At 39.9% G+C, this 57,671-nt stretch carries 42 protein-coding genes (1 of these 42 cut by a window edge); 31 read left to right on the plus strand and 11 right to left on the minus strand.

What is annotated here, in order from left to right; translation table 11 throughout:
* Nucleotides 1–633: the 3' portion of a glutaminase family protein gene (locus HWV58_RS05250; RefSeq protein WP_175633071.1), read on the plus strand. Its footprint begins 1,842 nt before the window's first position; the window shows 633 of its 2,475 coding nt (coding positions 1,843–2,475); its start codon lies off the left edge, out of view; the stop codon is at nt 631–633.
* A 174-nt stretch (nt 634–807) separates the two neighbouring features.
* Here HWV58_RS05250 and dinB read toward each other — a convergent pair whose 3' ends face one another.
* On the minus strand, nt 808–1,908 hold the full coding sequence (dinB, locus tag HWV58_RS05255) for a DNA polymerase IV (RefSeq protein ID WP_175633072.1): 1,101 nt from the start codon (nt 1,906–1,908) through the stop codon (nt 808–810).
* Nucleotides 1,909–2,052: 144 nt separating this feature from the next.
* Between dinB and HWV58_RS05260 the strand changes: the two genes are divergently transcribed.
* On the plus strand, nt 2,053–2,409 hold the full coding sequence (locus HWV58_RS05260) for a DUF6717 family protein (protein ID WP_175633073.1): 357 nt from the start codon (nt 2,053–2,055) through the stop codon (nt 2,407–2,409).
* Nucleotides 2,410–2,420: 11 nt separating this feature from the next.
* On the opposite strand, the gene HWV58_RS05265 is transcribed toward HWV58_RS05260, so the two are convergent.
* On the minus strand, nt 2,421–2,780 hold the full coding sequence (locus tag HWV58_RS05265; protein WP_175633074.1) for a response regulator: 360 nt from the start codon (nt 2,778–2,780) through the stop codon (nt 2,421–2,423).
* 330 nt (nt 2,781–3,110) lie between these two features.
* Here HWV58_RS05265 and HWV58_RS05270 point away from each other — a divergent pair, with 330 nt between their 5' ends.
* From HWV58_RS05270 to HWV58_RS05365, 20 genes are all read left to right on the plus strand, one after another.
* Nucleotides 3,111–4,124 (plus strand): LacI family DNA-binding transcriptional regulator, encoded by a 1,014-nt coding sequence (locus HWV58_RS05270; RefSeq protein WP_175633075.1) that lies wholly within the window; start codon nt 3,111–3,113, stop codon nt 4,122–4,124.
* Nucleotides 4,125–4,557: 433 nt separating this feature from the next.
* Nucleotides 4,558–7,533: a SusC/RagA family TonB-linked outer membrane protein gene (locus tag HWV58_RS05275; protein ID WP_175633076.1), complete on the plus strand. Its 2,976-nt coding sequence runs from the start codon at nt 4,558–4,560 to the stop codon at nt 7,531–7,533.
* 13 nt (nt 7,534–7,546) lie between these two features.
* Nucleotides 7,547–9,136 (plus strand): RagB/SusD family nutrient uptake outer membrane protein, encoded by a 1,590-nt coding sequence (locus HWV58_RS05280; RefSeq protein ID WP_235972654.1) that lies wholly within the window; start codon nt 7,547–7,549, stop codon nt 9,134–9,136.
* Between the two features lie 19 nt (nt 9,137–9,155).
* Nucleotides 9,156–10,160, plus strand: a complete 1,005-nt coding sequence (locus HWV58_RS05285) for a SusE domain-containing protein (RefSeq protein ID WP_175633078.1) — start codon at nt 9,156–9,158, stop codon at nt 10,158–10,160.
* Between the two features lie 73 nt (nt 10,161–10,233).
* Complete coding sequence (locus HWV58_RS05290; protein ID WP_217706952.1) at nt 10,234–12,174, plus strand: glycoside hydrolase family 13 protein; 1,941 nt, start codon at nt 10,234–10,236, stop codon at nt 12,172–12,174.
* 95 nt (nt 12,175–12,269) lie between these two features.
* The gene (gene pgmB / locus HWV58_RS05295; protein WP_175633079.1) at nt 12,270–12,968 is read left to right on the plus strand and encodes a beta-phosphoglucomutase; all 699 of its coding nucleotides are present in this window, start codon (nt 12,270–12,272) and stop codon (nt 12,966–12,968) included.
* 126 nt (nt 12,969–13,094) lie between these two features.
* Nucleotides 13,095–15,413 carry a glycoside hydrolase family 65 protein gene (locus HWV58_RS05300; protein WP_175633080.1) on the plus strand — a complete coding sequence of 773 codons (2,319 nt, stop codon included), beginning with the start codon at nt 13,095–13,097 and terminating at the stop codon, nt 15,411–15,413.
* Entirely contained in the window at nt 15,410–17,278 is a 1,869-nt protein-coding gene (locus HWV58_RS05305; RefSeq protein WP_235972655.1) for an alpha-amylase family protein, read from the plus strand. Before HWV58_RS05300 ends, HWV58_RS05305 begins: the two co-directional genes overlap by 4 nt.
* Before the next feature lie 71 nt (nt 17,279–17,349).
* Nucleotides 17,350–18,723, plus strand: coding sequence for an MFS transporter (locus HWV58_RS05310; protein WP_175633081.1), 1,374 nt, complete (start codon nt 17,350–17,352; stop codon nt 18,721–18,723).
* Between the two features lie 127 nt (nt 18,724–18,850).
* Nucleotides 18,851–20,731 (plus strand): alpha-amylase family glycosyl hydrolase, encoded by a 1,881-nt coding sequence (locus HWV58_RS05315; RefSeq protein WP_175633082.1) that lies wholly within the window; start codon nt 18,851–18,853, stop codon nt 20,729–20,731.
* A gap of 133 nt (nt 20,732–20,864) precedes the next feature.
* On the plus strand, nt 20,865–21,419 hold the full coding sequence (locus HWV58_RS05320) for an RNA polymerase sigma factor (protein ID WP_175633083.1): 555 nt from the start codon (nt 20,865–20,867) through the stop codon (nt 21,417–21,419).
* 217 nt (nt 21,420–21,636) lie between these two features.
* Nucleotides 21,637–22,701, plus strand: a complete 1,065-nt coding sequence (locus tag HWV58_RS05325) for a FecR family protein (RefSeq protein WP_175633084.1) — start codon at nt 21,637–21,639, stop codon at nt 22,699–22,701.
* A gap of 188 nt (nt 22,702–22,889) precedes the next feature.
* Complete coding sequence (locus HWV58_RS05330) at nt 22,890–26,165, plus strand: SusC/RagA family TonB-linked outer membrane protein (RefSeq protein WP_235972656.1); 3,276 nt, start codon at nt 22,890–22,892, stop codon at nt 26,163–26,165.
* Nucleotides 26,166–26,184: 19 nt separating this feature from the next.
* On the plus strand, nt 26,185–27,765 hold the full coding sequence (locus HWV58_RS05335) for a SusD/RagB family nutrient-binding outer membrane lipoprotein (protein ID WP_175633086.1): 1,581 nt from the start codon (nt 26,185–26,187) through the stop codon (nt 27,763–27,765).
* Nucleotides 27,766–28,150: 385 nt separating this feature from the next.
* Nucleotides 28,151–31,321, plus strand: coding sequence for a SusC/RagA family TonB-linked outer membrane protein (locus tag HWV58_RS05340; RefSeq protein WP_175633087.1), 3,171 nt, complete (start codon nt 28,151–28,153; stop codon nt 31,319–31,321).
* A 19-nt stretch (nt 31,322–31,340) separates the two neighbouring features.
* Nucleotides 31,341–32,795, plus strand: coding sequence for a RagB/SusD family nutrient uptake outer membrane protein (locus HWV58_RS05345; RefSeq protein ID WP_175633088.1), 1,455 nt, complete (start codon nt 31,341–31,343; stop codon nt 32,793–32,795).
* Between the two features lie 20 nt (nt 32,796–32,815).
* The gene (locus tag HWV58_RS05350; RefSeq protein WP_175633089.1) at nt 32,816–33,511 is read left to right on the plus strand and encodes a fasciclin domain-containing protein; all 696 of its coding nucleotides are present in this window, start codon (nt 32,816–32,818) and stop codon (nt 33,509–33,511) included.
* Between the two features lie 26 nt (nt 33,512–33,537).
* Nucleotides 33,538–34,521: a DUF5007 domain-containing protein gene (locus HWV58_RS05355; protein WP_175633090.1), complete on the plus strand. Its 984-nt coding sequence runs from the start codon at nt 33,538–33,540 to the stop codon at nt 34,519–34,521.
* A 131-nt stretch (nt 34,522–34,652) separates the two neighbouring features.
* Nucleotides 34,653–36,212 carry a S10 family peptidase gene (locus tag HWV58_RS05360; RefSeq protein WP_175633091.1) on the plus strand — a complete coding sequence of 520 codons (1,560 nt, stop codon included), beginning with the start codon at nt 34,653–34,655 and terminating at the stop codon, nt 36,210–36,212.
* 575 nt (nt 36,213–36,787) lie between these two features.
* Nucleotides 36,788–37,750 (plus strand): acetyl-CoA carboxylase carboxyltransferase subunit alpha, encoded by a 963-nt coding sequence (locus HWV58_RS05365; protein WP_175633092.1) that lies wholly within the window; start codon nt 36,788–36,790, stop codon nt 37,748–37,750.
* 172 nt (nt 37,751–37,922) lie between these two features.
* Here the strand turns inward: HWV58_RS05365 and HWV58_RS05370 are convergent, their stop codons facing one another.
* Both HWV58_RS05370 and HWV58_RS05375 read right to left on the minus strand, forming a co-directional pair.
* On the minus strand, nt 37,923–40,961 hold the full coding sequence (locus HWV58_RS05370) for a DUF2723 domain-containing protein (RefSeq protein WP_175633093.1): 3,039 nt from the start codon (nt 40,959–40,961) through the stop codon (nt 37,923–37,925).
* 217 nt (nt 40,962–41,178) lie between these two features.
* On the minus strand, nt 41,179–44,205 hold the full coding sequence (locus HWV58_RS05375) for a glycosyltransferase family 117 protein (protein WP_175633094.1): 3,027 nt from the start codon (nt 44,203–44,205) through the stop codon (nt 41,179–41,181).
* A gap of 369 nt (nt 44,206–44,574) precedes the next feature.
* Between HWV58_RS05375 and HWV58_RS05380 the strand changes: the two genes are divergently transcribed.
* From HWV58_RS05380 to pth, 3 genes are all read left to right on the plus strand, one after another.
* Nucleotides 44,575–45,516, plus strand: coding sequence for a ribose-phosphate pyrophosphokinase (locus tag HWV58_RS05380; protein ID WP_039479579.1), 942 nt, complete (start codon nt 44,575–44,577; stop codon nt 45,514–45,516).
* A 151-nt stretch (nt 45,517–45,667) separates the two neighbouring features.
* Nucleotides 45,668–46,252, plus strand: a complete 585-nt coding sequence (locus HWV58_RS05385; protein ID WP_124561535.1) for a 50S ribosomal protein L25/general stress protein Ctc — start codon at nt 45,668–45,670, stop codon at nt 46,250–46,252.
* Nucleotides 46,253–46,528: 276 nt separating this feature from the next.
* On the plus strand, nt 46,529–47,089 hold the full coding sequence (pth, locus tag HWV58_RS05390; RefSeq protein ID WP_175633095.1) for an aminoacyl-tRNA hydrolase: 561 nt from the start codon (nt 46,529–46,531) through the stop codon (nt 47,087–47,089).
* 510 nt (nt 47,090–47,599) lie between these two features.
* Here pth and HWV58_RS05395 read toward each other — a convergent pair.
* On the minus strand, nt 47,600–48,265 hold the full coding sequence (locus HWV58_RS05395; RefSeq protein WP_175633096.1) for a tetratricopeptide repeat protein: 666 nt from the start codon (nt 48,263–48,265) through the stop codon (nt 47,600–47,602).
* A gap of 122 nt (nt 48,266–48,387) precedes the next feature.
* Nucleotides 48,388–48,780 carry a hypothetical protein gene (locus HWV58_RS05400; RefSeq protein WP_175633097.1) on the minus strand — a complete coding sequence of 131 codons (393 nt, stop codon included), beginning with the start codon at nt 48,778–48,780 and terminating at the stop codon, nt 48,388–48,390.
* A 122-nt stretch (nt 48,781–48,902) separates the two neighbouring features.
* On the opposite strand from HWV58_RS05400, the gene recF reads away from it, so the two are divergent.
* Entirely contained in the window at nt 48,903–50,006 is a 1,104-nt protein-coding gene (recF, locus tag HWV58_RS05405; protein WP_175633098.1) for a DNA replication/repair protein RecF, read from the plus strand.
* Nucleotides 49,999–50,289: a DUF721 domain-containing protein gene (locus tag HWV58_RS05410; protein ID WP_124561540.1), complete on the plus strand. Its 291-nt coding sequence runs from the start codon at nt 49,999–50,001 to the stop codon at nt 50,287–50,289. The genes recF and HWV58_RS05410 overlap by 8 nt, the downstream gene beginning before the upstream one ends.
* An 84-nt stretch (nt 50,290–50,373) precedes the next feature.
* Here HWV58_RS05410 and HWV58_RS05415 read toward each other — a convergent pair whose 3' ends face one another.
* The 3 genes from HWV58_RS05415 to HWV58_RS05425 all read right to left on the minus strand — a co-directional run bounded on the left by HWV58_RS05415 (nt 50,374) and on the right by HWV58_RS05425 (nt 52,175).
* Nucleotides 50,374–50,550, minus strand: coding sequence for a hypothetical protein (locus tag HWV58_RS05415; protein WP_175633099.1), 177 nt, complete (start codon nt 50,548–50,550; stop codon nt 50,374–50,376).
* Between the two features lie 225 nt (nt 50,551–50,775).
* Entirely contained in the window at nt 50,776–51,543 is a 768-nt protein-coding gene (locus HWV58_RS05420; protein ID WP_175633100.1) for an FKBP-type peptidyl-prolyl cis-trans isomerase, read from the minus strand.
* A gap of 212 nt (nt 51,544–51,755) precedes the next feature.
* Nucleotides 51,756–52,175 (minus strand): nucleoside-diphosphate kinase, encoded by a 420-nt coding sequence (locus HWV58_RS05425; RefSeq protein WP_039479466.1) that lies wholly within the window; start codon nt 52,173–52,175, stop codon nt 51,756–51,758.
* 119 nt (nt 52,176–52,294) lie between these two features.
* On the opposite strand from HWV58_RS05425, the gene HWV58_RS05430 reads away from it, so the two are divergent.
* The 4 genes from HWV58_RS05430 (at nt 52,295) to HWV58_RS05445 (ending at nt 56,623) form a co-directional block, all read left to right on the plus strand.
* Nucleotides 52,295–53,305 (plus strand): DHH family phosphoesterase, encoded by a 1,011-nt coding sequence (locus tag HWV58_RS05430; RefSeq protein WP_175633101.1) that lies wholly within the window; start codon nt 52,295–52,297, stop codon nt 53,303–53,305.
* Nucleotides 53,306–53,353: 48 nt separating this feature from the next.
* A complete protein-coding gene (locus HWV58_RS05435) occupies nt 53,354–54,352 on the plus strand; it encodes an FKBP-type peptidyl-prolyl cis-trans isomerase (protein WP_175633102.1) in 999 nt (332 codons plus the stop codon).
* A 153-nt stretch (nt 54,353–54,505) separates the two neighbouring features.
* Nucleotides 54,506–55,474, plus strand: coding sequence for an FKBP-type peptidyl-prolyl cis-trans isomerase (locus HWV58_RS05440; RefSeq protein WP_175633103.1), 969 nt, complete (start codon nt 54,506–54,508; stop codon nt 55,472–55,474).
* A 513-nt stretch (nt 55,475–55,987) separates the two neighbouring features.
* Complete coding sequence (locus HWV58_RS05445; RefSeq protein ID WP_175633104.1) at nt 55,988–56,623, plus strand: response regulator transcription factor; 636 nt, start codon at nt 55,988–55,990, stop codon at nt 56,621–56,623.
* A gap of 43 nt (nt 56,624–56,666) precedes the next feature.
* Here HWV58_RS05445 and HWV58_RS05450 read toward each other — a convergent pair whose 3' ends face one another.
* Entirely contained in the window at nt 56,667–57,089 is a 423-nt protein-coding gene (locus HWV58_RS05450; RefSeq protein WP_175633105.1) for an SH3 domain-containing protein, read from the minus strand.
* A gap of 8 nt (nt 57,090–57,097) precedes the next feature.
* Entirely contained in the window at nt 57,098–57,562 is a 465-nt protein-coding gene (locus HWV58_RS05455) for a BON domain-containing protein (protein WP_175633106.1), read from the minus strand.
* Between the last annotated feature and the right edge of the window lie 109 nt (nt 57,563–57,671).

Here is a 57,671-nt window from a genome sequence, read left to right on the forward strand (position 1 = left end):
ACCTGGGTTGATTATTTAACCAAAGAAGGTTTAGATCCAAAAACACAATTGTGTACCGATGATTTTGCCGGTCACCTGGCGCGTAACGCCAACTTATCGGTAAAAGCTATTGTGGGTATTGCCTGTTATGCGCAAATGGCACAAACTTTAGGTTATACAGACGTTGCTAAAAAATACCGCGATATTGCCGAAAGCATGGTACCAAAATGGATGGAAATGGCCGATGCAGGAGATCATTACGCTTTAACCTTCGATAATAAAAACACCTGGAGCCAGAAATACAACCTGGTATGGGATAAGGTTTTAGATTTAAATCTCTTCCCGCAGAAAATTTATGATACTGAAACCAAATATTACTTAACCAAACAAAACAGGTACGGTATTCCATTGGATAGCAGAAAAGCTTACACCAAAAACGACTGGATTTTATGGACAGCTACGTTTGCCCCAACAAGAGCAGAGTTTGAAGCTTTGGTACATCCGGTTTATAAACATGCTATAGAAACAGAATCGAGAGTACCATTAAACGATTTCTATGATTCAAACACAGGTATCCGCGATAATTTTAAAGCACGTAGTGTAATCGGTGGTTTTTACATGAAAATGTTTGCCGATAAACTAAAAGCCAAATAAGATTTAATTTATTACCCTTTAAATTAACAATCGAAGGTCTTGCATTAGTGCAGGACCTTTTTTATTTAGTTTTCAGCTTGCGCTCATTTTAGCTTCGCGACTCTGTCGCGCTTAGATTAAACGATAAAACTAAATGCGCTTACATGCCTTATATGGTAAAACCACAGCGGCAAACTAAAATTCAAACTCCAGCTGATTGCTTTCTGGTTTTTCAACGGGGCCGTCTTCATAAAAGCGCGACAAAGTAATACCGAGCAGCCTCACTTTCGATGCACCCAAGTCAGCTTCTTCAAGAAGCTTAACCGCTTCCTTATACATTATCTCTGCCTGGTAAATAGGTGTAGAAAACGACCTGCTCCGCGTTATGAGTTTAAAATCGGCAAATTTTATTTTTAAAGTAACTGTTTTACCACTCAACTGATATTTTTCCAGACGTTTGCTAACGGTTTCACTAATCTGTTTCAATAAATCATGCATTACCGCATCATCATTGGTATCTTCCGAAAGCGTATCTTCAGCACCGACTGATTTTGTTTCGCGGTGAGCTTGTACCGGTCGCTCGTCTATTCCGCGAACTATTTTGTAATAAAACCTACCCGATTTACCGAACTGTGCAACCAGCTGCGATTCGGTTAATTGCTTTAAATCCGCCCCCGTATTTAGCTGCATGGCCTTCATTTTGCCTGCAGTTACTTTACCCACACCAAAGAACTTTTCAACTGGGAGCTTTTCCATAAAAGCTTTAATCTTCGATGGGCCAATAAACGTTAAACCATCTGGTTTATTCATGTCAGAAGCTACTTTAGCTACAAATTTATTAACAGATACCCCGGCTGAAGCGGTTAAATTCAATTCATTTTTAATGGCATCCTTAATCGACTGCGCAATATCAATTGCAGATCCAATGCCCAGTTTGTCTTCGGTCACATCCAGATAGGCTTCATCAAGAGATAAAGGCTCAATGAGATCGGTGTAACGGCTAAATATTTCCCTGATGGCTTGCGAAACAGCCGAATAGGCATCGAAACGAGGATATACAAAAATAGCTGTAGGACATAACTGGTAAGCTTTACTGCACGACATGGCCGAACGGATTCCAAATTGACGGGCTTCGTAACTTGCGGTAGCCACCACACCCCGACTATCGGGTTTGCCTCCAACCACAATGGGTTTGCCCCGGTATTCGGGAAAATCACGCTGTTCTACCGATGCGTAAAAAGCATCCATATCAATGTGGATTATTTTCCTTAAAACCGTATTGCTTTCTTCCGACATGAATGCTAAAAATAATCCACAGTAAACCCTAATGTGAGTTGCAGATTAAAAACAACTATAACTAGGGTAGCGGGGATTAATGTTTGCCTAAATTTCGCTATTTTTTTTAGCATTATAGGATTAGATTTTTTTTCTTTACAAAATATGGAAAGATCGATCCGCTTTTATAAGAATGCAAAACACGAATGGTATGCCGATATTCCCGAATGGGCTGGAGCACTGGGCGACCTGCAAATGGTTGAGGGAGCTGATGATTTGTTAAACTGGATTGCTGCTTCAGCAGCCGAATGTAAATTGCTGATGGCAGATCAGCATTTTGAGCAGGCCGAAATTTTAGAGCTCGTTTACGTTCGTGACGAAAACCTGGGTGGTGGTGGCGATTATATACTGGAAACCTTTAAAGGCGAAGTTAAAAACCACAGGCTTTGGCTTTGCCATGTAACCGAATTTGTATTTAAGCAGTTGCCAGAGCGCATTTATTTTAAAGCGTTAGATCAATAATGGAAAGACGCTTAGTTTAAAAGATGATCTACCTTATTGAGCAACGAATCCATTTCGAAAGGTTTTTCCATAAAATCGTTGGCACCGGCATCCATAGCCGACTGTCTGATATCCCTGCTGGCCGAAATCATCAGAATTGGAATTCCGCTGTATTGCGGGTCGTTTTTTAATTGCTTGCAGATATCCCTTCCGTCGTAACCGCTCATCCAGATATCAAGCATAATTAAATCTGGCTTATTTTTTACCGCATCAATTACCGCCCCGCCGTCATAAGTATAATCAACATCATAGCCCATCACTTCCAAAATCATCGTCACAGCGTCAACAATGCCTTCGTCATCGTCTGCAATGAGTATTTTCTTATTTCCCATTTTGTAGTTTTATTTCCATTCAGTTCTCTTTACACTTTGTAAAAGCAAACATGATCATTAACCTTTAACTATTAATACATTAAATATGCTTTTTGTTTTAAAAAAGTAAATATTTATTTGTTAGTTCAGGACTTTAAAAATGATATAATTTATTGGGAAATCCATAAAAAATCATTCTAATTTAACACAGTTTTCATTTGCTAACTCAGGTGTTCTTAAATTTTTTTAGCCTCACTAAACAGATAATTTGCAGTGCTTATAAATTATTTAGGATTTTAATGCTTTATATTTACAGCATTAATTCAGGTTAATTGAATTTAATGGCCAAAAATGGATAGTATTAATATTAAGAAGTTAGCGAAGGCTTTAAATTTATCAACGTCAACAATTTCGCGCGCTTTCAGGGATAATAGCGACATTAACGTGGCTACCAAAGAGCGCATACTAGCCAAAGCAAAAGAATTAAACTATCAGCCTAACCACTACGCCAGTAACCTGCGCGAGCAAAAAAGTAAAACCATTGCGGTTATAGTACCCGAACTGGCCAACAATTATTTCTCGCAGGCCATACATGGTATAGAACGGGTAGCACGCGAAAACGGTTACCATATCCTCATTTATGTAACTGATGATGATTACAAAAAGGAGGTTACTTTTATCCGTCACCTGCACAATGGCAGGGCCGATGGTATTATCATGTCTGTATCAGGCGAGGCCAACGATCACAATTACCTGAATAAATTTGGGACAAAAAGGCTGCCTCTGATATTTTTCGACAGGATTTACGAAGATATTGACACCCCGCGTGTAATTACCAACGATTACGACAGCAGTTTTCTGGCTACCGAACACCTGATAGAACAAGGCTGTAAACGTATTGCCTATCTGGTGGTAAATAAAAGTTTATCTATCGGTAAAACCCGTATGCAGGGCTATATCGATGCACTCGCCAAACACCAGGTTCCTTTTGATGAACATCTGATTGTAGATTGCAGCAATAGTTACGAAGAAAACAGCATCATTATTAAAGAAGCATTAACCGGATTAAAACCCGATGGTGTTTTTACTTCGGTAGAACGTTTGGCATTTGCCACTTACTATGCCTGCTACGATTTAAAGATCAATATCCCGACTGATTTAAAGGTGATCAGTTTCTCCAGTTTGGAGATTGCCCCCTTACTCAATCCATCGCTCACCACCATTACCCAGCCGGCTACCGAAATAGGGGAAGAAGCTGCGCGGTTACTCTTCTCAATCCTGGATAGCAATGCCAATAAAAACACTCCAAATGAGGTGGTTTTAACCTCTAAAATCATCAAGAGAAATTCGACTTCAGCAGTCTAAAAAACGGTCCGAAAATCTCCTCTTTTTTTAACTCAAAAAATTCAAAAAAAATCGACACTTAGTGTAAAATACGCAGAATTCTGACCCGTTTTCGGGAACGTTCCCGAAAATTGACTTCAAAATGATCCTGATTTTTCGGGAACGTTCCCGAAAAATTGGTTAAAAATAGCTTAGTGTAAAAAATACACTGTAATTTAAAATTTAACATTTGTAAAATATTGATAATTAGATGTTTAAATGATTAACAATTATTTAACGTTGAATTTAGTTATGTCTAAAAATGAATTTTTCAGCTTAAAACTTTCGGCTAAAAAATGGCTCTAAATATATTTTTTAAATAAATTTTGAAATGTCATTATGTGCTGTAAATTAGGCCTATGTGTAAATCACTATAATATTTAACCAAATTTTTATACTTAAACGAGCTTCAAATATGAGAGTATTTTACCTGTTAAAACAGGGGCTTTTGGTGCTGTTAGTTTTTTCAGCATTAATGGTAAAAGCACAAACCGGATCGGTATCTGGTAAAGTGCTTGATGAAACCGGCTTGCCATTACCTGGTGCTTCCGTAATTGTTAAAGGAACAACCAGAAGTACATCAACTGATGCGAATGGCGTTTTTAAACTGGCAGGATTATCAAACGGTTCTATAACTGTATCTGCAAGTTTTATCGGTTATCAAACCCTCGACAAAACAGTTAGCGTTTCGGCAAATGCTACTGTTAATTTCCAATTGGTGCCCGATGCACAAAAACTCAACGAAGTTGTGGTAATTGGTTACGGTACTGCCGAAAAGAAAAACCTAACCGGATCTATCACTACGGTTAATGCCAAGGATTTTCAAAAAGGTACCATTACAACACCCGAGCAGCTTATCCAGGGTAAGGTAGCAGGGGTTAACATCGTTTCCAACAGCGGTCAGCCAGGTGTGGGAAGTACCATTCGTATCCGCGGTGGTGCATCGCTTAATGCCAGCAACGATCCTTTGGTGGTGATAGACGGGGTGCCTTTCAGCGGAAACTCAATTGGGAATGCGCCGAGTCCGCTATCATTGGTAAACCCGAATGATATTGAAACCTTTACCGTTTTAAAAGATGCAAATGCAACAGCCATTTATGGTTCGAGGGCATCGAACGGGGTAATTTTAATTACCACCAAAAAAGGTGCTTCAGGTGCTCCGGTAATTAATTTCAGTACCAATAACTCTATTGCAACTGTTGCTAAAAAGGTAGATATTTTATCTTCTGAGCAAATCCGCAGTTTTGTAAATGCCAATCCAAATGCTTCATATGATGATGGTAAGAAATTTACTGCCTTACTTGGTGGTGCTAACACCGATTGGCAGGACGAAATCTATCAGAATGCTTTCTCAACCGATAACAGCTTAAGTATTGCCGGTTCGTTTAAAGGCGTGCCTTACCGTGTTTCTGCAGGTTATTTAGATCAGCAGGGACTTTTACTTACCGATCATTTTTCGCGTGGTACTGGGGCTATCAGCATTTCTCCTAAATTATTCCAGGATCACCTTAAAATTGATTTGAACCTGAAAGGAGCATTAACCGATTCGCATTTCGCTAATGCAGGTGCAGTAGGTTCGGCCATTCAGTTCGATCCAACCCAATCGGTAACTGCCAATAACAATTTTGGTAATTATTTCGAATGGTTAAGAAGTGATGGTTCAGTAAACCCGAATGCACCACGTAATCCGGTAGCGCTGATCAGGCTTAACGATAACAATGGTAAAGCTGAAAGAAGTTTTGGAAATGCGCGTTTCGATTACTCTTTCCACTTTTTACCAGAATTGCACGCCAATTTAAATTTAGGTTACGATGTTTCTAAAGGTCATGGCGCTGTGCATGTTCCCATTTTTGCAGCACAAAGTGTAGCTACACAAGGTTCTTATACCCACTCTTTAAATACCGAAACCAATAAGCTTTCTGAGTTTTACTTAAACTATGCACACACCGCGGCAAGTATAAAAAGCCGTTTCGATGTAACAGCAGGTTACGGTTATTACGATAACTCTAAAACAGGTTACAATTTTACCTCATACAAAGGAACAGGTGAAGTGCAGGTAGTTCCGGTTTTCCCTTTCTCTACCGATCGCGATAAATTGCTTTCATACTACGGAAGGTTCATTTATACTTTGGCCGACAAATACATTTTATCAGGAACTTTAAGAGCCGATGCTTCTTCTAAATTCTCTGAGAAAAACCGTTGGGGTTATTTCCCTTCAGCTGCCTTTACCTGGAGAATTTCCAACGAAAACTTCTTAAAAAACAGCGAATCGGTTTCTGATCTGAAATTACGTTTAAGTTATGGTGAAACCGGTAATAAAGATGGTATCGGTTATTACGATTACCTGTCTAAATATTATGCCAACAGCAACACTGGCCAATACCAGATTGGTAATACTTTCTACAATTATTACACACCTGCTGCCTACGATCCTGATTTGAAATGGGAAACCACAACCACTTACAATGCAGGTTTAGATTATGGTTTTATGAAAGGCCGTTTATACGGAAGTATTGATGTGTACTACAAAAAAACTTCCGATTTGTTAAGCAAAATCAACATTCCGGTGGGTACCAACTTCAACAACGAACTAACCACCAACGTGGGTAATATGGATGTAAGAGGTGCTGAAGCGAGTTTAAATTTTGCTGCCATTAAAACTGAAAACACCAGCTGGGATTTAGGCGTAAATGTTGCCTACAACAAAAGAAAGGTAACCAACCTAACACTTAATCCCGATCCGGCTTCGAAAGTGGGTGCGGGTGATATTACCGGTGGTACTGGTGTAACGCTAAAATACAATGCGGTTAACCAGATTCCGGGATCATTTTATGTGTACAAACAGGTTTATAATGCCGATGGCAAACCATTGGAAGGTGTATATGAAGATTTGAACAAAGATGGCGTAATCAATACGAGCGATCAGTATTTCTATAAATCACCCGATCCGAGCATTACCCTTGGCTTCAATACTTCTTTTTCTTACAAAAAATGGAGCTTCACCACTTCACTTAGGGCCAATTTCGGCAACTATGTGTACGATAACGTGTCTTCAAACTTTGGTATCAGATCAAATATCTTAAGTCCGTCGGGGGTAATCAACAATGCGTCAACCGATTTCTTGTCTACCAATTTCCAGAACAACCAGTTCCTGAGCGATTATTATGTTAAAAACGCTTCGTTCCTGAAAATGGATAATGCAGGTATTTCATACAATGCCGGAAAATTATCTAAAAACGGAACCGCTTCGTTAAGGATTTCGGCAAACTGCCAGAACGTTTTCACGGTAACAAACTACAATGGAATTGATCCTGAGCTAAGCAGCGGTATCGATTACAACCTGTATCCACGTCCGCGTACATATACCTTAGGTTTTAATGTTGGTTTTTAAAAAAGAGATAGAGATGAAAAATTCATTTAAAACGATATTGGCATCAGGTATTTTATTGTTGTCATTAAATTCATGCAAAAAAGGAGACCTGAACGTTTTGCCTACCAACGATGTTACTTCGGCAACCGTTTACGCTACTCCGGCAGGTTATAAACAAGGTTTGGTTAAACTGTATGCTACTTATGCATTAACCAGTTCTACCGGATCGGATAATAGTGATATTGGTGGATTAAACTCTGGTTTCGCAGACTTTTTACGCCTATTCTGGACTTCACAGGAGCTGGTTACCGATGAGGCCATTTGTGCATGGGGAGATACCGGTATTCCTGAACTGGATTATGGCACACCAAGTGTAGATAACCAGTTTTTAAGAGGTTTGTATTCGAGAAGTATTTTACAGATTACCGTTTGTAACGAATTCCTTCGCGAAAGCACGCCAGAAAAACTGGCCTCGCGTAACATTACAGGTGCCGATGCGACTGCTATTGCAAAATACCGTGCTGAAGCCCGTTTTTTACGTGCTTACCAATACTGGGTATTGTTAGATGCTTTTGGTAACCCACCTTTCGTTACCGAAAACGATGAGATTGGTAAAGTGGCTCCAAAACAAATTCAGAGAGCTGCGTTGTTTGCATATGTTGAATCAGAACTTAAAGCAATTGAAGGCGATTTAGCTGATCCCCGCACCAACGAATATGGTCGTGCAGATAAAGGTGCCGACTGGGCTTTACTGGCCAGGTTATACCTGAATGCACAGGTTTATACTGGTACTGCTAAATATACTGAGGCCATTACTTACTCTGGTAAAGTAATTGCAGCTAACTACAGCTTAAAAGCCAATTATATGGATCTTTTCAAAGCTGATAACAATATCAACAATACCGAAAACATCCTAACTATAAATTATGATGGCGTAAACGGTACCAACTATGGCGGTACAACTTTCATCATCAACGCTGGTATTAATGCTGATATGGGTACTGCATCTTACGGTGTGCCAAATGGTGGTTGGGGAGGTAACAGAACCCGCCAAAACCTGCCTGCATTATTTCCTGATGCAAATGGCAATGCCGATAAACGTGGTACTTTCTTTGGTGCCAAAAGTGCAGTGGATGAAATTGGTGTGTTTACCGATGGATTGCGCGTAACCAAGTTTAAAAATGTAACCTCAACCGGCACTACTCCGGCATCGTTAAACGGAACTTTCAGCTCGCTTGATTTTGCTTTGTTCCGTTTAGCCGAGCAATATTTAATTTATGGCGAAGCCGTAGCCCGTGGTGGTTCTGGCGGTACAGTTGGTCAGGCATTAACTTATGTAAATGCACTACGCCAGCGTGCTTATGGTAACGCAAGTGGTAATGTTACCACTGCAGCTTTAACGGTTGATTTTTACCTGGATGAGCGTGGTCGCGAGTTGTATTGGGAAGGTCACCGCCGTACAGATTTGGTACGTTACGGAAAATTTACCGGTTCTACTTACTTATGGCCATTTAAAGGTGGTGTTAAAGCCGGAACATCCATTCCAGCTCACCGCAACATTTACCCAATTCCGGCAGCAGATTTAATTGCCAACCCGAATCTGGTTCAAAACACAGGTTATTAATCTTAATATTTAATAAGATATGAAATCAATATTTTTCAAAACCTTAGCCTTTTGCTTCATCGCCTTATCGCTTTGGTCGTGCAAAAAAGACGAAACCCAAACGGTTTCAGTGGTTGGAACGGCAGGAACGCTAACTGCATCAACTACTACATTGAATTTAGTACAAGCCAACGGGGCACAGGCAGCGTTAACACTAAGCTATCCTTTGGCTACATCAACAGGTTATGTGGTACCTGTAAACACCACCTTGCAGTTTGCTTTAAAGGGTACCAACTTTGCTACCCCAAAAGAGATTGTAGTTACCACTAAAAGCTATGCACCTACAGTAACCGAAATCAATAACATGATTTTAGCTCTAGGTGGAAAAATTGGCGTAGCTGCCCAGGTTGAAGTACGTTTAAAATCGGGCGCAGCTGCAAACGATTTAACCTATTCGAATATCATTACTTTAAGCGCTACACCATATTTGGCATCGGCCTGGATTTATGTTCCTGGTAACTATCAGGGCTGGAACCCAGCAACTGCCGATAGTTTGGTTTCGCTAACCAGCAATGGAATATATGTAGGTATCATCAAGTTTGATGGTGGTAATTTTAAAATTACTCCTGAAAAGAAATGGGATGTAGCTTATGGCGATGCAGGTAGCGGAGCAATTAGCACTTCAGGCGGAGATATTGCTTCAGGTGTTGCCGGCTTAAAACAAGTAACGGTAAACATGACAGCCAAAACCATTAAAATAGAAGATGCTAAAGTTTGGGCAGTTATTGGCGATGCAACTCCAGGCAAATGGGATACCGATACCGACATGAAATTTATCAATGATGGTAAAGGAACCTGGAAAGTAACCACAAATCTTACTGTTGGTTCAATTAAATTCAGACAAGATCATAAATGGGATGTTAACCTTGGTGGCAGTGGAGGCAATTTAACTGCTGGTGGTGCTGATATCGCAGTAGCTACTGCTGGTAATTATACCATTACGCTGGATGTTGCAGGGAATAAATACACCCTCGTTAAAAATTAATCATTAACTAAAATCGCCCTGTGAGGATCGTTTTGGTCTTTGCAGGGTTTTTAAACCTTTTCAAAGTTTAAGCATGATCAGATTTCTTACCTCAGCTATTTTTCCTTCCGTTCTTCCGTTAAAAAATAATGCTCAAACTAAAATCCATCTCCATGCAAATGGTGTGCGATTAACAAAAATATTCCTTACCCTGCTTATGCTGTTGGGCAGTGCAAACCTGTTTGCCCAAAAATTAGAACGTATCGAACCTATGTTCTGGTTTACCGGTATGCAAAACCCGAAATTGCAATTACTGGTACACGGCGATCAGATTGCCAATGCAACCGTAACCTTAAATTACCCTGGCGTTAAACTGGTAAAAGTTAATAAGGTCGAAAACCCAAATTACCTTTTCCTCGATTTAAGCCTTTCATCAACCGTAAAATCGGGAACGTTTCCAATTAACTTTCTGGTAAACGGCAAAAAAATATTCAGTTACAGCTACGAATTAAAAAACCGCGATAAAAGCGCTGGCCGGATTCAGGGCGTAACGCAAAAAGATTTCATTTACCTGTTAATGCCCGATCGGTTTGCCAATGGCGATAAAACCAACGATGTGGTTAACGGTTTAAACGAAACAGCCTTAAACCGCGACAGTATGTACTACCGTCATGGAGGCGATTTACAAGGGGTAATGAATCACCTCGATTACCTCAACGATTTAGGCGTAACCACCGTTTGGATGACTCCAGAGGTAGAAAATGATATGGCACAAGCCTCTTATCATGGTTATGCCGTAACCGATCACTATAAAATCGACCCTCGCTATGGTACTAATGCGCTCTACAAACAATATGTAGAATTGGCCCATACCAAAGGGATGAAAGTGATTAAAGATATTGTGCACAACCACATTGGCACCCAGCACTGGTTTTATAAAGATTTACCGATGAAAAGCTGGTTAAACCAATGGCCGAAATATACGCAAACCAGTTACCGCGATCAAACCGTAATGGATACGCACGCCGCTACAGCCGACCGTAAACAAATGTTGAATGGCTGGTTTGTACCATCAATGCCCGATTTAAACGAGCAGAACCCTTATGTACAGAACTACCTGACTCAAAATCACATTTGGTGGATCGAATATGCCGGAATCGACGGATTGCGTTTAGATACTTATCCCTATAACGATCCCGCTTATATGGCCGATTGGGCAGTTAAAATTAAAGCTGAATTCCCCAGATTGTCAATTTTTGGCGAAACCTTTGTAAACGGAGTGGCCAATCAGGCCTTTTTCACCCAGGGCAATACGGTAAACCGGGGTTTCGATACCCATTTACCCGGTATTACCGATATGGCGGTTAAAGATGCCATTTACGAAGCTTTAAATGGTAAAAATGGCTGGACAGATGGCATAAACCGTTTATACGATGTAGTTGCACACGATTTTTTATATCAGGACCCAACCCGGAACTGCATTGCACTCGATAACCACGACATGAGCCGTTTTTACTCGGTAGTAAACGAAGATTTCGATAAGTATAAAATGGGAATGGCCATATTATTAACCATGCGAGGCATTCCGCAAATGTATTATGGTACCGAAATTCTGATGAAAAACTTCTCTAATCCTGATGGTTTGGTACGTGCCGATTTTCCGGGAGGATGGGAAGGCGACAAGAAAGACAAATTTGTGGCCGATGGTCGCACAACGAAAGAGAACGAAGCTTTAAATTTTGTTAAAACCCTGGCCAATTTTCGTAAAAACAGTGCAGCCCTGCAAAGTGGAAAGCTGATGCAGTTTGTACCACAGGATGATGTTTATGTTTATTTCCGGTACACCACCAATGTAAAAGGTACGGTAATGGTAATCGTAAACAATACTGAAAAAGAGAAAAACTTAAACACAGAAAGGTTTGTTGAACGCACAGCCGGAATTACAGTAGCCAGAAATGTGCTTACCAACGAAACTGTAGCTTTTAAAGAAATTAAAGTGCCTGCCAAAACAACTTTGGTACTGGAGCTGAAGTAAGGTGAAGGGCAGAAAGTTGTAAGGCGGAAGGTAGTTACAATATGCCCAAAAAATACCTTCACATGTAATACCATATACCAAAAAAACATAACGAAATGCAAGATAATACTCATACTCAACCTTCTACCTTCCACCTTTCGCCCTCAGCCTCAATTAAGGCCTGTCTTTTCGATTTAGATGGTGTACTGGTTGATACCGCTGTTTACCATTATAAAGCCTGGAAACGTTTGGCCAATACCATGGGTTTCGACTTTACCGAAGAGCAGAATGAGCAATTGAAAGGCGTAAGCCGGGTAGAAAGTTTAAACAAAATTTTGGCCTGGGGAGGTGTAGATAAAACCGATACCGAAAAAGAAGAACTGGCTACCTTAAAAAATAGCTGGTATGTAGATATGATCACGAAAATGACCCCTGCAGAGGTTTTGCCGGGCACTGTCGATTTTCTTATAGCGATACATCAGGCGGGTTATAAACTGGCACTGGGTTCGGCAAGTAAAAACTCGGCAACCATTTTAGAACGCACACAACTGGCGCATTTCTTCGATGAAATTGTAGATGGCAATAGGGTTACCAAATCAAAACCCGATCCCGAAGTTTTTTTAAAAGGAGCAGAACTCTTAGGCTTCAAGCCGGAAGAATGTGTGGTTTTTGAAGATGCCGTTGCAGGTGTAGAAGCAGCCAAAAGAGGTGGGATGAAAGCCATTGGAATTGGTGAAAAAAGCGTGCTTACCGAAGCCGACAAGGTAGTAAGCGGATTAGATAAATTAACAGTTAAAGATTTAGAAAGTTTATAGTTGCTAATCGGGCCATCATTGCGAGGCACGAAGCAATCTTAATGCGATAGAGTTTATAGAAGTTGAGCCGAGGGGGCAAATCTAAAAAGATTGCTTCGTTCCTCGCAATGACGAAAGCGAAAGAAAATGAAAAATTACATTAAAGCAGATGAGTGGAACATTATCGAAGAAGGCTTTGATCCACATTTAAATAAAATTTCGGAAAGTATTTTCAGTTTGGGTAACGGCCGCATGGGGCAACGTGCCAATTTTGAAGAAACTTACACCGGCGAAACCCTGCTGGGAAATTACGTGGCAGGTGTTTATTATCCCGATAAAACCCGTGTAGGCTGGTGGAAAAACGGCTACCCTGAATATTTTGCTAAAGTTTTAAATGCGGCAAACTGGGTGGGTGTCGAAGTTAAAATAGACAATGAAATCCTCGATCTGGCCACTGCAGAAGTAACCGATTTTAAACGCGTGCTGAACATGCATGAGGGTTATCTGGAGCGTACTTTCACTGCAAAATTAAAAAGTGGTAAAACAGTTAAAGTTAAATCTACCCGCTTTTGCAGCATTGCCGATGATGAGGTCGGTGCAATCCGGTATAGCATTACACCTTTAAATTTTGATGGAACCTTAACGTTAACACCATTTATTGATGGCGATGTTAAAAACCAGGATAGCAATTACGACGAAAAATTCTGGGATCAGGTAACCGACGAAATTTCGGGTGCTGAAGCTTACATCCAGTTAAGGACTAAGAAAACTGAATTTGAAGTTTGTACCGGAAACCACATTCAGGTTTATCAAAACGGCCAGCAATTAAATATTGATACCACAGATGTACGTAAAGAAAAATTTGTAGGTCAAACATTTTCTGTTGCTGTAAAAGCAAATGAAGATGTAACACTGATTAAAATTGCAGCTAATTTATCTTCAGAAAGATATCCCAAAGAAACACTTTTAAGCGAAACCAAATCGGTTATTGCTAAAGCCACCGCTAAAGGCTTCGATACCTTGTTGCAAGAGCAGGCCGCCGCCTGGGCAAGCAAATGGGAAGAAAGCGATATCGTTATTGAGGGCGATGTTTCTGCACAACAAGCCATCCGTTTTAATATTTTTCAGCTTTTTCAAACCTATACCGGAAAGGACGATCGCCTGAATATTGGCCCGAAAGGATTTACCGGCGAGAAATACGGAGGTTCTACCTACTGGGATACTGAAGCTTATTGTGTGCCTTTTTACCTGGCCACTGCTCCGCAGGAAGTAAGCAAAAACCTGCTGATTTACCGCCACAAACAATTGGGTAAAGCGATTGAAAATGCCGCTAAGCTAGGTTTTAAAGATGGAGCAGCGCTGTATCCGATGGTAACCATGAACGGCGAAGAATGCCATAACGAATGGGAAATTACCTTCGAAGAAATTCACCGCAACGGAGCCATTGCCTTTGCCATTTACAATTATATCCGTTACACCGGCGATGAAAGTTACCTGTCTGATTACGGTTTGGAAGTACTCATCGGCATTGCCCGTTTCTGGAAGCAGCGTGTTAACTGGAGTAACGAAAAACAGCAATATGTAATGCTGGGCGTAACCGGACCTAACGAATACGAAAACAACGTAAACAACAATTGGTACACCAATTTGCTGGCTACCTGGTGCATGAAATATGCAACCGAAGCTGCTGAAACCGTACAAAAACAACAACCAGAAAAATACAACAGCCTGATTAAAAGCTTAAGCTTTGATGAGCAAGAATTTGCAGATTGGGCCGATATCATCGAAAAGATGTATTATCCTGAAGATAAGGAACAGGGCATTTTCTTACAGCAGGATGGTTACCTGGATAAAGAACAGATCCTGGTTAAAGATTTGCCAGCAAGTGAAAGGCCGATTAATCAGAAATGGAGCTGGGACCGCATATTACGTTCATGCTTTATTAAACAAGCAGATGTTTTGCAAGGTTTATATTTCTTTGAAGAAGACTACGATCTGGATACCTTGAAACGCAATTTCGATTTTTACGAACCGCGTACCGTTCACGAGAGTTCTTTATCGCCTTGTGTGCACAGTATTTTGGCCGCCAAATTGAATGATGAAGCGCGTGCTTACGAATTTTACCTGCGTACTGCACGTTTAGATCTCGACGATTATAACAACGATACCGAAGATGGTTTGCACATTACCTCGATGGCAGGAACCTGGATGAGTGTTGTTGAAGGCTTTGCAGGTATGCGTGTGCGCAACGGCAAGTTGCAGTTTAACCCTTTCTTACCGGGCAAATGGAAATCATTTTCGTTTACCATTGGTTTCAGGGGCGCTACCTTAAAAATCAACATCACCGAAAACGGTATCAGCATTAAAAACAATACCGCTGTAGGTTTAGAAATCGGAATCAGAAACCAGGTTTATAAATTGGATGGAAATGCCGAAATTGAAGTAAATAACGCCGAGTTGGTATGATAAAGGTAGAGGGTTTAAAGGTTGAAGGTAGGAGGGCAGCCCCGCAATCTTCAATTAACAAGGAAAATTTTAAAATATCACTCTTGTCCCCCTTTGGAGGGGGCAGGGGGAGGATGTTAACCCTTTTCTCTATCTTTATAATACTCGTTACCCAATCCTTTGCACAAAAACAGCCCGCAAAAATGAACGATAAACAAATCGTTATCTATCAGTTACTGCCCCGTTTATTCGGGAATAAAAATACAGCCAATATTCCCTACGGTACCATCCAGCAAAATGGTTCGGGTAAGTTTAACGATATAACCGATAAAGCTTTAGAAGGGATTAAAGAACTTCATGTAAATTATGTTTGGTACACCGGGGCCATTGCCCACGCCAGTTTAACCGATTATTCGGCTTATGGAATTAAGGTAGATGATGCCGATGTGGTGAAAGGAAGGGCGGGTTCGCCGTATGCTATCCGCGATTATTACGATGTAGACCCTGATTTAGCTGTTGATGTTAAAAACAGGATGCAGGAATTTGAAGCCCTGGTAAAAAGAACACATGCTAAAAACCTGAAAGTAATTATTGATTTCGTACCCAATCATGTGGCAAGGAGCTATCATTCGTATGCCAAACCTAAAAATGTGGCCGATTTTGGTGCACAGGATGATGTAACGAAGGGTTTTAGTCCTAAAAATGATTTTTATTATATCCCAGGTCAAAAATTTCTGGTGCCCCAACACGAGCCTAAGCAAACACTTGTTAGGGTTTTACAAGATGGAAAGTTTGATGAAAACCCGGCAAAGGCAACCGGAAATAATGTTTTTGCAGCACAACCCAAATACGATGATTGGTTCGAAACCATTAAATTAAATTATGGCGTAGATTACCAGAATGGCGATAAAACTTATTTTGATCCTATTCCACCAGTTTGGCTAAAAATGCGCGATATTTTAACCTATTGGGCCAATAAAGGAGTTGATGGTTTTCGTTGCGATATGGCCGAAATGGTACCGATTGCCTTTTGGAACTGGGTAATTCCGCAGGTTAAAAAAACTAATCCAGGTTTAATTTTCCTGGGTGAAGCCTATAACCCGCAGGTTTATAAGCAATATTTAGATGAAGGTAAATTTGATTACCTGTATGATAAAGTTGGTTTGTACGATGGTTTAAAAAGGTTGATCAGGAACGAATCGAGTGCTGATGTGAAAGCGATTAGTACGGTTTGGCAGAAAGAAAGTGCCGGTTTTGGCAATCGCATGTTACGTTTTCTGGAAAACCATGATGAAGAGCGCATTGCTTCTGCAGGTTTTGCAGGCAAGGCCGAACTGGCGCTACCAGCTATGGTTGTTTCGGCAACTTTGGGCGCGGGTCCGGTAATGCTTTACTTCGGTCAGGAAGTTGGCGAGCCCGGAAAAGGCGAGGAGGGTTTTGGTGGCAACGATAACCGCACTACAATTTTTGATTATTGGGGCATTCCAAATCACCAGCAATGGATGAACGGAGGTTTATTTGATGGAGGCAAATTATCCGCCGATCAAAAACAGCTAAGGGCCTATTATCAAAAACTTTTAAAGGTAACTACAAGCAGCGATGCTGTTTTACATGGTGATATTTACGAGGTTCCGGTTAGTGGCAACATGAACAACCGCATGTATGCTTTTATCCGTTACTCGGGCAAGCAGCGCCTGTTAGTGGTAGCCAATTTTGATCGAAGCCAAACTTTAATGGCTGGTATCGAAATACCCGATCACATTTTAAAAGTAAAAGCTTCATCTCCGGTTACGGATTTGTTGAGCAATAAAAAATTAAATATTCCGGCAGGAACGGCTATACCCGTAAAGGTTGGACCGATTTCGGCACAGGTGATAGAGTTTTAACAATAATGATGCATTAACCGCTAGAACGTGAAGCGGCATGCGCCATGCGCTTAGCGCTTAGACTAAAGAAAATGAGTTTAAAAACAGTATTCGAGAACCCGAAATTAACACTGGTTCAGATTATCAACATGAGCGTTGGATTTTTCGGTATCCAATTTGGTTGGGATTTGCAACGGGCCAATATGGGGCGTATTTACGAAAACCTTGGTGCCAATCCCGATCAGGTTCCCTTATTGTTTTTAGCTGCTCCTTTAACCGGACTTCTGGTACAACCGGTAATTGGCTACCTGAGCGATCGTACCTGGCACCCTAAGTGGGGTAGAAGAAGACCATATTTTTTAATAGGGGCCATTGTTAGCAGTATAGCTTTAATTTTTATGCCGCACAGCAGTGTGTTATGGATGGCTGCAGGTTTATTGTGGATTTTAGATGTTTTTGGCAATATCGCCATGGAACCTTTCCGTGCTTTCGTAACCGATAAACTGCCCGATAGTCAGGTAAACAGAGGCTTTATTATGCAAAGTATGATGATTGGTTTAGGAGGAAGTGTTGCCTCGGCCTTGCCCTGGATTATGAACAATATTTTCCATTTAACAAATACCGCGGAGCAGGGCAACATTCCCGAAAATGTTAAGTTCTCTTTTTATATCGGTGCATTTTTCTTTTTTGCCGCTGTAATGTGGACGGTACTTACCACCAAAGAATATCCGCCACAGGATGTTAATTTCAAAGAAAAAGTAAAAGCAAGTAACAGTGGCTTTGGTGGCGGGATCAGAGAGATTTTTCATGCCCTGCGCAATATGCCTAAAAGAATGCAGGTGGTATCGCTGGTACAGTTTTTTACCTGGCCGGGTTTGTTTTTAATGTGGTTTTATTACACTACAGCAGTTGCCGTTAATGTTTTTGGAGGTAAAGATGCTGCCGATCCGGTTTATGCACATGGGGCCGATTTTGGGAGTTTAACATTGGCTTATTACAGCGTGGTTACCTTTCTTTTTGCCTTAGTACTTCCTAAAATTGCCGATGCTTTGGGGCGAAAAACCACGCATGCCCTTTGTTTGATTTGCGGTGCTATTGGTTTAATTAGTGTGGCCTGGGTGCATGATAAAAATATGTTGTATTTATGTATGACAGGGGTAGGCATTGCCTGGGCAAGTATTCTATCTATGCCCTATGCCATGCTAAGCGGTTCTTTACCGAAAGATAAAATCGGTATTTATATGGGCATTTTCAATTTCTTTATTGTACTGCCCGAAATTATTGCCTCGCTGGGTTTTGGCTGGTTAATGCGCAATGTGCTAAATAACGATAGGCTGCTGGCCGTTCAGCTCGGTGGCGGTTTAATGATTCTGGCTGCTGTAATTTGCTATTTATTTATCCGCGAAAAGAAAACCGATGAGGTGCTGGCTTCTAAACTGGAAGTAGAAGAAAATAGAAGTGTTTAACCTTTTTACTTATAAGTTATACGTCATTGCGAGGAGGAACGACGAAGCAATCTTAATGCGGTCGTAGTAAGATTGCTTCGTTCCTCGCAATGACGAGTGTCTATAAAAAAAAATAATTTCTAACCAAATGAAAAAAGTATTTTGTTTCTTGCTGTTAATAGCAGCAACGCATACCGCCTGCAAAAAAGCGGCTAACGATACCCCTGAACCTACACCGGTAAACCAAACATCCGATTTACCCGCCGGGGCAAAGGATGGCGTTGTTTTTATCAATAATGGAACATCGGCCATTGTAACGCTTTACGCGCCAGGTAAAAAAACTGTGGCGGTAACAGGCGAGTTTAACAATTGGTCTACCACCGCATCAGCAATGAAAAATACTCCCGATGGAAATTACTGGTGGATTCAGTTAGATAACCTGAACCCTAACACAGAATATGCCTATCAGTTTTATGTTGATGGAAACCTTAAAGTGGCCGATCCCTATTGCGAAAAGATTTTAGACCCCGATAACGACAGTTACATTTCGGCGGCTACCTATCCGAATCTTAAAGCCTATCCAACCGGAAAAACAAACGGAATTGTGAGTGTCATGCAAGCCAATCAGCCGGTTTACAGCTGGAAAAACACCAGTTTTAGCCGTCCTGATAAAAGCAACCTGGTTATTTATGAGTTATTGGTGCGCGATTTTACTGCCGACCATAACTATGCTTCGACGCTTGCCAAATTAGATTACCTGATCGGCTTAGGTATAAATGCGATAGAACTGATGCCGGTTAATGAGTTTGAGGGGAATTTGAGCTGGGGGTATAATCCATCATTTTATTTTGCACCCGATAAATATTATGGCACCAAAACAGCTCTGCAAAATTTTATCGATGAGTGCCACGGAAAAGGTATTGCGGTAATTATGGATATGGTATTGAACCACTCCTTTGGTCAGTCGCCGATGGTGCAGCTGTATTTTGACGGTTCAAAGCCAACTGGTTCGAGTCCATGGTTTAATGTTGATGCCAAACATCCTTTCAACGTAGGTTACGATTTTAATCACGAAAGTGCTGCAACGAAAAAATTCTCGAAAGATGTCATCAAATTTTGGATGCAGCAGTACAAAATTGATGGTTTCCGTTTCGATCTTTCCAAAGGCTTTACCCAGAAATCATCGACCGATGATGCACAGTTTAGACTTTATGATGCCAGCCGTATTGCGATCTGGAAAGATTATAACAGTTATATCAAAAATATCGACCCTAATTTTTATGTAATACTCGAACATTTTGCAGAAGAAACGGAAGAAAAAGTTTTGGCCGATAATGGTATGATGCTTTGGAATAACCTGAATCACGATATGAATGAAGCCACAATGGGCTGGCTGGGTGGTTCGAATTTTCAATGGGGCTTTTATACCAACCATGGTTTTGCTAAATCAGAGAATCTGATAAGTTATGGCGAAAGTCATGATGAAGAACGTTTAAACTTCAAAAACATCAGTTACGGCAACGGTTCTGGCAGCTATATGATTAAAGGAAATCTCGCTACTTCTTTGAAAAGAGAAGAATTAATTGCGGCATTTTTATTCAGTATACCGGGGCCTAAAATGATCTGGCAGTTTGGTGAGCTGGGCTACGATGTAAGCATCGATTTTAACGGACGCACCGGCGATAAACCCATCAGGTGGGAATATTTCAGCGATCCTAACCGCAAAGCGCTATACGATGCTTATGCGAAATTTATCAGGCTAAAAAAGAACAATAGCATTTTTAATACTACCAGTTTTACTTACAACCTTGCCGGAGGCGTTAAGTACATTAAATTAACCGAAGGCAGCAATACTGTTATTGTGGTAGGTAATTTTGATGTGGTAACCCAGGCCGCTAATATCGATTTTGGAGGCACAGGTACATGGCTCGATGCTACTGGCACCAGTATAAATTTATCTTCTGGTACTTACACCGGAAATCTGGCTCCAGGCGAGTACCATATTTTCAGTAAAACTGCTTTAAAGTAATGTTAACCCTGCAGGTTTTTTAAACCTGTGGGGTTTGGTTGAAAACTTTAAAAAAACCACGAGGTTTATTAAGTCAGCTGGTAATAATCTTGTTGTTTTTAGTTAATATTGCTTTAACAACAAAGCATCCTAAATGAAAGATAAACTAACGCATCACTTGCTCTGGGAACGGCTACGCGCCGGCGATAAGGATGCGTTTTTTGATCTCTATGCCGAACTTTATTACCCGCTGGTCAATTTTGGGATTAGGGTATGTGCCGATGCCGATACTTCAAGCGAAGCTACCGATCAGGTTTTTACTACCATTTGGGAAAAGCACGAAACCCTCACCAGGGTCGAAAATGTGGAAGCCTATCTCCGTACTTTTTTAAAGCGTAAACTGCTGCGGATCCTCGAAAGAAAGCGCAAAATTAACGACGCCCTTTTTAATGCAGGTGCCGATGGCGATTGGATGGAAATGAGTTACGAAGAATTTATTGTCAAAGTACAAAGCGATGAACTGGTGAAACATCAGCTCAAAAGTGCATTGGAAAAACTAACCTTCCGCCAAAAACAGCTTATCCATTTAAAATTTTTTGATGGTTTTAGTTACGAGCAGATAGCCGAACAAACCAATCAAACCATTAAAACAGCCTACAATACCATTTACGATGCACTCAAAATATTGAGGAAAGAGTTTAAGGGCTAGTTCATTCGATCATTTGTTTACTGGTAATTCATTACGGTTTTGCACCGCGCTATTTCACTTGCCATTGATTAGCGAATAAATAGACCTTTTTGTTGAAATTAAATTTCCTTCTCTCAGGCTCTTCAAGGCATATATTTCGTTGTGTTAAAAAAAAGTTAAAATTTCCTTAGGAAAAAGTAAAGCTTTTAGGCACTGATATATAAAAGGCAAAAATAAAATGGTTGATAGAAGTAAATTCAATGCAGAAGACTTCCTTGTCGATAGTACTTTTCAGCAGTATTGTGCTGGAACGGATGCGCTATGCATTGGATATTGGGAGAAATACATCAATGCCCATCCCGAGCAGGCATTGGTGATAGCAGAGGCAAAAAAATTATATGTGATACTGAGCGGAAATAAACGCCCCTTAAATAAACAGCGCGAAAATTTAGCAGAAACGATGTTTCCGGTAGTTGAAACCGTAAAGCTTAAAAGTTATGGCTGGTTAAAAATTGCAGCCGCCATTGTTTTGGTGCTGAGCTCAGTGCTTTTATATCGCTTATATTTTAATAAAGGGAACCAACGCACCGTACAGCAGGTTTATAGTTTTACTACCAAAAGTGGCGAACGTAAAAAAATTATTTTAGAGGATGGCACTTCGGTATTGCTCAATGCAAAAAGTAATTTAACCATTACCAAAGGCTTTAACGATAAGTATCGCGAAGTAACCTTAACCGGTGAGGCCTTTTTTGATGTGGCGCACGATAAAAGCAGGCCTTTTAAAGTACATACCAGCGATTTTAACATCAATGTGTTGGGTACTGCGTTTAACGTTAAAGCTTACCCTGATGAAATTACCTCAGAAGCAACGCTTATTCGCGGTTTAATTACAATGGAGGCCGTAAACGGAAACGGAGGTACCATAACACTAAAGCCAAGTCAGAAGGTTACCTTCTATAAAACGCAGGTGCCAAAGCAGTCAACTAAACTGGTTAACCCTACAACGCCAAAACCAGAAATTACCATTAACCACTATACCAAAATTAAAGATAGTACGATTGTAGAAACCGCCTGGACCCAGAATCGCATAGAGATTTATGACCAGGATTTCGACGAAATTAAAAATATACTGGAAAAATGGTATAACGTGGAAATCAGGTTCACAGATCCGGAAATTGAAAAATACCGTTTCACGGCAACCATTACCAACGAGACAATAGAAGATGTTTTAAAGGCATTAAAAGAAACCGAAAACAATTTTAAATATGAGATAAAAGGAAAACAAATCACCATCTCAAAATAGAGACAAAAAAAGGACGGTGTTGGAGCACCGCCCTTATAGGTTTCTTTTTTGATTAATTAACTGGCAGTTTATGCGCAAACAGATTGCTGCCAATAACTTATGCAACCAAAAAAAACAAAAATATGATTTATTATTACTTACTGCAAGGGCATCCGAGATACAGGAGGCTTTTAAAATTCATTATGCTAATGAAACTAGCCTGTATTATGGTTTTCATTACCTGCCTTAATGTTTCAGCATCTGTTTTTTCCCAGGAAAAAATCTCATTAGATGTTAAGAAAACAAAGCTGGCAAAGGTTTTACAGATTATTGAGCAGCAAAGCAGTTACCATTTTGTTTACAGCTCTTCTTATGTACCCGTAAACCGGGATGTAAGTATTACTGTAACCAACACTTTGGTTACCGATGTGCTGGCAGCTATTTTAAACAGAACGAACCTGAAATATTCTGTTTCCGATGGCGGCTTAATTGTCATTAGCAAAAATAAGGAAGTACCCATTACCGGAACTGTAAAAGATGCACTTGGAGGTGCTTTGCCCGGTGCCAGTGTGCGGGTAAAAGGAACGGGTATTGGTACCTCTACCGATGTAAACGGTAAGTTTGCTTTAAATGCTCCCGAAAATGCTATTCTGGTCGTTTCTTATGCAGGTTTTCAAACCAGAGAACTTCCAATCGGCACTAAAACAGTTATCGATATCGTGCTCATAGAAGATACCAAGCAACTCACCGATGTGGTAGTTACCGCTTTGGGTATTAAGAAAGAAAGAAGGGCTTTAGGCTATTCGGTTACGCAGGTAGGTGGCGAAACCTTAACCCAGGCAAGAGAAAATAGTGTGTTAAACTCATTGGTAGGTAAAGTTGCCGGTTTAGATGTGAGTTCAACATCGGGTGGTGCTGGTGCGGCAACCAGTGTTATTATCCGCGGTGTTTCCAGTCTGGGCCAAAGCAGTCAGCCTTTATATGTAATTAATGGTATTCCGATGGAGAGCGAGCCTGTAGGTAGGTTCAATGCCAATTCTGTAGGTAACTCTGGTGGACAATACGATAATGCGCCCGATCGTGGTGATGCTATCGGTAACTTAAATCCTGATGATATAGAAAGTATTTCGGTTTTAAAGGGTGCGGCTGCAGCGGCATTATACGGTTATCGTGCCAAAGCTGGTGTAATTTTAATCACCACCAAAAGCGGCAAGGGAAACAGCATAGAGTTTAACAGCAACTATGTAGGCGAGCAGGTGATGGACCGAACAAACTGGCAGTATGTTTATGGTCAGGGTGTAAACGGACAAAAACCAGCTACTCAACTTGCTGCAGCCTCTACGGGTGGATCGAGTTGGGGCGCACGCCTGGATGGCTCGAATGTGGTACAGTTTGATGGAGTAAGCAGACCTTATTCGGCTCAGCAAAGCAATATCGAAGATTTTTATAAAACCGGAAATAGCTTTACCAATACTTTAGCTTTAAATAAAACTTTCACCGGCGGGGTAATCCGCGTTTCGGGAAGCGATTTGCACAACAACTCTGTAGTGCCTAATTCAGGTTTGAACAGGCAGAATTTTACCTTGTCGAGCACTTTCGATCCGGTTAAAAACCTAGTAGTTGATGCCCGTTTTAACTATATTTTAGAGCAGGCTAAAAACCGCCCGATGGTTTCGGATGGTGCGGGTAATGCCAATTACAATGCTGCTTTTTTACCAACCAGCGTAAATATTAACGATTTAAAACCGTGGAAAAATGATAAAGGAAACGAAATCCTTTATAATACAGGTAATCCTTACGCAACTAATCCCTGGTTTGCAGCTTACGAATTTATCCACAACACCAAAAAAGAACGTTTGTTAAGTTCGGCCAATGCAAAATATACTTTCGATAATGGATTGTTTTTACAGGCAAGGGCAGGTAGAGATGCCTATAACGAAACCTATTTGGGCGTAACACCTTCGGGCACGGCTTACGATCTGGATGGGGGTTACACTGAACAGTTAACCAATTTTTCTGATATTAATGTGGATGGTTTAATCGGTAAATCTTTTAAAATAGACGATTTTTCGATTACCCCAAATATTGGTGCCAGTTATCGCCGTACTAAATTAACGCAAACTACCAACCAGGGCGGTTCTTTCCAGATCCCTGGAATCTATACCTTATCCAATACCGGCGGAAAAACGGTTAGCGTTGTTCAAAGCGATCAGGAAACACAATCCATTTATGGTACTTTAGAATTTACTTATAAAGATATCTTTTACTTAACAGGAAGCGGAAGAACCGACTGGTTTTCTACTTTAGCAACGCCAGGAAAAGATAATAAACTGAGTGTATTTTATCCAGCTATTAGCGGTTCATTCGTCTTTTCTGAACTATGGAAGCCATCTTTCTTAAGCTTCGGTAAATTAAGGGCAGGATATGCCGTAGTGGGGCAGGGAGCTTTACCGTTTAAAACGCAATTGTATTATAACCTGCGCAGCGAAACGGTTAACGGAAGTCCGATTGGGAATATCGTAAATCCATCCATCCCAAATGCATCATTATTTGCTTCGAAAGCGAAGGAGCTCGAAATTGGTACTGAAATGCGCTTCTTTGGCGATAGGTTAAATCTGGATCTAACCTGGTATAACAAAAAATCGAGTGATGAAATTCTGGATGTACCCACTTCAACCACCACAGGTTACAATGGTGCCACTTTAAATATTGGCGAACTTCAAAATAAAGGTGTTGAGGCATTAATCTCAGGTGTTATATTAAAAAATAAAGATTTCAGTTGGACATCAAGCGTAAACGGATCGTATAACGATAACAAGGTAATTACGCTGGCACCAGGTACCGCCTCGCAGCTGTTGGCCACTTCCAGAAGTAATGTTGGCTTTTTACAAAATATAGCAGGCTTGCCGGTTGGTCAGGTAATGGCTTACGATTTTAAATACGATGCCAGTGGCAATATTGTTAAGGATACCAACGGTGCACCAGAAAGAGGCGAGTTAAAAGCTTATGGTTCTGCCTATGGTAAATGGAGCGCAGGCTGGAACAACGAATTTAACTATAAAGGCATTAACCTGTCTTTCTTAATTGATGGCAAGTGGGGCGGGAAAATTTTCTCGGCAACCGATTACTATGGTTATGTTTTCGGACTTCACCAGGCTACTTTAGAAAATCGTGATGCGCTGGGTATTAATGCAGCCAATTATTATACCACCTATGCCAACAACGTTTCAAAACAATTTGTTCAAGATGCCAGCTTTGTCAAATTCAGACAGGTGATATTGGGGTATAATTTCCCGGCAAAACTGTTCAACAATAAGATTAAAGGCCTCAATTTAAGTTTTGTTGGGCGTAACTTATTCATCATCATGAAAAAGACAGATAACATCGATCCTGAATCGAGTTATAATGCCACTTTTCCGGGTATGGAGTTGGGCGGTGTGCCGCCTGTGCGCACCTATGGTTTAAATTTAAGTGTTAAGTTATAATCCTCTAAACGAATTGAAAATGAAAACGATCATAAAATTATACATACCACTTATTTTATCTGGATTAGCATTGATAACTGGGTGTACAAAAGACTTCGAAAAAATTAATACAGACCCGGTTTCGGTTGGGCAAGAACAATATAATCCTAATTATTTATTATCAACAGCACAGCTAAACTATACCGGAAGTATCGATTTCGCTTACGAAACCTGGCGCGGGAATTTAATTTATGCCTCTACCATGATGCAAGGAATGTCATCAGTAATTGGTTATTGGGCCGGCGATAAGTACATGTTAAACGAAGGTTATACTGCCGCCTACTGGGAAAAGGCTTATCCCGATCAGGTAAAATACGCTGCCGATCTGGTAGAATTTACCAAAGGAAAAACCCAATACAATAATGTTTATCAAATGGGCAGAATCTGGAAAGCCTTAATTTTTGAGCGCCTTACCGATTTATATGGCGATGTGCCTTATTTTGATGCAGGTAAAGGTTATTATACCGGAAACTTGTACCCTAAATACGATGCGCAACAAGCCATTTATGCCGATCTTTTAAAAGAGGTTGATGAGGCAGGCAATGCCTTAAGCACAAGCGGAGATGCAGTAACAGGCGATTTGGTATTTGCCGGCGATGTGGCAAAATGGAAACGATTTGCTGCCAGTTTAATGTTGCGTATGGCCATGCGTTTAACCAAAGCAGACGCTACTTTAGCACAAACTTATATTAACAAAGCAGTGGGCAAAACCATGACAGGCGATGCAGACAATGCTTTTTTCAAGCATGATGTTAATGGTAGCCGGGTTACCCAGAACAGAAATGCCCAGGTTTTATTGGGCGATGGCGGTCAGGAGAATTTTTATACCAGATGGAGCAGTACATTTATCAACTACTTAAAAACCAATAACGATCCGCGTTTAAGTAAAGTAGCCGTAACTAAACTGTATTTAACTGATGGGACTAAAGATCAGAACCCTGCTTATATTACTACAGCTGCGGTACAGAAAGGAATGCCAAACGGAAAAGATTTAAGTGGTATTGCCGGTAGAGATATCCGCCAGGATGCATCTTATACCGATTTTACAGATTATTCTTCGCCTAACCCAGGCATGTTAAAGCGAAACGGTAATACCTTTATCTTAACGTATGCAGAAACTGAGCTGCTTTGGGCCGAAGCTGCCCAACGTTATGGTATTGGTGGTTCGGCCGCAACACATTATAATGCAGGTGTAACCTCAGCCATGACTTATCTTTCGCAGTACGATGCTGCCATGGCCGTAAGTGCATCCGATGCTGCTGCTTATTTAATTGCACATCCTTATGTGGCGGCAAATGGTTTAGATATGATTGCTACGCAATACTGGGCACATACCATCACCATGCTCGATTTTTACGAAACCTGGTCTAACTGGAGAAGAACCGGACTTCCGGTTTTAGTGCCTGTGGTGTATCCTAATACCAACACAGGAGGCTCCATTCCCCGCCGTTTTCCTTACCCGCTTTTTGAAGGTGTATCTAATGCTACCAATTACAAAGCAGCATCAGCTGCAGTTCCTGGTGGAGATAAACTGGTAGGTAAGGTATGGTGGGATAAATAAAACAAATCATCCCTTTTTACTAACCGGCATTGCTAAAAGCGATGTCGGTTTTTTTATGCACAAGCCACTCAAAACTTTGATTCAGTCAAACGTTTGTGCGGCAATTTATCGTGCTTTAACTTCAATACTGCCTTTGCGCTTAAACGTTGTTGTAATCTTTGAAAAATATGCGAAAAACAGGCCCGTACTAAATTTTTAGGTGAATTTATTTGCCGTATTTTCTTCTTAACTCGATCAAACGTTTGCGCATTGTTTTAGAAAAAAATGTGATTTGTTTGACCTTACCTTTAAGTAACAAACAAAACTAGCGTTCCCGAAATAACCTACTGATTATAATTTATTGTAAGCAGTAAAATAACAACTAATCAAACCTAAATTTTTTTTCATGACCAAATTTTACACCCGAAGAATCGGCATTCTCGCCGTTTTTCTGCTGGTTGTTACATCCGTATCAGCCCAGTTAAAAATTACCGGAGTTGTCAAGGGCTCCGACGATGGTTCAACCTTGCCAGGAGTATCGGTAAAGGTTAAACGTTTAAGCGCAGCTACCAGTACCGATGAGAAGGGAAGGTTTAGCATTGCTGCCGCCAAAGATGCTGTATTGATTTTTTCTTATGTTGGCTATAAACCCCGTGAGGTGGAGGTTTCGGGCCGGACTGAAATTAATGTTACCCTAACGGCAGATTCGAAAGCCTTAACCGATGTAATTGTAGTAGGTTACCAGAAGCAAACTACACGAAAAGCCACAGGGGCAATTCAGGTGGTTAATGCCGAACAAATTCAGAACCTACCCTCACCAAGTTTCGAATCGTTGCTGCAGGGAAGGGTTTCTGGTATTAATATTCAAACCTTTTCGGGCGAACCGGGTGTTAGAAATACCTTTACCGTTAGGGGGAATTCTACCATTAGCGGCAATTTAAATAGCGATGACCTTGATTTAGCCAGGACAATGAGTACGCCGTTATTCATTATTGATGGAATTCCTTTGTCGGTAACCGATTTAGAAGGATCATCGGCCACTGGTTCAAACTACCTGGCTGGTATCAATGTGAACGATATCGAAAGCATTGTGGTGCAAAAAGATGCTGCTGCTACAGCGGTTTGGGGATCGCGTGGTGCCAATGGTGTAATTGTAATTAAAACCAAAAAGGGAGCTACCGGAAAACCTGTTGTCCGTTTGTCTTACTACACAGGTTTAACCGAGCGCCCTGAATTGCAAAGGACCGTTGCAGGTGCAGAAGAGCGCCAGCAAAAGCTGGATTTATTGAGACAATATGGTACTTACGATCAGTTGGCTTCTATTCCTCAAATGTTAACAGATAGTATTAACCCTTCTTTTAACAATGCTACTGATTGGCAGGACCTGTTTTATAAATCAGGCAGAATTAGCAATTATGATGTTAACGTTTCTGCAGGTAATGAGTTGTTGAACTATCGTTTATCAATGAACTATTACGATGAAGATGGTATTGTTCGGAGCACAGGTTTTAAAAGATATTCGTTTAGAGGAAATTTTGATTTTAAACTTTCGCCTAAAGTAAATACCAATATGATCCTTGCAGCTTCAAGAATGGATAGAAAACGTGGACTAGGCAGAAATAGGGATGAAATTGTTCCGGTAAGTGCTGCTGCTATGCCTTCTTCTTTTGTAAAACTTACCGATCAGGATTACGATTTTTACTACGGGCAATACGATAAGATCAAAGATCAAAATCAATCGGATCAATTTAGTTTGTATAGCCAAACCAATGTAGATATTGTTAAAGGTTTGCAGTATTCGTTTCAAGGGTCCCTTTCAGGAAACTTAGAGAACCGCGATCGTTTTCAGCCATCAGAGCTTGATGCCAATGGCGTGTCATACGCATCAAGTAATAAATCAAATTACTTCAGTTATTATTTGGCCAATGTTCTAACTTTTACCCGGACAATTAATAAAGACCATAGTTTTAACATTGTAGGTATCCAGTCTTATCAGTTCGATCAGAGAAGGAAAACCTTTGTTGAAGGCTATAATGTACCGACCGATAACATTCAGGTAGTACAGGGAGTGCCACAGAAAGATTTGAGTGGATATTCTGATTTGGGTAAAGCTGCACTGCTTTCTTTTACAGGTCAGTTTTCTTATGATTATAAATCGAAATATATCTTAAACGCATCTTACCGTGCCGATGCTTCATCGCGTTTTGGTAAGGACACCAAATGGGGATATTTTCCGGCTGTATCATTAGCCTGGGTTGCTTCTGATGAGTCTTTCCTGAAAAATTTCGAATGGTTATCGTTATTTAAAGTAAGAGGAAGTTATGGTTTGTCTGGTACTCTTCCTGATGATTTCTATGCACCTTACAACGTTTGGGATGTAGGTTCGAGCACTTATGATGGAATTGTTACGGCATATCCGTCGTTTACTAAACCAATTACACAGCCAGATTTAACCTGGAACAAATCTGATCAGCTTAACATTGGTGCCGATATTTATTTGTTTAAAAACAGACTTAATATTTCTGCCGATTTTTATCGCAAACAAACTAAAAATCCAATATTAACCTTCCCGTTCCCATCATACACCGGCTACAGCCAGGTTTCTTACAACGTTCCATTAAAAATATTGAACGAAGGTATCGATCTTCAGATCCAGAGCAGAAACTTAAGTCCTGAAAGCAAATTACAGTGGACCACCAATTTAAACGTGAGTTACAATAAAAACAGATTGGCTTCGCTGCCTGATGGTAACAAAAGTTTCTATATGGATAGCAGGGGCTATAATCAATCGTTGTATTTTACCGTTGGCGGACCAGTTTATGGCTGGGCGCAAATGCTTTATCAGGGTGTGTACAACAACACAGGTCAAATACCTGTTAACCCGCTTACAGGAAAATACATCACTTATTTTAAAGGAAATTATGTAGTTAAACCTGGTTTCCCGGCCTGGAAAGATGTTAACGCCGATTACGATGTTTGGAGCGATGAAGATAAAGGAGCAGCCGACGGAGATTTAAGACCATCAGGAGATCCAAATCCTAAATTTACCGGTGGTATTTACAATGAGTTTAACTACAAGAACTGGTCGTTTAGCGTTTTAGGTACCTTTACATTAGGACGTGATATAATCAACAACCTTAAGGCCAATCAGTATGCAAACGTATTTAACTTCGGAAACCTGGCCGAAAACTTTGCAGGTCAACGTTTACCAGATTTAAGTCAGGTTGATTATTGGACACCTCAAAAAGCTACTAATCCTAATTACTCAGCTGGTTTCCCTGCTTTGAATCCTTACGGAAGTAACTTCTATCAGTTTTTACCATTTAGTACACTTTGGAATGAGAGCGGCGATTATTTTAAAATCAAAACCATCACTTTGGGTTACACATTTAAAGGGAATTGGTTAACAAAAGCAAAAATTAAAAGTGCCCGTGTTTACGGTATTATGGATAATATTTACAATTTCCAATCTGCTACAGTTCCTGATGCAGAGCTGGTTACGCCGCAGGGTGAATACACAGGAGGTGCTTACCCAATACCAAAGAAATACACATTTGGTGTAGAAATCACTTTTTAATCATTAAAAGGAACTTATCATGAAACGAAATACAAAAAAATATCTTTTAATTTCACTTCTGGCACTAACAAGCATGTTGGGCTGTAAAAAGGAAATTAATCTGGAACCTGAAAATGCAACCTACGATCAGGTATTTTGGGTGAGCGGACCAAACGTAGAAAAAGCTACGGCTGGAGCTTATTCTTTATTAAGAGATGCTTTCAGAGCTGACAGAAGCTACTTTATTTTTGGCGATTTAGCCGCTAACAACTTTAAGCTTGGTGGCGATTACTGGAATTATACCGCTTTAGTTAAAGACCAAAACTTCAACTTTAACTATGCCCCTTATTTAGAGGGAAGCGTTTACGACTGGAGCAGGTTTTACAAGGTGATTAATCAATGCCACCTGATTATCGAAAACATCAAAAACATTCCAGATAGTAAATTTACCGGCGGTAGAGCGCAAAAAAACAGGTTAGAAGGTGAAGCCAGATTTTTAAGGGCTTACACCTACTTCTATATTTCAAGAGTATGGGGCGATGTTATTTTAACTACCGAATCTTTTAAAGATCCGCTTAACATTCCGGCATTACCACGTACCGAAGAAGCTAAAACATTAGATTTTTGCCTTAAAGATTTATCGTCAGCTACTGCGCTATTAGATTATAATCAACCAAAAACCCACGCCAGCAAAGGTAGTGTGTTAAGTTTAACTGCTAATATCTATGCCTGGAAACACGATTATGTTAAAGCCCAGTTATATTGCGATAGTGTAATTACATCAAACCGCTATCAATTAGAAACTGTTGCCGACTATAATAAAATTTGGGCGGGTAATTCGAAAGAAAGTATTGTAGAACTCAATATGCTTTATGATGCGGTGAGCAGTGCCGAATCAAGCGGTGGTTTCTTTAATGTTTTCCTTTCTGATCCGTTTATTAAAGACAGAGGAACAAACAGTGTATGGTCTGCTACTGATATTGCAGACGAATTATTTGCTGATACTGAAACCCGCTACGATCATACTTTCGCGACAGCAAGTGATGGTAATACCGTGCTTTTAACCAAATATTTAAACGTTAATTATTACGATCCCAACGATGCTACCAAATATGTAGTAAGCAATAACCTGGTATTGGAAAGATTGGCAGATATCTACTTGTTAAGGGCTGAAGCCAGATTTAAAAACAATAACCAGGCTGGAGCGCTTACCGATTTAAATTTTGTTAGACAAAGGGCTCAACTGGCCGATTTTAGTGGTTCGGGAGAAGATTTGTTTAATGAAATATTAGATGAAAGAAGGAGAGAGCTATTGGGTGAAGGTTATAACGCATTCGATATCATTCGTATGGGTAAACTGCAATACCTTTTTCCTGATGCCTATACCACCCCGCGTATTGCACAAAAAGGGTATTACTGGCCACTTAATATGAGGACTTTAGCCAAGCAAAATCCATTATTAACTCAGAACGAATGGTGGAAAGGCCATTTTTAGAAATCAAAAACAACAAGAAGATGAAAAATATATTTAAAACATTATTTGCTGTTTTAGCACTGGCTGTTATGATATCGGCCTGTAAGAAAGATGATTACTTTGTAGGTGGAACCTTGCACAATGCAAAGGTGAATATGACTACATACGATTATTTAAAAAGTAACAGCAGCAAATTATTCGATACGCTGTTAATCCTGGTGGATAAAGCCGGATTAAAAGATAAAATAAACCAGTCGGGTGCCAGCTTTTTTGCCCCAACCAATTACGCGATCAGAAATTACCTGAGTTATAAAACTACTTTAATACAGGTTAAAGATCCTACCAAACGTTACACTTTAGATTCATTAATCAAGTATGACCTTAGTCATTTTACCGATTCAATAAATGTTTATCTGATTCCGAAGAAAGTCGAATATGCAAACATGACGAACGATGGTACTTTGTATGCTACCTCAAAAACAGGCGTTAATGCTGTTGTGTCTTTCGAGTACACCGACGATCCAAAACTAGGTTACAATTCCAATAGTGCCAACAGGCCTCAGATTATGTACTACACTTTTCTAATTAAGCCACTTACTGCACCAATTGTGGCCTCAGAGATTTCGGCTACAGATGGTACCAGGGTTAAGGTACAAACCTCAGGGATTGAAACCAATAACGGCATGTTGCATGTATTGGCTAACGATCATGTACTCTATTTCACCAGGAAAAAATAAGGGTATTGTTTAAAAAGATAAATTATATGAAAAGATATCAATATAGCCTTCTGGCATTGTTCGCAATAGGCGCATTTGCTGTGGCATGTAAGAAATTACCTGATGGATTTATTAGCAGTGGCATTAGGTATGAAGAATCTCCGGTTACCATTCAACAAGGAAGATTAAGGGTAAGCACAGCTTTAAACGTAGATGGTTCCAGTCAGCCATTAAGCATTAAAGTGCTCCATTATTATGATAAGGCAACCGGGAAAATAGTAGACGATATGTTTGCTAAGCAATATAAAATAAAAGTATGGACAGGTGCTTATGATCCGCTGGTAGATACTACCGTTGCAAGAATCCAGGCTAAACAAAAGGATTCTTTGGTTAACCCAATAACCGTTAATAAGGCCAGTGGACAAATTGAAGCCAACTACACCAGTATCAATATTCCCATTGGTAGTTATCAGTTTGATTTGGAAATTACCAATCCGGCAGGCACCAAAACCTATCCTAAAATCGGATCATTTGATGTGGTAACAGCACCAACTTACGAGATCCCTTCGCCGGCAACCAATGGTGCACGTAAAGTTGGCGACGAAACTAAAAATGTTGGTTTACAGGCTCCGATTGTTACGGTTACTAAAATTGGCGATGGCGATAACAAAGTGATCTTAAAGTATACCGATAAAAATGGTGTAATTTTCAATCCTGCTGCAGGTGAGGTTACTTATCGACCGCAACCAGGTTTAACTACAGGCTCGTTGCAGACCATGAAAATGTATGCCATGAAAACAGAGTTGTTTTCTAACCGTACTGAGTTTACTTTTGGTACCACGCCATTCCCATTAATTTCTTTAGGTAACGGATTGAATTACTATTACAGGATTCCGACACAATATTTGAAGTTTGATAACCCGGCGTTACCAAACGATCAGTATTCTGCCAATCCACGTTTCTCATTCCAGTCTTTTCAGCCGGGAATTTATGAGATAACCGTAAAACTTCCTGATGTAACACACAGATAATAATCATGGTTATTTTTAAAAGCCTGCATTTGCCAAAAGCAATGCAGGCTTTTTTATTGGTAACATTTCTAATGCGATTTTTGATTAACCACACAATAGTTTGATATTTAGAATCCAAACCAACTAACGCAATGAAATTCAGATTTGTACTAGCTACCTTACTAATAGGAGGTCTTATGGCCCAGGCCCAGCAAGGCCCTAAAAAAAATCAGTCAAAAGAAACCGTTACCACCACACAGGTTACCGTTAAAGAAGAAGCCAAACCGGGGAATAATGAGCGGAATATAAAAGTAGAAAGTACAGTGGTGAGCAACCACTCGGTAACTATTGATGGCAAGGCCGTACCCTATAAGGCAACTGCCGGCACCCTGCCTGTTTGGGATGAAGAAGGGAAAGCCATTGCAGGTTTGTTCTATACCTATTACGAACGCAGTGATGTGCAAAACCGAGATAAAAGACCCCTGGTGATTTCTTTTAACGGCGGTCCGGGTTCTGCATCAGTTTGGATGCACATTGCCTACACTGGTCCGGTGGTATTAAATATCGATGACGAAGGTTACCCTGTGCAGCCTTATGGATATAAAGAAAATCCATATTCGATTTTAGATGTAGCCGATGTGGTGTACATCGATCCGGTAAACACAGGTTATTCGAGAGCGGTAAGTAAAGATATTCCAACCAACAAATTTTTTGGCGTAAGGGCCGATATTAAATACCTTGCAGAATGGATCAATACCTTTGTAACTCGCAACAACCGCTGGGCCTCGCCTAAGTTTTTAATTGGTGAGAGTTATGGTACCACGCGTGTTTCGGGGCTAGCTTTAGAGCTGCAAAACAATCAATGGATGTACTTAAACGGAGTGGTATTGGTTTCACCTACCGAGCTGGGTATTGAGCGTAGCGGTCCGGTTGATGCAGCTTTACGCTTGCCTTACTTTGCAGCCACAGCCTGGTATCATAAAGCCCTGGCTGCAGATTTACAAGGTAAAGATTTAACAGCAATGCTGCCCGAGGTAGAAACTTTTACCATTAACGAGCTCCTTCCGGCCATTTCGCAAGGCGGTATGCTTAGTGCCGATAAAAAGAAAGCCATTGCAGGTAAAATGGCCCGTTACTCAGGCCTTTCTGAAAAGGTTATTTTAGATTACAACCTCAACGTGCCTACCGATTTTTTCTGGAAAGAATTATTAAGGGATAAAGGTTTTACCGTTGGTCGTTTAGATTCGCGCTATCGCGGTATAGATAAAATGAGTGCTGGCGAAGGCCCTGATTATAATGCTGAGTTAACTTCGTGGCTACATTCTTTTACGCCGGCTATTAATATGTACCTGCGCAACGAGCTTAACTATAAAACAGATTTAAAATACAATATGTTCGGCTCGGTTTATCCCTGGGATAAAAGTGGCGACCAAACCGGAGATAACCTGCGCCAGGCCATGGCACAAAACCCTTATTTACATTTGCTGGTACAATCGGGCTACTACGATGGTGCCTGCGATTACTTCAATGCCAAATACAGCATGTGGCAATTAGATGCCGCCGGTAAATTACAGGATAGGGTAAGCTGGGAAGGTTACCGTAGCGGGCACATGATGTACCTGCGTAAAGATGATTTAAAAACGGCCAATAACCATATTCGCGAGTTTATTAAAAAAGCCCTGCCAAAAGCAGGAGAGGCTGCTAAGTTTTAGCCAGGCTGATCGTCATCTCGACCGACGCTCAGCGGAGTGGAGAGATCTATGTGGATAGATTTCTCGACTTTGTTGCACCCGAAAGGACACAAATCCAGAGTTGACAACTTTTACAGGCACAATGCCATTTAAGTTGTCAACTCTTTACTACAACCTTTTTAGCTTCATTTGAAGCGCAATCCCGGTGTAAAAATTAATGTCAGTCCTGCTTTCCATTACAAGTCCGCACTCGTTCCTCGTTTGCGGGCCTTCCATTTCAATCAGGGCTATATAACTTGGTGCGATGGTACGGAAACCCCTCATAGTAGCAAAACCTACGTAAACTAAACCCGACCATAGTGAGATGCCGGTTTAAGCAGCTGTTTTTTATTTATTTATGGTGTGCTTGCTTGTTTCACAGGTTTCGACCGGCAGAAACGGGGGCGGGACTGTTTTAACCTAAAGATAGCTGCAATTGCTTTTCAAATCGTAAATGATAATAATCGGCTTTGCGACAAGTATTTGTATAGTAAAACTCTAAACGAAAAACACATCACTGCAAACTAAAAATAATTACTTATTTTTGTGGTTCAATTATGCAGCAGATAAAAACATCATTCGATTTTGAAAAACCTATTGCCGACCTGGTTCAGCAGATAGAGAAAGTTAAGCAAGTTGCCGAAAAAACTAAGGTAGATATGTCTGCCACTTTAGATGAGCTTGATGGTAAATTAGATGAAACTACCAATAACTTATATAAAAATTTAACCGGTTGGAACAAGGTTCAGATGAGCCGTCACCCAGACCGCCCGCAAACACTCGATTATATCAACATGATCTGTGATGATTTTATTGAGTTGCACGGGGATAGAACAGTTAAAGATGATAAGGCTATTATCGGTGGTTTTGCTTCAATAAATGGCCAAACAGTAATGGTTATCGGTCACCAGAAAGGTAAAAACACCAAAGAGCGTCAGTACCGCAATTTTGGTATGGCTAATCCTGAAGGGTACCGCAAAGCTTTACGTTTAATGCGTTTGGCTGAAAAATTCAACAAACCAGTAATTTCTTTTATCGATACCATGGGCGCTTACCCGGGGTTAGAGGCCGAAGAACGCGGACAAGGCGAAGCCATTGCCCGTAACTTGTTAGAAATGTCAATCCTTCGCGTGCCGATTATCTGTGTCGTGGTAGGAGAGGGCGCATCAGGTGGAGCTTTAGGTATTGGTATTGGCGATAAGGTATATATGCTTGAACATACCTGGTATTCGGTTATTTCTCCTGAATCTTGTTCATCTATTTTATGGAGAAGCTGGGATTTCAAAGAAAAAGCAGCAGAATGCCTTAAATTAACTTCCGACGATATGTTCGGCAATAAGTTAATTGACGGAATCATTCCTGAACCTTTAGGCGGCGCACACCAGGATCCTGAATTAATGGGACAAACCCTAAAAGAATACATTGTTAGAGATTTAGCTTCTTTAGGTAAGCTAAAAACCGATAAACTGATCGAACAACGGATTGATAAATTCTGTGCGATGGGTGTTGTTAACGAATAATCATCATTAACTAAAATAAATTTGAATCCTGTTTGGCTATGCCTGGCAGGATTTTTTTGTTAGGCAATTACCAAAACCTCACAGGTTTTAAAAACCTGTGAGGTTTATTTTACCACATAAAAGCAGCTACAAATTAATGCAGCTGCTTGTAAGCTATTTTAAGATCCGCTTACTATTGCGGAGCTTGTTGCGGGAAGAACATCGATAAACGGCCTTCCAGGTTATTAAATGTTTTTTGAAGCTTGTCACTCAATTTATCCTGACCAGCTGCCTTACTGGTTTTAATCATTCTATCCAGATAGTATAAACCTGTTTGGATATTCTGAGAACCCGTTAAGCCTTTTGATTGGGAAATATCGGCCAGATAGTTTAATTCCTTACTGATGTAATCACCCGATTTTTCTAAAATATCGTTCGCTCTGGCAGTTTCACCCAGTTTATATAAGTTTTCGGCCATGTAGAACTTCACAACTACTGTACGGATACCGAAGAATTTATCAGGCATTACCTCATAATATTTATCCACAACTTTTTTAGCTTCTGCTATTTTACCATCTTTAATCAGGCTGTTGGTTAAGCTGCTGAAAATATTGGTGAAGATAAAAGTGTCATCTGATGATTGTGGATCTAAATATTTAGCGGTTTTCATATTACCCCATTTAAATTTAGTCATCACGTTATTGTATAAAGCTGGCGTATTTAACTGCTCCGGACGTTCATCTGTCGAAGTAGTGTCGGCTTTAAACGGCAATAAACGTAAAGCTAAACCTTCGCTGTATAAATATTTGTCTAAACCGTTATACTGCTCAGAAGGTACTGTAGAAGCGAAATAAATCGGACGTTTCCAGTTGTTGTGCGCAAGGATATCGAACATCGCTAAAGTTCCTTTGGTGACATAACCTTTGTTAAACTTCCAGTCCATTTCGGTAGTAATTTTCGAGGCATCTGCCGCCGAAACCGTTCCGGTACTTACTACCTGCTGCGGATCTACCGTAATTTTAAAGTTTTTGGTTGGCAGGAAATTAGATTTCGATCCATCCTGCATAGGTACTTTATCGCTCTCATCGTTTGATAATAACAAATCAACCACGTTTTTAAGTTCAACGTTGCCAGCAAGTTTATAATCATCGTAAGGCATTACATCGCGCTCACCCTGTACATACTGCTCAGGTTTCATGGTAATTGGCAATGGAGCAGACTCATTTTGTTTTTGACGCAAGCCGTTAATATACCAGTCAGTATCAAATAAACTCAGGTTTACAATACGCACATCCGGACGTACATTTTCTACCTCCTGAATATACCAAAGCGGGTAGGTATCGTTATCGCCATAAGTAAATAAAATGGCATTAGGCGCACACGATTGCAGGTAATCTAAAGCAATATCATGTGGAACCAGTTTGGTAGAACGGTCGTGGTCATCCCAGCCTTGCTCGGCCATAATAACCGGCGCAGCCAATAAGCCAATTACTGTTGCCCCAATGGCACCTGCCGTTGGGCTTACCTTCTTAAATACCCATTCTTTGAGGGCTAATGCCCCCAAACCAATCCATATGGCAAAAGCATAGAAAGAGCCTACATAGGCATAATCCCTTTCGCGTGGTTCAAGCGGTTTCTGATTTAAGTATAGTACAATTGCAATACCGGTAAAGAAGAATAACAAACCAACTACACCAGCATCTTTTTGGTTGCGTTTAAAGTGCCATAAAGCACCTATGATACCCATAATTAAAGGTAAAAAGAAGAAACGGTTATAAGCTTTGTTATCAATGGTTGATGGTGGCAAATTGCTTTGATCGCCACGTAACCACGAGTCGATAGGTTTAATTCCGCTAATCCACTCACCTTCAAAACCGCTACCCTGACCCTGCTCGTCGTTTTGGCGACCAACAAAATTCCAGAAAAAGTAACGCATGTACATGTAACCAATCTGATAGCTAGCCAAGAAACCAACGTTATCAACCAGATTAGGATTTTTAGAATCGTCTAAATGCATCCACTCTTTGTAAAACTGGGCATGTTTAGGGTCATCGCTATACATGCGAGGCAACAAAGTATTGTTATTGTACTGGTAATCGGTTTTTTTGCCGGCTACTTCGTATTTCTCTTTTCCTTTTCTCCAGATGGTTTTTCCCTCTGTTACACCCGTTCTTTCTGAGTTGTAGTTAGGGCCATAACCTAATGGTCTGTCGCCGTATTGCTCACGGTTCAGGTAGCTTAAGAAAGAGAAAGCATCTTTAGGTGCACTGTTATTTAAGTTCGGATCGGCTTTAGCCCTGATAATGATCATGGAAAACGATGCATAACCGAAAATAATCAGTACTGTAGAAATTAAACCCAGGTTTAAAAGTTTCTTTTGGTGTTTAATTGAATAGCGGATACCCCAAACCAAGGCGCCGATTAATATAATGGCAAAGAACAAAACACCAGTTCCAAAGCCCATACCCAATGTATTTACGAAGAATAAATCGAAGTATGCACCAAACGAAACCAGGTATTGGATAATTCCGTACTGGATTACCGCCAGAATTAAAATCCCAACAACTAAGGTTTTAAAAATACCGCCTGTGGTAGCTTTATCGGTTCTTTTGAAATAATAAACAAAAGCCAGCGCGGGGATAGTTAATAAGTTTAATAAGTGGATACCGATAGATAACCCCATGATATAGGCAATGAATAGCAACCAGCGATCAGCCCGCGGCTCGTCGGCATGTGCCTCCCATTTAAGGATAGCCCAGAAAACAATCGCAGTAAATAACGACGATTGTGCATAAACCTCCGATTCAACTGCCGAGAACCAGAAACTATCAGAAAAAGTATAAGCTAGTGCACCAACAGCTCCGGCACCCATAATGCTGATCAGTTTACCAGTGGTAAGCTCTTCGCCTGCTTTAACAATGGTTTTTTTAGCCAACGCAGTGATTGTCCAAAATAAGAATAAAATAGTTGCTCCACTCGAAACGGCCGAACCTACGTTCATCCAGTAAGCAATCCGGGTTAAATCGCCGGTAGCAAAAATAGAGAAGAACCGTTGGATCATTAAGAACAAAGGTGCTCCTGGCTGGTGAACAACCTGCATCCTGAATGCTGATGCAATAAATTCGCCGCAATCCCAGAAGCTCGCAGAAGGCTCTAAGGTTAAAACGTAAGTTAGTGTAGCAATTAAAAAGCAGATCCAGCCTACTATATTATTAACTTTTGAATAATTCATTGGTTTGTTTAATGATATTAAAAATTGTTTTTACATAAAAATGCTGCCGAAATTAACTATTCTAGTCGATAAAACAGGTAATTTTTTGGATTGATTTAACAAAATTTAACGCCTTAATCCCGTTCGCTTCGAGGATTTTGGCCAATCCGGAAAATAAAAAACCACGGACCTGAAATGTAAAATCTGCCCGTGGATTAAAATTTGAACTGTTTTTAGCTTAGCCTGTTGCAAATGGGGTAAACCTGATAATGTGATTGTTGTATTGTTTTTCGAGGTTTTTGCTTAACCCGTCTTGTTTAAAGGCTTCTGTAAGTTTTACCATTTGCCCTAAATAGGCCAGGTAAAAGCGCACATCCTGCTCTGCGGCGAGCTGGTTTTTGCTTTCTGAAACGTCTGCCAAATGCGTGAGCTCCTTGTTGACATAATCGGCAGTTCTTTTAATCATTTCATTTGCCCGATTCAGGTCGTTTAAACGATAGAGGCTTTCTGTAAAATAATAGGTGCTCATTACCTGGCGCATGCTGTAAAATTTAGTGGGAATCACATCCATAAATTTATTAGCTGCCTTTTTGCTTTCCGCAATTTTACCTTCGTTTATCAGGCCATTTAATAAACCGTTAAACATGTTCGATAGCATGGTTACATCATCCGATGACTGTCTGTCTAAATGGTTGGCATTTTTAATGTTACCATAACCATAAACGTTCATCAGGTTGTTGTATAAAGGTATAATGTTAATGCGGTCAAAATCTTGTTCAATTGCCGTATCTGGTTTTAAAGGCAGTAGCCTTTTGTTCAGTCCTTCCGAGTATAGGTATTTATTCAGTCCTAAATATTGCTCATCGGGCATTGCTCCGGTAAAATAAATCGGGCGTTCCCAGTTATTATGGACCAAAATATCAAATAAAGCGAGCGTGCCTTTGGTTACATAGTTCTGGTTAAATGTCCACTCCATGCTATCGGAAATCTTGCCTGCATCCTCTTTGGGTACCGTGCCTGTATCTAAAACCTGCTGCGGACTTACCGAAAGTTTCAGGTTTTTGGTTGGCAGCACATTGTATTTTGAACCATCGTTCATGGTTACCTTATCCGCGTCGTTATCCGATAGCAGTACATCCAGGATTTCTTTCAGCTCAATACGCTGCGTAATTTTATAATCCTGGTAATACATAATGTCGCGTGTTCCGGCTACATATTGGTTCGGTGTTAAAGTAATAGGCAGGGGCTCCGATTGGTTTTGTTTCCTTCGCATCCCATCAATGTACCAGTCAGCAGTAAATAGGCTTAGGTTTACTACACGTACATCTGGACGAATGTTTTCCACTTCCTGTGCATACCAAACCGGATAGGTGTCATTATCGCCATAAGTGAATAAGATGGCGTTTGGTGCGCACGATTTTAAGTAATTAACCGACATATCGTGGGCTACATGACTATCCGATCGGTTATGGTCATCCCAGCCTTGTTCGGCCATAATAAGTGGTGCAGCAAATAAAGCGATAATGGAGGCGAAGATACTTGCGCGTAGGGGAGTTAGCTTTTTAAACGCCCAGTCTTTTAACCCGAATACACCTAAGCCGATCCAGATGGCAAAAGCATAAAAGGAGCCAACATAAGCATAATCTCTCTCGCGTGGCTCAATGGGCACTGAGTTTAAATACACGACAATAGCAATACCGGTAAAAACAAACATTAAACCAACAACACCAGCGTCTTTCTGGTTGCGTTTGAAGTGCCAAATCGCACCAATTAGCCCGATAATTAAGGGTAAAAAGAAGAAACGGTTATAGGATTTGTTTTCTACAATTGATGGTGGCAGGTTTTTCTGGTCACCTAATCGGATGGCATCTATAGGCTTAATGCCGCTTAACCAGGTGCCTGGGCGACCCCCAAACTGGCCATCTTCATTATCCTGCCTGCCCACAAAATTCCACATAAAGTAGCGCATGTACATTTGGCCGGTTTGGAAAGAAAACATGTATTTCAGGTTCTCAATTAAGGTTGGCTTATGCGTATCGTCAAAGCCCATGTAATTTTTATAGAATTTAACATGCTCAGGTTTGTCGCTGTACATGCGTGGCGCAAGGGTTTTCTCGCCAAAAACATATTCTGATCTGGTACCCGCCGATTCGTATTTTTTTTCTCCTCTTCTATACAACTGTCCGGTTTCTTTAATGTCGATCTTTTCCGAATTGTAATTCTCGCCATACAACAAAGGCCTGTCGCCATATTGGGCACGGTTTACATAACTTAAAAAGTTAAATACATTTTCGGGATCGGTATTATTTAAATTGGGTTTGGCCTGTGCCCTGATAATTAAAAGTGCAAAAGAACTGTAACCAAATAAGAGCAATACGGTAAATAACAGGATTAAATTTAATGCCCTTTTGTTTTTAAGAATGGAATGGCGGATGCCGTATACCAGCCCTCCGATAAGCAAAACAGCAAAGAACATAACACCGGTTCCAAAACCAAAACCCAGGGTATTTACAAAGAAATAATCAAATTTGGCTGCAGCCGCTATAAGGTATTGGATGAGGCCAAATTGTACAACCGCTAATGTTGCAATTGAAACCAAAAATATTTTTACAACGCTTTGCCAGGTCGGTTTAGGGAACTTTTTAAAATAATAAACAAATATTAAAGCTGGTATAGTTAGCAAATTCAGGATATGCACGCCAATAGAAAGGCCCATGATATAAGCTACAAACAATAACCAGCGGTCTGCTTTAGGTTCGTCGGCCTGCGATTCCCATTTTAAGATGCCCCAGAATACGATGGCTGTGCAGAGCGATGACAGGGCATAAACCTCTGCTTCCACTGCCGAGAACCAGAAACTATCAGAAAAGGCATAAGCCAGCGCACCAACCAGACCTGCGCCCATGATGCTGATTGTTTTTGGAGTACTTATAGCTTCACCTTTTTTAACAATGGTGTTTTTAGCGAGGGCAGTAATGGTCCAGAAGAGGAATAAAATAGTGCCTGCGCTGGCCAATGCCGAAGCTACATTCATAAAATAGGCAATTTTGGTTTTATCGCCTAAGGCAAGTGCTGAGAATAATCGCTGGATCATCGATACCATTGGTGCTCCTGGCTGGTGCACCACCTCCATTCGGAAGGCTGAAGCGATGAATTCGCCACAGTCCCAGAAACTTACAGATTGATCTAATGTTAAAATGTAGGTGGTTGCGGCAACAATGAAGCATAGCCAGCCCCCAATGGTGTTAATCCTTGAGTAATTCATAGTGAAAATTTAGTCTTTGATAATAAATGATTTAAGTGGTTCGCAGTAAAAAAAGTCGCAGAAAAAAAGAAAATGTTGCACGCTATATGATGATTTTTTTATCTTTGCATCGCAATCAGGAAGAGCGGGAAAGAAATTAAAAATATTTTAAAATCACTCTTGCAAATTTGAAATAAGCTTCCTACATTTGCATTCCCTTTCGAGGAAATATCTTCGAGAAGTTTTTGTCCGATAGTATAAGGGTAGTACAACGGTTTTTGGTACCGTTTGTCTTGGTTCGAATCCAGGTCGGACAACAGAAATTTAACGTCGGATCATGTTTTAAACAGACATGATCCGATTTTTTTTAACAGCAAACTACACGGACCCATGCCATTGCAGTTCAACCCGGTTAAACTTTTTTCCGGAACAGGTTCTAAGGGATTATCACTTAAGATTGCCGAACACTACGGCAAACCACTTGGTAACGTAACCATTCACAAATTCAGTGATGGCGAATTTCAACCTTCTTTCGATGAATCAGTTCGTGGTAGTGATGTTTTTCTAATCCAGTCTACTTACCAGCCTAGCGATAACTTAATGGAGCTCTTGTTAATGGTTGATGCCGCTAAAAGAGCATCTGCACATTACATAACTGCTGTAGTTCCTTACTATGGTTTGGCCCGTCAGGATAGAAAAGATAAACCACGTGTGGCTATTGGAGCCAAATTAGTGGCTAACTTATTAAAGTCGGCAGGTATTCACCGCATCATGACGATGGATTTACATGCTGCACAGATACAGGGTTTCTTCGATATTCCGGTTGATCACTTAGACGGTTCGGTTATCTTTGTACCTTATATCAAAAGCCTGGGCTTAAAAAACTTAACTATAGCATCGCCTGATATGGGTGGTTCGTACAGGGCACGTACATTTGCCAAGTTTTTTAATGCAGAGGTAATTATTTGCGATAAACGCCGTAAACGTGCCAACGAAATCGAATCGATGTCGATTATTGGTGATGTGCAGGGACAGGACGTTGTATTGATCGACGATATTTGCGATACCGCCGGAACCTTATCAAAAGCTGCGGCCTTGATTATGGAAAATGGTGCTGCAAGTGTTAGAGCGGTTTGTACACATGCTGTATTATCAGGTAAAGCTATCGAAACGGTAGAAAATTCGGTATTAACCGAGTTGATCGTTACTGATACCATTCCTTTAAAACAGGAAAGCCCGAAAATTAGAGTACTAAGTACAGCAAGTTTATTTGCAAGGGCTATTGCCAATGTAAACGAACACGGCTCAATTAGTGATCTGTTTAGAGTATAGTTAGATTAATCGTATAAACTGGTTAATCGGTTAATTGTGGGTTTTGTGCTCAGTTAACCAGTTAAACTTAAGCAAGAATTTAAATGGTAGCAGGTTAAAGAAGCAATTCCCAATACCTGATGCTTAATACTAATAAATAAATAAAATAAAAATGAAAACAATCGCAATTAGCGGTTCTCCAAGAGAGAACGTAGGGAAACGCGATGCCAAGGAACTTCGTTACGAAGGTAAAGTTCCGGCGGTATTGTATGGTGGTAAAGAACAACAGCATTTTGCTGTAGTTATTGCTGACTTAAGAGACGTTATTTATACCCCGGAAGTGAACTTTGTGGAGATCGACATCAACGGTACTAAAACTAAAGCTATCGTTAAAGATACTCAGTTTCACCCACTTACCGACGTATTATTACACATCGATTTTCTTCAGTTATTCGACGAGAAAGAAATCGTTATGGAAATCCCTGTTAAATTAACCGGAACTTCTCCAGGTGTTAAAATGGGGGGTAAATTAATCCAAAAATTACGTAAACTACGTGTTAAAGCGTTACCAGCTAACATGCCACAAAACGTAGAAGTAAGCTTAGAGAAATTAGAAGTAGGTAGTTTATTCCGTGTTCGTGACCTTTCAGGTGATAAATACGTAATCACTAACACTCCTGAAGATACTATCGTTTCTGTTGCAATGTCAAGAGCATTAAAACAAGCAGAAACTGAAGCTGCTAAAGGTAAAAAATAATTAAGGGATTACCCTGATTAAAAGATTACACAGATTAAAGGCGGTAAAGAAGGAATTCTTTATCGCTTTTTTGTTGTATAAGAAATTTGGTCCCCAAATGTTTTAACTCACCATTAGACACCAATATTTCATCTTTAGCCTTTGGTCTGTCTACTTTTTGCCTTAGTTATTGATCTTTCCGCTTTAAGCTTAATCTTCCGCCAAACACTTAACACTAATCGCCGGGCTTTCCATAATCCGTTTTCCATCTTCCATTAAACATTTTATCTTTGCGCCATGAAATATCTTATCGTAGGCTTAGGGAATATTGGTCCGGATTATGCGCATACAAGACACAACATTGGTTTTGATATTGCCGATGAACTGGTTAAAGGCTTAAACGGAAGTTTTGATAATATTCGCCTGGCTTATTATGCTGAGGTAGGTTTTAAAGGCAAGAAACTGCACGTAATTAAACCAACCACTTTTATGAACCTGAGTGGTAAAGCGGTAAATTATTGGATGAAAGAGCTTAAAATAGCGCCTGAAAACGTGCTGGTGATTGTTGATGACCTGGCATTGCCACTGGGTAAGCTCAGATTAAAACTGCAGGGCTCAAGTGCAGGGCATAACGGCCTTAAAAGTATAGAAGAAGTTTGCGGCGGACAAAACTATGCCCGTTTACGTTTCGGTATCGGAAATGATTATCCCAAAGGTCGCCAGGTAGATTTTGTATTGGGGCTATTTGATAAAAACGAACAGTTAGAACTTCCGGCGTTAATTGATAAAAGCGTAGACCTGATTAAGAGTTTTGTTACCGTTGGCCCGGCCCACACCATGACGGCTTTTAATAAATAATTTAATAATTTAGGTTAATCGGTTAATTGTTTAAATCGGTTAACTGGTACTTCCGTCATGCTGAATTTATTTCAGCACCTCTACCTTTAAAAGTTATAGGGGCTAGGTTCCAGTTACTATGCTTTTTTGCTCTGCGCATAACGAAGAATCTCAATACAAAACTATTCTTAAGATTACGCTAGGTCTTTCTGCTCCATACAACTTCAAATAGCACTACTGAGCTTGCTCCTTAAACCCGATCGAAGTGGTTCCGGTGCTTCATCTACAAACTGTTTTACCAGGTATATCAGCGCCGGAAAAAACGGAGAGCGGGACTGAACCAGGCCAAAAGCATCAGCAATTGATTTCCAAAAAAAAAGGTGTTTATTGGTGAGGGATTAAATATAAGAAAGATGCTGAAATAAATTCAGCATGAGGAATCGCGCGAGATACTGCTGGAAAAAGAATTCAATTAAGCAAAAAAAGACCATCTTTCGATGATCTTTTAAGTAAAATATAGTTAGTTAATGATTATTTAACTTGCTCTTGTGCTCTTGCAATATAAGCATCAATTAACTGTGCTTCTGCACTTTCAGGATATTGTGTTTTTACTTTAGTATAAGCATCAACAGCACCTTTAAAATCTTTTAGGTTTTCGTTCACCAATCCTAATTTCTTTAAAAACATTGGCGAAGTAAATTTACTCGCTTTGTCTGCAGCTTTTTTATAATAAGTAGCAGCTTGTTTGTAATCTTTTAATTCGCTGTAAGCATCGCCTAATAAACCTAAAGCTAATGGATCAGCAACCGGGCTACCTGTAGCGCTATATTTGCTTAACGATTCTACTGCTTGTTTAAACTCGCCTTTACGTAAATAAATACCACCTAAATAAAGGTTAGCTAAGTTTGCCGATTTGGTGTTATCGTATTCTTTGGCAATTTGCTCAAAACCAGGGAAACCAGCGTCGCCTTTAACCGCTTTGTTCGATAATGAATCTACTCCAACATATTGCTCAGCTTTGTACATTTTGCTCGCAGCTTCTTCAGCACGGCCTTTTAAGTACACACCCTGATACCAAAGGTAGATTAGAACTAATACAACTACAGCGCCTGCTATAAAAAGTAAGCTCTTATTATTCTCTTGTAAAAATGAACCTTTTTTAGTCGGTTGAATTGTCTGATTATCTGTTGTAGACATGTTTGTTTAAAAAATTAAGATTGCAAAAATACATTTTTCAATCAAAGTATCAATCTTTATTTTGAAGTATTTAATTAAACATTAGTTATTTAGGAGCCAAAAGTGCAAAATGCCTGTCACAATTAACGAAGCAGGCTAATTAGCGTGTTAAACCAGGTTTGGTTGTCGCTAAAAATACCTGTACGGTTAATTACCAGGTAAACTGTTTGGCTTTCCGAACGGCTGATGGTTGAGCGGATGCGGATAGGCTGCCAGAACAAGCCGAAATTTTTGATGGCTGAAGCGGGGAACAACTCGTCGAAACCCATATAAACTTCTTCTATATGCGATAAAGGTACCTCCAGCTGTTCATCGCCGGTGATAAAGATCCCGTTCGAAGCCAGCAGTATATTGCCCTCGTGTTTGTGTCTCGGCTTTAAAAATGAAAATAAACCAGCTATCTTTTTAATCCATCCGGTACCCTTTTCATTGGTCAGTTCATGATCGTAGGACCACAGAACATTTCCTTCTAACATTTTTTGTGCAACCATTGAAATTTTTCCTTGCTATGAAAGTACAATATTTTTAAATGTAATTAACGTTAATTTTAAACATTGAATGTTAAGCAGCTAAAAAACGGTAAATTTGTGACATATTTATGTGGTTAAAAAACATTACCCTGCTCAATTTCAAGAACTACACCGACGCTGATCTCCGTTTTTCGGAAACGGTGAACGTTTTTACGGGTAATAACGGATCGGGCAAAACCAATATGCTTGATGCTATTCACTACCTCTGCCTGTGCAAAAGCTATTTTAACCCAATAGATACCCAGCAGATTAAAACAGGTGAAGAGGTTTTTATGATTCAGGGCGATTTTGACCGGAGTGAAAAGAATGAAAAAATTTCCTGCGGGGTAAAACGCAATCAGAAAAAACAGTTTAAACGCAATAAAAAAGAATACGATAAACTGGCCGATCATATTGGCTTGTTTCCGGTGGTTATGGTTTCGCCCTACGATGTAAACCTGATTATGGAGGGGAGCGAAGAACGCAGGAAGTTTATCGATAACGTAATTTCGCAAACCGACGGGCATTATCTCGATCAGCTGATTACCTATAATCGTATTCTGGCCAACCGCAATGCTTTATTGAAGCAGATTGCCATTACCCGCAAATACGATCCGGCATTGCTCGAAATTTTAGACGAGCAGCTTGTAATGGCAGGCAATAAAATATTTGGCATCCGTAAGGCCTTTATGGATGAGTTTATTCCGATGTTTAACCATTATTATACCTACCTTACCGAAAATAAGGAAGTGGTAGAACTGAATTATCAATCGCAGCTCAACGAAGCTACTTTTGAAGAATTGTTGAAAAAAGCTGTGGAGAAAGACCGAATACTTGAGCGAACCACCACCGGAATACATAAAGATGAGCTGGCTTTTGTAATCAGCAGTATGCCTTTAAAAAAGTTCGGCTCGCAAGGACAGCAGAAATCCTTTTTAATTGCTTTAAAACTGGCACAATATGCCTATCTGGCGAAGAACAAGGGATTTAAACCTTTACTTTTGTTAGATGATATATTTGATAAGCTGGACGATAACCGCGTTCAAAAATTAATGCAAATGGTATCACACCATGATTTTGGACAAATATTTATAACCGATACCGGAAAAGAAAGAGTAAAATCGATTTTTGAAAAAATAGAAGTTGATGTAACTTTGTTTGAAGTTGATAATGGAACTATAGAAAATGCGTAAACCTAACGATGTTACTTTAAAAGATGCCATAAGCAAAATGCTTGATGTGTATCGTATACGCCGTAAGTTCGATGAAACGTCCATTTTATCGGTATGGCCCGAAATTATGGGCACCGCCATTGCAAACCGTACCAAGCAGATTTATATTCATGATAAAAAGCTTTTTTTAAGAATTGAGTCGTCGGTAATTAAAAATGAGCTGATTTTAGTTCGTCAGGGCATTATTCAAAAACTGAACGAGCATGCCGGGAGCGAAGTGATTACAGAGATGATCTTTTTATAGGCAAAATAAGGGGCATAGGTTTTCTGCCTATACCCTAAGAAACTCTGGATCGAAGACTCCAAACTCCCGACTCCCAACTCAAAACTAGCCCTTCCCTCCGCCAAATACTTTAGATAGTATCCAGATTAACAGTGCAACCACTACTACCACGATAATAATACCCGACCATACGCCGGCTTTAAATATACCTTCTACCAGCTCACAGCTGCTTAAGGTGGTGCACAAAAATGCAATTAGTGCTATTGGGAATATCTTTTTCATATTGATGTTGATTTCTTAATAGGAACATCAAATAGTTAAGAAAGTTTTGCGGAGCTTCAATAATTGCTGTTGCGCTGGTGTCAGATGTTACCTTCTGACGGTGTAAAATCCTGAGTTTAGTGCAAAAAAAATCGTCATTTCGATCGAAGCAAAGCAACAACCGAAATGACGATCAGGAAGATGGATCAATCTTACATTTTCCATCCTCCATCTTACATTTTGTTTTTATTTACCGTTTACCTTCAACAGCTCTACCTCAAAAATCAGGGTACTGTAAGGAGGAATGTCTGCTCCGGCACCACGCGCTCCGTAAGCCAAGTTGTAAGGGATATAAAATTTATACTTCGAACCTGCAGGCATTAATTGTACACCTTCAGTCCAGCCTGCAATAACAGCATTAAGCGGGAAAGAAATCGGCTCACCTCTGTCGTAAGAGCTGTCAAACTGTTTACCATTTAATAAGGTACCTTTATAGTGTACCAATACCGAATCGGTAGCTACTGGTTTAACTCCTGTGCCGGCAGTTAAAACTTCATATTGTAAACCACTTGCAGTAGTTTGTACGCCTGCACGTTTTCCGTTTTGTTCTAAAAACTCTTGTCCTTCTTTCATAATTGGTGCGTATTTAATTTTATTTGCTTCAATTTCTGCTTTGTTTTTAACAGCCGATGCTTTGGCCAATGCATCGTTAATGCATTGTTGCGCCTGTTGCTGGTTTAAAACCACCTTGCCACCTGTAAATGCATCTTTTAAGCCTCTTAATAAAACCTCGTAATTTAAGGTAGATAAACCGGTAGTTTTTAAGCCGGCACCAATTGAAGTGCCAAAAGCATAACTGGTAGAGTCTAAAGTAGATTTTAAGGCTGTAACAGTTGTGGTTTTACCTGCCGTTGTTGTTTTTTTTGCAACTGGTTTCTTTGCTGCAGTTTTGGTTTGTGCGTAAGAGGCAACAGTAATACCCGAAAGGCATACCGCTAAGAAAATTCTTTTCATTCGTATTAATTTGTTTTCATTTGTGATGAAGCGATCATGATTGTTTGTTTAATTCTTGCTAAATCACGATGGTTCATTGATTGTTTATGTGTAATTATTTTGAGCAGGTTAAATGGTAGACGCTATTTTTTCAAGCACGTAAGATACAAAAATGCTAAAACAATAAAACCCCGAATTTTCGGGGTTTTATTGCAAATATTTTGTTTCAACAATTAGAAACGCTCGTCTGCTTTGAAGAAGAAGTTTCCTTCAATTTCTGCGTTCTCGTCAGAATCTGAACCGTGAACAGCGTTAGCATCAATTGATTTAGCATATTTCTGACGGATAGTACCTTCTGCAGCTTCAGCAGGGTTGGTAGCACCGATTAATTTTCTGAAATCTTCAATTGCATTGTCTTTTTCTAAAATAGCAGCAACAATTGGTCCTGAAGACATGAAGCTAACTAAATCTTTGTAGAAAGGACGCTCAGCGTGTACTGCATAAAACTGACCAGCAGTTTCTTCAGTAAGTTTAGTATATTTTAATGCTATGATTTTAAAACCTGCATTGGTAATGTCATTAATAATAGATCCGATATGGCCGTTTGCTACCGCATCTGGCTTAATCATGGTAAAAGTTCTGTTAGTGCTCATTGTGCTTTGATATCATTTTTTTTGCAAAAATACGTTTTAATTGATGAATATAAAAGGATAACACTAAATACACCTTATTTAGTATTAAAAATTACTTAGCTTTGCAGCGCAAAAAATATATGCTTACACTACCCGAATTAAAAACATTACTGGCTTCGCCACAGCGCATTGTAATTACCACGCACCATAAACCAGATGGTGATGCAATGGGTTCATCATTGGGCTTATATGGATATTTAATTCAGAAAGGTCATCATGTTAAGGTGGTTACACCTACCGATTACCCTACTTTTTTACATTGGATGCCAAACAATGGCGACGTAATTATTTTTACAGAGCAGCAGGAAGAGGCCGCCAGGTTAGTAGAAGAGGCTTCAGTTATTTTTTGCCTCGATTTTAACACTTTGAGTCGCATTAACGAACTTGGTGAGTTGGTTAGGGCCGCAAGTGCTAAAAAGATCATGATCGATCACCATTTAGAACCCGAGGATTTTGACGATTACCGCTGCTGGGATATCAATGCCTGTGCTGCTGCACAACTGGTATACGAATTTATTGTAAATCAGTTACAGGATGGCGAGCTAATCAATAAAGATGTGGCTTCTTGTCTGTACACCGGTATCATGACCGATTCGGGATCGTTCCGTTTCTCGTCGGCTACAGCTGCAGTGTACCGTATTGCTGCCAATCTGATTGATTTGGGTGCCGATCAGGCTAAAATTCACGAGCTGGTTTACGATAATTCAAGCGAAAACCGCCTGCGCTTTTTAGGTTATTGCCTGTCTAACAAACTCGAAGTTTTAAGAGATTACAATACCGCTATTATTTCGGTTACTAAAGATGAGCTGGCACAATACCATAGCATTACCGGCGATACTGAAGGTGTGGTAAATTATGCACTTTCGATTAACGGTATTCGTTTGGCTGCACTAATTGTAGAACGTACCGATAAAGTAAAACTTTCTGTTCGGTCAACGGGCGATTTTCCGGCCAACGAGATCTGTAAAAAGTATTTTAACGGCGGTGGTCACAGAAATGCAGCCGGTGGCGCATCAGAAAAACCATTAAATGATGTAGTTTCGGAATTTAAATCGATATTAGAAGATTATAAAGAACAATTGCTGGCCTGATAAGGCAGAAATAAACAATCAAAACTTAAAAAAGTCAAATTAAATTTAATGAAAAAGGGAATTATTATTCTAGCAGCAGCCACTTTAGGTTTAGCAGCATGTAACAAAGAGAAAAAGGGAGCCGGAGGGTTATTATACACTGTTCACCACTCAGCGGGTAACGAAAAAATCAAAGAAGGCGATATCGTTAAAATGAACTTTATTCAGAAAAACGATAAAGATTCAGTTTTATCAAGCACTTTTGATAGCGAAACTCCAGCTGTTTTCCCTGCACAGAAAAAAATGTACGCAGGTGATATGAATGATGTATTAACTTTGTTCGGAGAGGGTGATAGTGCAACTTTTAAAGTGAACCTGGATACTATGGCTTTCCATAGCAAACAACCAAAACCAGAGCAGTTCAAAAACGATAAATACATCACTTTTACTGTAAAAATCGAGAAAGTATTCAAGAAAAAAGCTGGCGAAGCTGATTCTACTTTCAACAAAAGAGCTTCAGAATTTTTCCAGGCTGATTACAAAGCAACAGCCGATAAAAAGAAAGCTGCTGAACCTGCTAAATTAAAAGCTTATATCGACGATAATAAATTAACTACTAAAACTACTGCAAGCGGTTTACACTACATCATTGAAAATGCAGGTAGTGCAGAAAAAGCAGCAGTTGGTGATACTGTATTAATTGATTACACTGGTAGAGTAACCAAAAAGAACAAAGATGGTAAATACAAAATCTTTGATACCAGCGATGAGAAATTAGCTAAAGCTGAAAACGAATTTAAACCAGGTAAACCTTATGGCCCTCAAAAAATGCCTGTAGGTGGTACAATCCCTGGATTTACCGAAGGTTTACAGTTAATTGGTAAAGGTGGTAAAGTTCAGCTAATTATCCCTTCTAACCTGGGTTACGGCGAGCAAGGTGCGCCTCAAGTGGGTATTATGCCATTTAGCCCAATTGCTTTCGAAGTAGAAATTAAAGATATTATTAAAGGAAAAGCTGCACCGGCACAAGCTCCGGTTCAAATGCCTGCTCCGATAGTTAAAAAATAATTTTTAATACCAGATTAAGAAAATCCTGCTTATTTATTTAAGCAGGATTTTTTTTGGTCGTTTTTTTGCTGTAGGAGCGAAATAAAACATTTCTACGATTTATTGAAGCTTATTATAGTCTATCTTTGTAGGGATTTATACGGATTAATGAAAATGAAAAACGGAATTATACTACTATTGGCCGCAGTACTTGGCCTTTCAGCCTGTAACAGATTTGAAAAAGGCGAGGGCGATATGACTTACAAAATCTATAAAAGTGAGGGTAAACCAAAAATCGAGGATGGCGACTATGTAAAATTAAATGGTATACAAACGGTAGAAACCAATACCAATCCCGATTCGGTAATGGTAAATACTTACGATAATGAACGCCCGGCATTTTTCGCCATCAGTAAATCGATGTTTAAAGGCGATTTAGCATCAGGATTAAAACTGCTTGGTGAAGGCGATAGTGCCGTTTTTAAACTGAATTTAGATTCGATGGAGAAATATTCTGGCCAGCCAAAACCAAAAGGATTAAAGTCGAATATTGCTTCCTTTACCATAAAAATTGAAAAGGTATTGCACAAGGGAAAAGATCCCGATTCGATTTTTGATGCTAAAAAAAGACTTTTCTTCGAGGCAGAATACAAGGCTTTAAATGAAAAAAACAAAGTAGTAGAGCCTGCTAAAATCGCTAAATATATAGCCGATAACCAACTTAAAGTTACTAAAGCTCCATCCGGACTGCAATATGTAATTGCCTCACCTGGTAATGCAGAAAGAGCGGTTTTAACCGATACCGTATTAATTGATTATACCGGTCAGTTTACCAACAAAAAATCTAACGGAAGCATTAATGTTTTCGATACTTCTGATGCTAAAACGGCAAAAGAAGCAGGTGTTTTTTCAGAAAGTGTACAATATGTGCCGCGTAAACTGCCTTTGGGCCAATTGCCTCAAGGCGTGGTGCAAGGCATCCAGTTAATTGGTATTGGTGGTAAGATTAAAATGATCCTGCCATCACGTTTAGGCTTTGGCGAAAATGGCGGTGGGCCTATTAACCCATTTACACCATTGGTTTTTGATGTTGCATTAAAAGGAATCATTAAACCCGACGTTGCACTGCCTTTAAGTAAATAGATCTATCAATAAAGACTGAAAAGCACAAGGAACATCGATTTTAAATGTTCTTTGTGCTTTTTTTATGTCCTGGAAATTATAAAACTATAGCAGATAGTTAAATAAATGATTAAATTAGTTTAGCTAAAACTAATCATCCCACTGGTCATGCTGCGCTCAACCATTGTTGTTTTGTTCATGGGCCTGAAAAATCTGCTGTTTAGCGTGTTTTTCAACAGAGGATCTATATCCTGTTCCGATGGACAGAAAATGGAGGGTAGGAGTTGTGCAATAAAGATCAATACTAGCGATCTGTTCAAACAGCAAGGTGTTTGTTTATATAGCTGTGTTTGGCGGATATTAGTCCCTGCAAAAATCAATTTACAGTCTATCTTACCTGATAACATAAAATTTAAAGCTTTTAATGAAATGCTTATACCTGTATAAAAAGTTGTAAACTAAATGGTCAAATTTTGTTTAAACCATTATCTGGTAAAGCCAGTTATTAAGAGATAAATAGCTAAACTAAACTTTATGCAGAAGATTAAGCTCTTTTTGGTTGATGATGCTTATACATTGGTAGCTTGTGTAGATAAGGTATTAAATAAGGCTGCCAATATAACGGTTGCGGGTAATACCACATTTAAAGCAGCTAATCAAAAGATCATTCAAGCAAAAGTGCCTGATATTGCCATTGTAAATTTTAGCAGTAACGAAAAGGAGGGCACACAATTGTTAGCGATGATTACTAAAGAATTTCCTCTACTGAAAGTTATAGTAATATCTGCCCGGGACGATTTTAACAGCATTTCGGCCATGTTGAAAGCTGGGATTAATGGATGCTTACTTGCAGATGTAAAGCATACCGAGTTGCATAAGGCTATTAATAAAGTAATGCAAGATGAAACTTATATACAGCGTGCCATTGCAGGTAAATTTATTAATGGTTACCAAAAAGAAAACCATGTTACTCCCATCAATAATTTATCGCCAAGGGAAATAGAAATCATTAAACTGATTGCGAAAGAGCACACCTCTGCTGATATTGGAAAAATGCTTTTTATTTCGGAACATACTGTAGAAACCCACCGTAAAAATATTTGGCGCAAAACCGGGGTAAAATCTATTATTGGCTTGTTGAATTTTGCACGCGAACACCAGCTGATTTAAGCAATAAGCCCCCATAGCTTTAAAACTATGAGGGCTGTTATTTTTAAGCCTGAGCTTCTAAATACTGCGCGTAGCAATAGCCTTCTTCACCATCATTGGTTCTCACCAGCCACCACAAATCATTGCTCCGGTTTACCAGGGTAATTACTTCGCCATGGGCCGCCTTGCCTACAATAGGCTGGTCGGTACCAGGACCTTTGCGAATATTTAAATTGCTGCTTTCTGTAACCACTTTTGCATGGGTAACGGCAGCATCGATGGCTACGTTTACATTCAAAACGAGGTCGCCAGATGTGAAATTTGGATCAATCTCGTTGTAAACGTCCCAAAGGTGATCCTTAGTTGCTCCATCAGCAGCAGTTCCGTCTATATATAAAATTCCATCTTGTTCCCTAACGGCTAAGTCTGTTATACCTGCTGCAGTCGCTGCGTCAGTTAATGCTTTATATTTATCTTCTAATGCCATGGCTGCTGTTATTTAATGGTTAGTTTATTGTCGATTTTTTTTGGTTTTAATGCACTTAAATGCTGCATTAATGTAATTAAAGAAGCTTTTTTAAGCTCGCCTGTTAGCACAATTACGCCATCTTTAACCTCCGCTTTCACCGTTGGGAAATCTTTGGTTGCATCGGCAACATTTTTAACTAAGACAGTATCTTCTGAAATAACTACCGGAGCTTCTACCGGCTTAATAGTTAGGTTGTTGATGACTGATTTTACACCTTTTTCTGCCTTTGCAATTTCCTCTGCTTTGGCTTTCGCGGTTTCATCATCAACTACGCCCGTTAAGGTTACATCGCCCTTAGTAACAGCCACCGTAATGCCTGTAGCTTCTTTGGCCTGGATAGCAGCCTGAATGGCAGCATCTTTGGGTTTACAGCCGGCAAAAAATAGCGTAGCTGCAATAACCATACTCATTAATAAATTAGTTGTTTTCATCCTTTTGGGGTTTATGTTGATATTATTTGAAATTCAAAATATTGAAACTGAAATAACTACTTATCGGCGGGGATGAATCCGATTAATCTAATATATGAAATAGGTTTAA

The sequence above is a fragment of the Pedobacter ghigonis genome, assembly GCF_903166585.1.
Classification (GTDB): Bacteria; Bacteroidota; Bacteroidia; order Sphingobacteriales; family Sphingobacteriaceae; genus Pedobacter; species Pedobacter ghigonis.

Excerpts from the sequence above, each read along its gene's own strand:
- dinB (WP_175633072.1), bottom strand. The coding sequence starts at position 1,908 with ATGTCGGAAGAAAGCAATACGGTTTTAAGGAAAATAATCCACATTGAT.
- HWV58_RS05260 (WP_175633073.1), top strand. The coding sequence starts at position 2,053 with ATGGAAAGATCGATCCGCTTTTATAAGAATGCAAAACACGAATGGTAT.
- HWV58_RS05265 (WP_175633074.1), bottom strand. The coding sequence starts at position 2,780 with ATGGGAAATAAGAAAATACTCATTGCAGACGATGACGAAGGCATTGTT.
- HWV58_RS05270 (WP_175633075.1), top strand. The coding sequence starts at position 3,111 with ATGGATAGTATTAATATTAAGAAGTTAGCGAAGGCTTTAAATTTATCA.
- HWV58_RS05275 (WP_175633076.1), top strand. The coding sequence starts at position 4,558 with ATGAGAGTATTTTACCTGTTAAAACAGGGGCTTTTGGTGCTGTTAGTT.
- HWV58_RS05280 (WP_235972654.1), top strand. The coding sequence starts at position 7,547 with ATGAAAAATTCATTTAAAACGATATTGGCATCAGGTATTTTATTGTTG.
- HWV58_RS05285 (WP_175633078.1), top strand. The coding sequence starts at position 9,156 with ATGAAATCAATATTTTTCAAAACCTTAGCCTTTTGCTTCATCGCCTTA.
- HWV58_RS05290 (WP_217706952.1), top strand. The coding sequence starts at position 10,234 with ATGATCAGATTTCTTACCTCAGCTATTTTTCCTTCCGTTCTTCCGTTA.
- pgmB (WP_175633079.1), top strand. The coding sequence starts at position 12,270 with ATGCAAGATAATACTCATACTCAACCTTCTACCTTCCACCTTTCGCCC.
- HWV58_RS05300 (WP_175633080.1), top strand. The coding sequence starts at position 13,095 with ATGAAAAATTACATTAAAGCAGATGAGTGGAACATTATCGAAGAAGGC.
- HWV58_RS05305 (WP_235972655.1), top strand. The coding sequence starts at position 15,410 with ATGATAAAGGTAGAGGGTTTAAAGGTTGAAGGTAGGAGGGCAGCCCCG.
- HWV58_RS05310 (WP_175633081.1), top strand. The coding sequence starts at position 17,350 with ATGAGTTTAAAAACAGTATTCGAGAACCCGAAATTAACACTGGTTCAG.
- HWV58_RS05315 (WP_175633082.1), top strand. The coding sequence starts at position 18,851 with ATGAAAAAAGTATTTTGTTTCTTGCTGTTAATAGCAGCAACGCATACC.
- HWV58_RS05320 (WP_175633083.1), top strand. The coding sequence starts at position 20,865 with ATGAAAGATAAACTAACGCATCACTTGCTCTGGGAACGGCTACGCGCC.
- HWV58_RS05325 (WP_175633084.1), top strand. The coding sequence starts at position 21,637 with ATGGTTGATAGAAGTAAATTCAATGCAGAAGACTTCCTTGTCGATAGT.
- HWV58_RS05330 (WP_235972656.1), top strand. The coding sequence starts at position 22,890 with ATGAAACTAGCCTGTATTATGGTTTTCATTACCTGCCTTAATGTTTCA.
- HWV58_RS05335 (WP_175633086.1), top strand. The coding sequence starts at position 26,185 with ATGAAAACGATCATAAAATTATACATACCACTTATTTTATCTGGATTA.
- HWV58_RS05340 (WP_175633087.1), top strand. The coding sequence starts at position 28,151 with ATGACCAAATTTTACACCCGAAGAATCGGCATTCTCGCCGTTTTTCTG.
- HWV58_RS05345 (WP_175633088.1), top strand. The coding sequence starts at position 31,341 with ATGAAACGAAATACAAAAAAATATCTTTTAATTTCACTTCTGGCACTA.
- HWV58_RS05350 (WP_175633089.1), top strand. The coding sequence starts at position 32,816 with ATGAAAAATATATTTAAAACATTATTTGCTGTTTTAGCACTGGCTGTT.
- HWV58_RS05355 (WP_175633090.1), top strand. The coding sequence starts at position 33,538 with ATGAAAAGATATCAATATAGCCTTCTGGCATTGTTCGCAATAGGCGCA.
- HWV58_RS05360 (WP_175633091.1), top strand. The coding sequence starts at position 34,653 with ATGAAATTCAGATTTGTACTAGCTACCTTACTAATAGGAGGTCTTATG.
- HWV58_RS05365 (WP_175633092.1), top strand. The coding sequence starts at position 36,788 with ATGCAGCAGATAAAAACATCATTCGATTTTGAAAAACCTATTGCCGAC.
- HWV58_RS05370 (WP_175633093.1), bottom strand. The coding sequence starts at position 40,961 with ATGAATTATTCAAAAGTTAATAATATAGTAGGCTGGATCTGCTTTTTA.
- HWV58_RS05375 (WP_175633094.1), bottom strand. The coding sequence starts at position 44,205 with ATGAATTACTCAAGGATTAACACCATTGGGGGCTGGCTATGCTTCATT.
- HWV58_RS05380 (WP_039479579.1), top strand. The coding sequence starts at position 44,575 with ATGCCATTGCAGTTCAACCCGGTTAAACTTTTTTCCGGAACAGGTTCT.
- HWV58_RS05385 (WP_124561535.1), top strand. The coding sequence starts at position 45,668 with ATGAAAACAATCGCAATTAGCGGTTCTCCAAGAGAGAACGTAGGGAAA.
- pth (WP_175633095.1), top strand. The coding sequence starts at position 46,529 with ATGAAATATCTTATCGTAGGCTTAGGGAATATTGGTCCGGATTATGCG.
- HWV58_RS05395 (WP_175633096.1), bottom strand. The coding sequence starts at position 48,265 with ATGTCTACAACAGATAATCAGACAATTCAACCGACTAAAAAAGGTTCA.
- HWV58_RS05400 (WP_175633097.1), bottom strand. The coding sequence starts at position 48,780 with ATGTTAGAAGGAAATGTTCTGTGGTCCTACGATCATGAACTGACCAAT.
- recF (WP_175633098.1), top strand. The coding sequence starts at position 48,903 with ATGTGGTTAAAAAACATTACCCTGCTCAATTTCAAGAACTACACCGAC.
- HWV58_RS05410 (WP_124561540.1), top strand. The coding sequence starts at position 49,999 with ATGCGTAAACCTAACGATGTTACTTTAAAAGATGCCATAAGCAAAATG.
- HWV58_RS05415 (WP_175633099.1), bottom strand. The coding sequence starts at position 50,550 with ATGAAAAAGATATTCCCAATAGCACTAATTGCATTTTTGTGCACCACC.
- HWV58_RS05420 (WP_175633100.1), bottom strand. The coding sequence starts at position 51,543 with ATGAAAAGAATTTTCTTAGCGGTATGCCTTTCGGGTATTACTGTTGCC.
- HWV58_RS05425 (WP_039479466.1), bottom strand. The coding sequence starts at position 52,175 with ATGAGCACTAACAGAACTTTTACCATGATTAAGCCAGATGCGGTAGCA.
- HWV58_RS05430 (WP_175633101.1), top strand. The coding sequence starts at position 52,295 with ATGCTTACACTACCCGAATTAAAAACATTACTGGCTTCGCCACAGCGC.
- HWV58_RS05435 (WP_175633102.1), top strand. The coding sequence starts at position 53,354 with ATGAAAAAGGGAATTATTATTCTAGCAGCAGCCACTTTAGGTTTAGCA.
- HWV58_RS05440 (WP_175633103.1), top strand. The coding sequence starts at position 54,506 with ATGAAAAACGGAATTATACTACTATTGGCCGCAGTACTTGGCCTTTCA.
- HWV58_RS05445 (WP_175633104.1), top strand. The coding sequence starts at position 55,988 with ATGCAGAAGATTAAGCTCTTTTTGGTTGATGATGCTTATACATTGGTA.
- HWV58_RS05450 (WP_175633105.1), bottom strand. The coding sequence starts at position 57,089 with ATGGCATTAGAAGATAAATATAAAGCATTAACTGACGCAGCGACTGCA.
- HWV58_RS05455 (WP_175633106.1), bottom strand. The coding sequence starts at position 57,562 with ATGAAAACAACTAATTTATTAATGAGTATGGTTATTGCAGCTACGCTA.